Genomic DNA, 57,671 nt, shown 5'->3' on the forward strand with positions numbered 1-57,671 from the left:
GATGGTCTGGCCGGCACTGAAGCCGGTGCCGCTCACGACCGGGACGAGAGTCGCCCCCGCAGCCACAGCCGTACTCACGGTGCTGGCGCCTGGCGTCCCCACGGTTGCAATCACGGCCGTCTCGAGATCCGCTCCCGCGTCGATCCGGATGGTCTGACCTGGCTCGAAGCCGGTCACGTTCGCAACCTTGATATTGGTCGCGCCAGCCGGCGAGGCTAATGGCAGGCTAGTCGCCGCCTGCACCAGGAAATCGGAGCAGTTGCTGTCGCTCTCGACGCCGTCCGGAAAGCGGCCCGCGCTCCGATTGGTCGTGTCCGTCGAACCGCTCGCTTGATAACCGCCGTTCGGCCCGGGCGTTGGCACAAAGCAGCCTCCGTGCTCTGATCCGGAGGCGGCCTGGTAGCCTTCGGCGGCCCATGGGTCGACGAGGCCGCCATAATTCAGGCTGTCGACCACCAGGCCCGAGGCGTCGCGCAGCACCATGTTGCCCTCTCGCACGATAATGGTGCGTCCAAACAGCGGAGAAATGGTGGTAAGCTCAGGGCCCCCAAACCATTGGTTCGGCTGTGGCGTCCCCTGGTAGCCGGCAGTCTTCACTGCGGCGTCGCGCACCGCTGCATTAATCGGATGCGCCTTGGTAAGCGGCTTATCGAGCGTGATCCCGCTGCCAATCGCTTGAACCGGCTCATTGCTGGAGTGCGGAAAGACCGTCGCCGGCTCGAAGCTGATCCCGGTTCCGCGGTTGCTGAAGGGAAGATTGGCCGCATGGGCGAACTTCAGCGGAGCGGCCAGTTCGAGACCCGTGCCCGGGGTAACCGCGGATTCACCGTCGATATGCGCCCGCGTAAGCGCAGGTGAGAATTCAATCTTGGCGCCTGACGGGCTGGCGCCCCCAACCGCGGTGATAGTCACCGGCTCCTGGTTCGCCGGAGTGCCGACAGTCAACTTGTCGCCGACCGCAAAGCCACTCGAATTACGAACGTTGATGCTGGTCGCCCCCGCGCTGACGTCAGCCGAAAGGTTGGCGCGAGTTCCCTGCGTACCGACCTTCGTAATCGTAACGGTTTCGATCCCATGGCCCATGCTGTCAATGTCCAGCCGGATCTTATCGCCAACCGAGATGTCGGCGACGGAGGTCACTTTGATGTTCGTCGAACCGGCAGCAGCGTCCGTCGCAAGATAGGGCTGGGTGCCTGGCTTGCCGACGGCGGTGACCGTGGCCACCTCATACTGCTCCAGTCCCCGACCAACCACAGGGTAGGTCGCTCCATAACCGAGAGCGATTTTCTCCCCGACCTCAAAGCCCGAGACGCTTTGCACGGGCACATTGGTTGAACCGGGCGGGATTGTCATCACCGGACCATCAGGCACCGGCTGCCACAGGGTCGTGTGATTGCTGGCCGCCGTGCCGATCTTCGCGACCTTGCCGTTTTCCGCGTCCGAACCGGCACCGATGCTGATCGTATCGCCGACCGACATCGCAGCCGTGCTCCTGACGTGGAGCGTGGTCTCACCCGCTTTCGCGGCAACGGCAAGCCCGGAGTTGGCGAGACCGAGCAGGTAAAAACGACCCGCCGCCAGCTTCGTTCCATCTGGGATCTTCACCGTGGAGAAGGTCGCCTGCTGGGCCGGGTGTTCCGTCAACGTCCAGTTGGAAATGTCGACATCGCTGGAGCCAGCGTTGTAAAGCTCGATGAAAGAATCGGTAGGGTTGGCCGGCGGACCGGCGCTAACGCGAAACTCATTGATCTTTACTGGGCTGACGTTCCGCACCTTCTCGACCGCTGTCTCGGTTTCCTTCGCGCCACTCGCTGAGTTCGTCCATGATGCGCTCCCAATCAGGTCGCCATTCAATCCCTCCGGTCCTGAGGTCACCTTGAAGGTTGCGCTCACGCTCGCGCCTGGCGCGACCGGGTCGGAAATCGTTTTCGTGGCGCCGCCGCCCGCAACGACAGCGCTCCATTGATTGCTGGGCAGTGAAATGCTCAGCGTGACACCCGCCGCGGGAGACCCGGCAGTGTTTGTAAAGGTCACCGTCGTGTCCTGCGAAGACCCCGGCGAGAAGGTCTGCAGCCCTGGAGGAGTGGCAGTCGCTGCTGCCGCGGCAATACTTAGCCGAGGTCCTTCATACTTGGCCGCGACCACGTTGGCTTGGACCAGCTGATCAGTAGCATCCGTCGGAAAAGTACCCGCGGCCGTCACCGCCCCCTCATAGAACGTGCCTTGCGAACCGTTGCTGTTGTCTCCGCCATTGCCGAGAAGGATCGCGCCCTGTTTGCGCATCGGGTCATAGGTGGCATTGACCCGCGGTCCACTGAACATCACCGACAGCGCGCCCTGCTGTGCGTCGCCGCCCATCGATGTCCAATGGTGCGGTTCCCCTTTCGCGATCGCGGTTACAAACCGCCAGGTGACGTTCGGCAGGTTGACGCAGAGTTTGGAGCCGTCCGGATTGACGCAGCCAACCAGGTTATTCTCCTGATCTGTCATCACCCAAGGCCCGGGCGGATTTCCGTGATACCAGGGGATGGCATCGCCATAGTAAGTAGTCTCCATCGTCCCGTTATCATCGTCGCGGCTGTCGATCTCCGCATTGCCATAGTCGAAGCAGCAGCCGGAGTTGAAATGGCGGCCGTTGATCACCCAGTACTGTCCCTCCGCCTGGTCATCGACCGCCGTACCCCTCGCGTCGTTCTGGCGAAGGCCCATTCCTGGCTCGATAAAGACCCCATAGACCTTGTGGCCCATGACCATAATCGGCGCCATGTCGGCTATCGGGAGATTGTTGAAGCCGCCCATGGCAGGGCCGCTGAAACCGCCGCGCGGTGCTTGTGTAAGGTCGTTGTGCTTGGGCGATTGATCGTAGACGGTGGTGATCCAGCAGTACGTGTTGGCGCAGAACGCGTCTTGCGCGGCCGCATTGGCATATCCGCCTGCATTCGGGACCGGCGACGCAACCGGCTGAACGACATCGATGTTCAGCGTCTTGCCATCCGACTGGCGTAGCACCTGATAGAGGGGCCCGTTATAGGAGGCGTATAGCGCCCGCGTCGTGCTGTGGGCAGCCACACACGGGTCACCCGCGGCCGCGTAAACATCGCATGGACCCTGCGGCCGGGGCGGAGCAACGTTGACTCCCCCGTTGACTTGTTGCCCCATCGCCAACATCGAGCCAGGCAGCATGAGCGCCACTGCGATTAGAAGTACAAGACTGATTCTGGTGTTCTTGTTCATCCGATTCATCTGCCCGTCGAAAATCTCAAGTAAACGCTTACCAGAGAACCCTAAGGGGAACCTTCGTAGCTGTCAAGAACATGCCTCCTCGAGCCTTCGCGGTCCTGCTAAATCCCATCTACGACCGTTCAGACGCTGAGCGCATCCGCGTTGACGATTCGAGAAGCCGATGAAAACGTTCTGGATCGCTCGCCAGTGAGGCCGAATACGCCGAAGCCCGCTCCCATTGAAACAGCAATTGGTCCTTCGGCTGAAGGTCAAAGACAGGTTCCCGCTTGGCTGCTGCATTGGAAAAGCGGCCCTCGTCCCAATCCTTGCTCAACGCGCTCGCCAGAAGCTGATCGCGTTCCGCTATGGCCCGAATCAGCTGGTCTGAAGCTGCCCGCTCGATCGGTGTTTTGACGGCGCGCTCGATGACGACTGTCTCACGCCAGAACATTCGTTCCAGATACTCGACAGAGAGTTCAAATGCTTGAAAGTCCGAGAGATTCTTGATGACTAGGACTTCTAACTGCACGAGGAGACTCCGAATTTGAGTAAAGGGATTTGCAGGCGGCGAAGCACTCTCCAGTAAAGCTGCAAGCTGCTTATCACTGCTCCATGGAACCGGCAACAGCAAGCCCATCCACGACGATGACTCTCGGTCCTTCTGATACGGCGCTGATTCGTAAATCATCTGGAACACTTGGCCCCAGCTCTCGTTCCACTTCGCCTGATAGTGCTTCTCAACGAAACGGCGGAATCCCGACGTCTGCGCTGCCGCGGTTCCTTCATTCAAGGCGACCGCAGCATACGCGAAGCCGTCCCAGATAGAATTCTGCACATACCGGCTGGGAATCCAGTTGGTCACAATGACGCCCATCGAGTTCGGGTCTTTGGTTCCCAGGTACGCATCGGCGAAAGCATCAACATTCCGGAGCTGTTCCGTGCCTACCCTTGCGCCCCACTTATAGCAAGACAAGGCGGGCGCTCCTATCCCGCGAGAACCATTGGCGCTGACTTTCTGAAAGGTCTCGCGAAGATCGGCGGAACTGTTATCCGCATAATTCCAATCCATGACGATAATGCTTTTGTTGAGTTGACTGAGTATCTCTGGTTCTTTGTGAAGAACATAGTCGCCCCATACAATCAGCTGCTTTCCCAGTCCTCCGGAAATCTGATGGAGCGAATTGAGGTACTCCGCCCAGATCTCGACTCTTGTTTTTGCTTGAAGTGCTTTGCGGGAGAGGACCGAGCCGCCCCAGTTCACCTCATCGCAGCCGCCGTGAAGATACACAGATGGGAAGACCTGAGACCTCACGGTACAGCTTCTGGAATAACTGCAGCGATTCCGGATCGACCGGGATGATACCTGTAAATTCAACAGAATCGCCCGTCGAGTCGCGATCAAGAAGATGAGCGTACTTCGGAGAGCGGGTGATGTACCCCGTATGTCCAAATGACTCCAGCTCGGGAAGTAACTCCACCCCGTGTTGCTGGCCATACTCCACTAGAGTTTTTAACTGGTCCGCCGTAAATGCATTTTCATGAGTAACAAGATCGGGAACCGAGGTGAAGCGCATTGCGCTGCCCTGGTCGTCGGCGAGACGAAACTGCAGCGTATTGAGCTCCCAGTCTGCGCAGAACTCGATGACTCGTTTGTAGTAGTTCATGGTCTCGGGCACCCGTCCGGCATCGACCATCAGGCCACGCATCTTTTTACCTGCTGCGCTCTTTCCGGCGTCGGATCCAGCTGCCTGTGCCAGGGAAAGCTTGGGATGCATCCCGCAGCTGCCCGCCAGTGCTAGCGGTCTTGCCGCCAATCCAGCGACAACGGCTCCCGTTCCCACAAGAAAGTCTCGCCTGCTCGTATCCCCATTCATCTACGTGGTCATCCTCTCCAGCATGGTCAAACAACGAGCTTACTGCAAGCCGCTATTCGGCCTGAGACACAAAGTCTCATGAGTGATCCTGAGCTCGACAGAAGGAGACGCTTTTTTCCCTCGAAGTTCATGCGAAGCTGAAGCCTGGCTCCCGCTCAGCATACAGTTGAGCCTTGAGCGTCGAACCAGCTCTCCCCGTTGGCAAGGCGAGCAGAAGCCGCACCACGCTCCACGACTAGGACTGCCCCGCTAGACAGGTTTAGCGGAGAATCGCGGTCACCGGCGCAAGGTTCAAGCATCCGCATCCGCTTCTTGTCGCATGGCGCCCAAGGGAGAATCTCCCGGGCCTTTTGGAACTGGCGGCATCGCGAATGGTCCATCGTCATTGAAGTTCCGCCCATTTGCCCTTGCTTCGTACTCTTTGAACGCCATCGAGAAATTCGCGCGGCCGTGTGACAATCCGCGCAGCGCGGTCCCATAGCCGAGCATGTTCGCGAGTGGCGCCACCGCCTTGATGACTAGGACCCCACCCACCATTTCCATCCCCTCGCTTGTCATACCCTCGATCTTCATACTCTCGCTTTTCATACCTTCGATGCGTCCACGCCGCGAGTTCAGATCGCCGATGATCTCTCCCGCAAAGACTTCGGGTAGCGACACCTCGACCGACATCACCGGTTCGAGCACCACTGGCTTCGCCCGGCGAGCGGCCTCCTTGAGCGCCATCGATCCGGCAATCCTGAACGCCAATTCGTTCGAATCCAACTCATGATAGCTGCCGTCGAGGAGCCTCACCTTAATGTCCACCATCTCGTGCCCGGCCAGAATGCCGCCCCGCATCGCTTCCCGGATGCCTTGCTCAATCGGCTGGACATAGCAAATTCGTGGAGGGGCCGTGACTCTGGACGACTCGGAAATGCTTCGTGACCAGATCGATATGACAATTCGGGCGCTCAAACGCAAGCGAGCCTTTGCGCCTAGTCCCGAGATATCATTGCAGGATGAAGGTTGAAAAAGACCAATTCGACCCGCTCTCGACAAGATGTTTCAGCAGAAGCCTGAGAAAACCAGCGAGATAAAGGGCGAGCCGGGGAGCACCGGGCCGATAATAGCGCCGAAGCCAGCAAAGCCATGACGCTCGCCGTATTGCCGTGGCGGGTCGATATTTTGGCATGCGTGGCCATGGGTCTGTTGATCTTTCTATTCAGTAGAGCCCGGATGCGGAAGAAGTAGGATGCTTAATGGGCACAACTTTACGGTATGGCAGCGAGTGCTGTGCGTTGCTATAGGCCTCGCTGCGATCTATGTCCCATTTTTGATGGGTAGAAGAAAAAACAAAAGGTAAAACTGCCCTGTCACGGTAAACCCAGACAAGCCCTGAGCTATTTATGTGTCAAGTGCATAATCTTGCGACCAAATGCTCGAAATCACGCTGATTAAGCCGATCATGAAGTTATCCCACTGTTCACGGCTTTCTCACAGACTGCTGGAGCCCGCTAGGGCTCAAGTCGGATCTCCAACTATTCGTACAGACGGGACGCTATGCGAAGCGCTCGACCATTTACTCGTATAATTCAAATTTTTTCGCCCTTAGCCGCATTCTGAAATGCCACGCAAGTAAACCCAATGCGCTTCAACTGAAACACACTGAAGCTCCTGCCGCCAAATTCACAAAATCCTCGCCTTAGAGCACTATGGAACAAGAGGACTACGCCGAGTGATTGTCAACTTTGCCGAGCGGGCCCACAACCATAACTGGAACCTGGATCCGATCACCCGTTCATTGCTCGATACCGATTTCTACAAGCTGCTGATGCTGCAGTTCATCTGGAAGCACTTCCCTGCGACTAATGCCTCCTTCGATCTGATCAACCGCTCGACCTCGGTGCGGTTAGCCGACATGATCTCGCGCGAAGAGCTGGTCGCCCAGCTTGAACACGTGCGTACTCTGCGCTTCCACAAGTCGGAGTTGATCTGGCTGGCGGGCAACACCTTCTACGGCCGCAAGGGGATCTTCGAGCCGGCCTTCCTGGAGTGGCTGGAGCGCGATTTCAGCCTCTCCGACTACGAGCTCTGGATCGAAGACGGACAGTTCCGGCTGCAGTTCGACGGGCCCTGGACCTCGACCACGATGTGGGAGCTCTATGCCCTGTCCATCCTCGATGAACTCAAAACCCGTGCCAGCCTCAAGGGCATGACCGAGATCGACCTTGACATGTTCTACGCTCGCGCCAAGACCAAGCTCTGGAGCAAGATGGAGCGGCTCCGCGGAGTACCCTGTCTCAGAATCGCCGACTTTGGCACCCGGCGGCGGCACAGCTTTCTCTGGCAGGAATATGCCATCAACCTGGCGCGCACCGCCCTCGGCGATTGCTTCGCCGGCACTTCGAATACCTACATGGCCTACAAACACGACATGGAAGCCATCGGGACCAACGCTCATGAACTGCCGATGGCGCTCGCCGCTCTGGCCAACAACGATGAAGAGCTGCAGTCCTCGCAATACCGGGTCCTCGAGCTATGGCAGCAGACCTACCAGGGCGAACTGCTCATCATGCTGCCTGATACCTTCGGCACCACCCAATTTTTGAAATCCGCACCGCAATGGACCGCCAACTGGACCGGCCAGCGCGTCGACAGCAAAGACCCGTTCCTCGCCGGCGATGAATACATCGACTGGCTGGTTCAACGAGGCAAAGACCCGCGAACCAAGCTGTTGATCGCCTCCGATGCCCTTGACGTGGACATCATCCTCAGCCTGCACGCCTACTTCTCCGGGATGATCCTCGGCGATGCCACGCCCCATGATTTCTATTCCGCCGCAGATTTTCTCGACCCCGAAAAGTGGGTGCCCAGTCGCCGCATCCGCTTCAGCTCCGGTTGGGGAACTTTACTCACGAACGATTTCCGCGGCTGCGATCCCGGCGACGGCGACCAGTTCGACCCCATCAGCCTGGTTTGCAAACTCACCAGCGCCGATGGACGGCCAGCCGTGAAACTCTCGGACAACTATGCCAAAGCCACCGGCCTCCCCGAAGAGATCGAACGCTATCGCCGCGTCTTCGGCACCGCGGGAGTCGCCAACGTTCCGGTACTCGTGTGATTAAGTGAAAAGCAGTCGCGTGGCGGGATGGCGGGAACCGGGATGGTGGGATTTTGATCGGCGGGATGACACTTTCAGACCAGAACCAGACTAGAAATCTAGCCCGACAGCGACAAAATCCAGCCATCCCTCAAAACCCCTCTGCAGCGTGTCAAAAGTGGGCAAAAACGAACCAAAAAAGACCCCGAATCAACAGGATTCTGGGGTCGTCTTAGAGTAAGAGTTTTTTGAAGGTTAAAGTTTTTCGTGAAACTCGCATGCGGAACAGGAGATATATACGCCGCCCGGAACGCCGCGTTCCCGGTCTTTTACCCGTTTCACAATGCGGGTCGGCTTGCTGCACTTCGGACAATCCGTGCTCTTAGAGGTGTCCATTACCTTCTTGCGGTCTGCTGTTTTGGCAATCTTGGCCATCGAAATAATCTCCTTCTTGTCTGGGAACGCCCTCAACTCAAAGCAAGGCGAAGCCCTTCGCCATCAATGCTTTAGCTGAGAGCTGACGCGCCCGGCTTCCCTGGAATCTGCCCAAATCATGGCGCGGCCGCGCTGGCGATGGAAGGGATGACGCAGTAGAATCTCGAACTCGCTGCCTAAATTTTACATGAAGCGGCCATTCCACTGCGAAGGTCCGGGGCTTCCGTTCCCGGAACCGCTCGCCGGCGCCTGATTTGGCGGACTGGCTGGCGCTTGTGTTGGCGGATTCGTCGGCGCCTGATTCGGCGGGCTGGCTGGCTTGCTCCCATCCATCCCCGGAGGAAATTGGACCTTGTCCAACTGCGGAACGTTCTGACTTACCGGCAAAGTCTCCCCCGGCTTTTTGAGGGTTGGCGGCGCCGAGACGGCAGACTCGTGACCGCGCGAATCTGCGCTGGTGTCGCCTAGCTTGACCTCACGAACATTGGGGTTTGGAGCAGTCGACCAGTAATCGCCCATCTCATCCGTGCTGCGGATAATCGGCGGCTGGCCGAGCTTCGCATCTTCGACGCGAATGACCCGGTTCCCGTTGAAGCGCACAAACTCAACATCCTTGGGCGGCTCCCCGTAGATCCATTCTTCGAACGGCATATCGCCGTCGCGCTCCCTGCTCTTGCTGTCGGGATGGCCTAAGGCGTGAATCACCATCTCCTGGTTCATCCCTACGAGGACATGATGAGCCAGGATCGCTTCCCTCAGTTTCGGCGGGAGCGTGTCCGTGTATGCCTGGATGGGGGTCTTTAATTTAAAGTCGACCAAAGGCTGCAGCAGCTCTTTCACTTGAGTGCCCGTCATCTCGGGGACGAACTTCTCGAACTGCAAAGTGATCCGCACACCGGTCGGCTGTTGACCGTCGTCTCGAGCGAGCGGAATCATCATTCCCCCTGCCCCCACCGAGATATGCCGCAGAATCCGATGCTTCTGGTCCGGGCCGCCATTCAGTTCGAAAACAATCTTGTCCTGCACAAACTTGACGTCGGTAATCATCACCCGGTCAGCCGCCTGGAAGGCGACACCGTTGTGCTCAAGCGCTTTGACATACTCCGTTCCATTCGGGTTCGCTGCACCATTCGCCACCAGTAATATGCCCTTGCTGCCGCGCGGAAGCGGTCGCATCGCGAAGCCTTGCTCCGCCTCGAGCACCCGCACGAGTTCTAGCTTGGTCCGCTGCAGCACCGGCTGGCTGCTCAGTTCCACGTGAGTGCGCTTGATGTCGGTGTAGCGGCTTTCGATCTTATCGGTTTCTACCGTAAATACCTGGGCCGCGGCGAACTGGTAGGCCATCAACCCAGCACAGCAGCCGGAGAGCATCTGCACCGCTAGGCGGATCCGTCTCTGCGAAATGTCTCGTTTTGCTCTCGAAACGATCCCGGTCATAAGGACCTCGCTTCTTTGATCGCGGACGACCAATAGCGTACTACCGGTAGGATGGCGCGATTCTGCGCTCTTGGCAAGCATTGTCGACAGAAAACTTTACTTCCTCTTTGGACGCCGCGAACAAGCCTAGACGAACCGGCTGATATGGAACTTCTCGATTTGAAACTTCTCCATGTGCCAAAACCGCATCCTATTCTTTCGAAAAGGGAAGAGGCTTCATGACTCCAGCTCGTTTGACGATCTCATGTATGGTTTTAGTTCTAGCCACGGGGTGCTCCAGCAAGAAGGACGCCAACAAAGCAAACTTTAAAGATGCCATCAACACCTACTACAGCGTTCATCCCGAGTGCCTTTGGACCACCTCGGTCAAGTTTCCGACTCGTGCCGACACCTCCGATACCAGCAAAACCACTCAATATGACGCTTTAACCGACCAAGGGCTACTCACCCGCCAGCAGGACAGCCGCAAGGTTTTTATCTTCGGCTCAAAGCAAGTCAACGACTATGACCTCTCCGACAAGGGCCGCTCGGCTTGGACGGCCGATCCGCAGGAACCAGGATCCGGCAACTTCTGCTTCGGCCACCGGGACGTCACCACCGTCGACGACTTCACCGTGAATGGCGGAACGGCGACCGCTGACTATCACTATCAACTGGGCGCAGTCTCGCCTTGGGCGGATAACGCGGAGGTGAAGACTGCGTTTCCGACGGTCCAGGCTGCTCTCGCGTCCCCGCTGTCGGACAAAGCAAGCTTGACCCTGGCCGATAGCGGCTGGGTGGTCACCCCGACCCCAAAGACCCCCTAGTCACCGGAAGGGCGTCGGTCATGCCTTCCCCCAGGAAAGTTGGGCGTTGCAAGGAAAGCGGCAACGCCCGGCTCAGACTCTATTGAATAGATTGGCGACGACACAGGGCTTGTGTGCAGAACTGAAATCGCGATTCCGATTCAGTCTACTGCCAGACTCAGTTGGTGGCGCACGTCCGCGCCCCGCACCCAGAAAATCACATCCGCTGCAATGTTCGAGGCGTGATCGGCAATCCGCTCCAGGCTCCGGGATATAAGGATCCCGTTCAGCGCCTGAATGGTGACATCAGGAGTCTCCTGGATCACGCCGATCAACCCACTGCGAGCAACCCGGTTCATACGGTCGATCTCATCGTCCATCGTCATGACCGATTCGGCGACCAAGGCGTCTGCGTCCAGCAGCGCTTGAATTGCGGTTCGGATCATGCGCGACGCGACTTCACCCATCCCGCCGACGTCAACTGGAAGGTCTGCGCTTTCGTACTCCAGCAGATCCAGCGTCCTGCGGGCGATACCCATCGACTGATCGCCGATCCGTTCCAGATCGCTATTGATTTTGATCACGGACAGAATGAATCTCAGATCGATTGCCATCGGCTGCTCTTTGGCGAGAAGCTCATAAGCCATCTCGTCGACTTCGCGGTGTGCCAGGTTGATGGCGGCTTCATTGTCCCGAACATACTGGCACAGCCCGGGATCCCGCTGCAGATAGGCATCCACCGCTGCCTGCACGGCCTGCTGCGATAAGGCCGCCATCGCAAGCAGCTTGTCCTTCAGTGCATCGAGTTGCTGGTGGAAGTGGATTCTCGGCAAACTTCTAGCACCTCTTCAAGAATTGTGCGCTATGCATTGTGAGAGAGATGCAAATTTATCTCGCAGAACCAAAATTACTAATACGAAAGTTCCAATGCGGAGTCGTTTTTCTCGAAAGTGAACTTTGAATGCCCGAATTGAAGCCGCGCATCATTGAACCCGTACGGGTTTGCAGTGTGACTGGCCTCATCGCCCAAGCTGTCTCGCTATAGACGGCGTTCGGCCTCACGGGCAGCATCATAGATCTGCTCGAACGAGTCGACTGCGTAGAGCACCTTCTGCATTTCAGAGACAAGAAACTTCTGGTTCAGCACCTGATCCAGGTTAAAATCCCGGATCTCTGGCCCACTCCCATTCAACGCCCGCAGGACGTGCTGAGATTCTCCTGGCGAAGAGATCAAACCACTTCCGTAGAGTTTGATTTGGCCGCCCTGGCGAATGACGCCAAACTCGACCGTAAACCAGAAGAGCCTCCCCATGCGTTCCAATGCATCCTTGTCATGCAAGGCCGCGCACACCTTTCCATACTGTTGCAGAAAATCGGCGAAGACCGGATGAGCATGCATGGGAACGTGTCCGAAGACATCGTGAAAAATATCGGGCTGGGGGATGTATTCGAGCGACTCACGACCGCGTAGCCAGGTGGTCGTGGGAAATCGCCGGCCAGCCAGCATCTCGAAGAAGGCCGCCGGAGGCAGAAATCCACTCACCGGTGTGGAATTCCATCCGGTTCGAGGCTCCAGGCGCTGGCTGATCTCGGTAAGGTTTGGAATCGAGTCCTCCTGCAAACCGATTGCTTCGAAGCCGGCGAGATACTCCGCACAAGCGTGCTCGCGAAGCTCAGGCATGCGGCGGCGGACGAGTTCGGCCCAGATCCCATGCTGCTCTGCCGTATACGCGGCCCAGTCCTGCTGTACCAGGTAGGAACTAGCTGCTTCCGCTTCCGGCTTTCCCATCGCAGTTATCATCATGTCTCCAATACGGCTGCTAAGGCTGCCAGCAGATCCACCTACGACCGCTCTTCGTGCGAGCGGGGGAACCTGAAAAACCTGGATGCGGGTGCCTATAGAAAACGGACAGACGCCCTCCCAATCATAGAGCCGAACCCCTATCAGACGCCTGCTCCAGGGAAACCGTTACCAAGGCGGCTGGCCTCGCCTCCCGATCTCGGAAGCCTGGCTCATTCGCTCTCGCAGAGTTGAGTCCGCCAGGGCGAAATCTCTCAGTGGTGCCCACAGTACTCTTGCTGGTTCTGATACCGCTGCTGATAGTGACCTTGGGCTCTGGCCAACTCTCCATAAACAGGTATATCTTTGGCAATCGTTGCGGCATTCCGGGTTTCATGGGAGTCCGACAACGTCTTTCATCAGCATCGAAATTGGAGTAACTCTCATGTCGTCTATGCTTTTGCATCCGGAAGTCCAAACCCCTAAGGGCTTTCTCCCCATCACTGGTACGGATTACATCGAGTTGTATGTCGGGAATGCCCGCCAATCCGCATACTTCTACCGCGCCGCCCTCGGCATGTGTCTGGTCGCCTGGGCGGGGCCGGAAACCGGCCTCCATGACCGCGCTTCTTACGTTCTGCAGCAAGGCAATATACGCCTGGTTCTTACCACGCCACTCCGCCCCGATGGGGGAATGGCTGAACACATTCGCCGTCATGGCGACGGGGTACGCGACATCGCCATGTGCGTCACCGATGCGAAACTCGCCTGGCGGGAAGCCACCAAACGCGGTGCCCGGAGCGTTCACGAGTGTCATACGCTTGAAGACCATTGCGGTCGTGTCAAAGTCGCCTCGGTTGCGGCCTATGGCGACACTATCCATACGTTCGTGGAGCGGGAAAACTACACTGGGCCATTTCTCCCCGGCTATGAATCGACCGACGAAGATCATGCGGCGCGTCCGGTCGGCCTAACCCGAATCGACCATATTTCCGGGAATGTGGGCTGGAATGAGCTCCATCGGTGGGTCGATTTCTACCGCGACACCCTCGGTTTTTCGTTATATCCGAAGTCCGGAGAGGCCGGGCCGGCGGGATACCTTTCGTTCAAGGCACAAGTTGTCAGCAGCGCAGAAGGAAGGATCCTCTTTCCTCTTAAAGAACCGGCGGAGGGGCGGGATCGCTCCCGGATCGAGCAATATCTCGAGTCCTATCACGGTCCGGGAGTCGAGAACATCGCCCTGGCAACCGGGGACATGCTCGGCACCGTGGCGAAATTGCGCCAGCAGGGGGTGCAATTCAGCAGTGTCCCGTCGAGCTACTATCGACAGCTCCGGGCAAGAGTCGGCAACCTCGACGAGCCCCTGGAAGAGCTCGAAAGATTGGGGATCCTGGTCGATCGGGACGACGATGGATACTTGCTGCAAGCCTTCACTCGACCCGTTGAGGATCGTCCGACACTTTTCTTTCAGATCATTCAGCGGAAGGGCAGCCGCGGCTTCGGAGAAGGAAACCACAAAGCTCTCGCTGAGGCTATCGCGGCAGAAAAGCGATTTCTCCGCTATCGCTAGCGCAGGGGAGTTGCGCTACTGCTTTGGCAACTTCTTGCAGAGGTTCTGTTCACCACAGTTGTCCTCACGGCAGCAACTGTGGTGGTCAAGAGACTTAAGCTGGTCCGTGATCGCCGGGAGCCAGACTGGATAGCTGGCGTCCCTGGTCTGCGTCCAAGAGGGCTGCACGGCTGGTTCGGACGACCGCGGCAAATGTCCAAAAAAGAAAGGCGACGGCGGTTAGACTCATCGCAGTAATGAGCCAAAGTGTTATGTCATCGTACGACATGGATCGATACCTCTCGCGCTGCTTCCTGAGACGCATCTCACATCAGAACCAGCAGATTCAACCACATTCGGGACAAGAAATCAGCGAAGCAAAGGTAAGTTCTACTTTTGGATAAAGCTCTTCGGCTGGGCAAAGCTCATCTGGCTTCCCCTTCGGCGTTGCTTTTCAGGCCTCTTCAGAGACTTCCGACAAACTATAAGAAGGAAGATGTTTTCGCAAGCGAAGAAAAGGCGATAACAACTTCTCTGGAATCCAACTGCTGAGGCGCGCATCGCGCGAGGATCTGTTGACATCACATACGCATGGAATTCAGACAGCTCGGATATTCAGGCCTCAAAGTGCCTGTCATCAGCTACGGAACGGGCACCTTCGGGGGCGCCAACGAGTTTTTCAAAGCCTGGGGCTCAAGCGATGTTAAAGAGGCAACCCGCCTCATCGACATATGCCTGGAGTCAGGCGTCAACCTCTTCGATACCGCCGATATCTACTCACAAGGAGTATCTGAGGAGATACTGGGCAAAGCAATCGAAGGTCGCCGTAATCAGGTTTTGATCTCAACCAAGGCCACGTTCTCGATGGGCGATGGTCCCAATGATGTGGGCTCATCACGCTATCACCTGATCGAGGCCTGTGAGGCGAGCCTCCGCCGCCTGGGCACCGATCATATCGACATCTATCACCTGCACGGCTTTGACGCATTGACTCCGGCCGAGGAAGTTCTTAGCACACTGGACACCCTGGTAACGAGCGGCAAGGTGCGCTACATCGCGTGCTCTAACTTTTCTGGCTGGCACCTTATGAAGTCGCTCTCCGTCTCTGATCGCTACGGCTGGGCCAGGTATGTCGGTCACCAGGTGTACTACTCCCTGATCAGCCGCGAATACGAATGGGAGCTCATGCCGCTGGGGCTTGATCAGAAAGTAGGAGCGCTGATCTGGAGCCCGCTGGGCTGGGGGCGTCTGACCGGCAAGATCCGTCGCGGGCAACCGCTTCCGGAGCAAAGCCGCCTTCACAAGACCGCAGAGCAGGGGCCTCCGATCGACGATGAGCATTTGTATAAGGTTGTTGATGCACTCGATGAAATTGCGCAAGAGACCGGAAAATCGGTTCCCCAGATAGCTTTGAACTGGCTACTGCAGCGTCCAACAGTGTCAACCGTAATCATTGGAGCTCGAAACGAAGAGCAGCTTCGTGCGAACCTTGCTGCGACGGGCTGGAACCTGACCGCGGAGCAGGTTGCGAAGCTCGATAAGGCAAGCGAGGTCAAGCGCATTTATCCCTATTGGCACCAGGAACAGTTCGTCAACCGGAATCCGCTGCCAGTCTAGTCCGCGAAGTGCAGGGCTGACGAATATTCCCCATCGCCGTTTCTCTTGCGAGGAACGATTTCCCCGTCTTGGTGCGCCTCTCCTGCTATAGTCATCCGCATGGCAGGAGAGGCGCAATGAACGATACAGCTCTAAGTCAGCCTTTGAAGACGGCCAGCGGATGGGGGATCGCCTTCGCCATCCTGATCATCATTGCGGGCATCCTGGCGATTAGCTTGCCTTTGGCTTCGGGAATCGGGATTACCATCGTCGTTGGCTGGCTGCTGGTTTTCAGCGGTATCTTTCATATCGCCGATGCCTTTCACGCCAAGGGCGCGGGATCGTTCTTTTGGCGCCTGCTGGTCGGCATCGTCTTTATCATAGGCGGTCTCGATCTGGCGTTTGTTCCGCTTCGCGGCCTCTTCACCTTGACCTTCGTTCTTGCCATCATTCTGCTGGTACAAGGTGTGATTGGTATCGTCTCTTTCTTCCGCCACCGCGGCATGACCGGCGCCCCATGGATCTTGATCAATGGCCTGATTACTCTCTTCCTCGGCTTGTTGATCTGGTGGGACGGTCCCGGCGCTGCCGTTTGGGTCATCGGCACCCTGGTCGGAGTGAACCTGATCTTCAGCGGTATTTCTCGTCTCATGATCTGGGGAGCAGTGCGAAAATCGCTGACCGCGTAGCCTGTGAACTGAGCCTGACGCAATACCTACAGCATTGAGTCCACCTGCCTGCCGGCCCCAATTGGCGCGGACGTCCACTCTGGCGTCCACCCGCAGCCGAATTCCTCGAGTCCACCTCTTGCATTCGGTAAAATAGGATGTAACTGCGGGTGCTCGTACAAGCGCAGCCATGACCACGAGCAGTATATGCACGGATAGTTCAACAGGCGTCGCTCTACGGGGCGCGAGCTTCAAATTACAAGGACGCATTCGGGTGGAAGCTTCCTCATCGTCCAGAACGAATGCTTCGATAAAGACACCCGTTCAATCATGACTTTGAAAACTTTCTTCCGCCTGGTCATCCTCTCTAGCGCGCTCACGACGCTTGTCCGCGCCCAGACCGCTCCATTCGATCTCGCTGGTCCGGAGGTCGATGTTCGGGTAGAGCGTGCCGGCAAGACACTGCCCATTTCTGCTGTCCCCAATCTGCTTGCCGGCGACCGCATCTGGATCCATCCCGATTTACCGGACACTCAGTCCGCCCGCTATCTGCTGGTAGTCGCATTCCTCCGTGGAGCTACAAATCCACCTCCCGAGAACTGGTTTACCCGCGCCGAGACCTGGAACAAGAAGATACGCGACGAGGGCATCTTTGTTGTCGTGCCGCCGGAGGCCGAACAAGCGCTCATCTTCCTGGCGCCTGAGACCGGCGGAGACTATTCGACGCTTCGCAACGCGGTGCGTGCTCGCCCTGGCGCTTTCGTCCGTGCATCCCAGGACCTCAACGTTGCCAGCCTGGATCGAAAACGGCTCGAGACGTACCTGCAGGCTATACGCGAGGCGGTTCTCAAAGAGCCCGACCAGCTTGAGGCCCGCTCGAAACTACTCGCTCGAAGTCTCAATATCAAAGTCGATCCCACCTGCTTTGACAAACCTGCTAACGAACAAGCCACCTGCCTTACGGCGCACACCGATCAGATGGTGCTGACAGACGCCCATAGTCAGTCGATGGTGTCGACCGTCACCTCAGGCGCCACAGCGGACTTGATGACTCAACTCACCGCGACGCCCACCGCGGGAGCCGGCTATTTCAGCCCTTATGTAGGCGCCATCATCGACATCGCTCGCATCCTCGATAATCTGCACACCGCCGAGTTTCAATACATTCCGGCGCTCTCTCTGCCGCAGCGGGACACGCTCAATCTCAAACTGAACAACCCGCCTTCCTTCAAAAATCCCAAGTCGGTGATCGTGATCGCCTTGCCTCCGGTGGAAGGACCACAAATACCTCCACTGCGAGCGGTCAATCCGAAGCAGACCTACTGTGTAGAGAAACCGGAGAGCGTCTTGAACGTGGAAGGCGCACCACTCGTCTTCGCGACCGATTACGCGCACGATCTTTCGATCCATATCCCTGAAAAATCCGGGAAAGAGACGATCGTGCCGATCACCGCCGATCCGAAGCTTGGCGGGTTTGTTCTGGACCCGAAGGCCCTTAGCGACAACAAGCTTGATCAAGAGGCCGTAGGCTATATGCGTGGCATGTGGGGGTTTCAACCCTTCGATGGTCCCAGCTTCCGATTGGCCAGCGCCAGACCGGAACAGTGGCATGTAGGCCCGTCCGACGAAAGCGCATTGATCACTGGACGCACCGATACTCTCCATCTCCATGCGGACAGTTCTTCTTGTGTGTCAAATGTGACTGTGAAAGACGAGAAGGGAGAGAAGATCGCCGCTGCATGGAATATGAATGCGCCCGACGACCTCGAAGTTCAGCCGGCGCTTCAGAACACGCCTCCCGGAAAGATTACAGTCGCAGTTACCCAGTTCGGCGACAGTACTCCCGACGAGCTTCACCTCCAGGCCTACTCTGAAGCCGGACACCTGAGCAACTTCACACTCTACGCCGGTGATCAGCAAGGCGTTCTCCGCGGAACGCGTCTCGACCAGGTGGCTGGTCTCGACTTGAACGGGACCCGCTTTGCTCCCGGAGCGTTGTCGAGGGCCGAGGAAGAGGACCAGCTGCAGATGTCCTTGATGCCGCAGACCAAACCGGAAATGCCGCAGACCAAGCCGGACTTCCAACCCAGTCAAAAGATCGTGGCGAAGGTCATGCTCAAGGACGGCCGAACGCTCCCCCTCCCGATCACCGTCGCAACGCCTCGCCCGCAAGTTACGGTGATCAGCAAGAGCATCCAGCCTGCCTCGGGTTTGCAACCGCCACTGTTACAGAATTCGAACACGCCACAGCTACAGATACATTTGACCGCCGCTGACGAGCTCTCTCTAGATGGTCAGCTTTCTTTCTCTTTGAAAGCCGTAGTTCCCGATCATTTCCCGCGCACTGAATCGATCGAAGTCGCCTCCGAAGACGAATCCCTTCGATTCACGCTGAGCTTAGCTAATGGCCGATTGGTCCTCGAGGATGCGAAGACGATCGTTGCGACTCTCGACCCGGAGAAGGATCTCGGAAGCTCGGCCTTCGGGCCGCTGAAGTTCCGGCCCATCGATGCCGACGGCGCAGCCGGCGATTGGCAGCCCCTGGCGCAATTGGTGCGACTCCCGGTTCTCAGTCAGCTCAAGTGTGCGAAGACTCCGGACAGGCAGTGCACGCTGACCGGCTCGAATCTCTTTCTGATCGATGCGATTGCCTCTGATCCGAACTTTGCCAACAGCGTCACGGTTCCAGAGGGCTATGCCGACTTGACGCTGACCGTTCCCCACCCCGACGCCAGCAGGACGCTCTATCTGAAACTGCGGGATGATCCTCAAGCGGTGAACACGGCGCAAGTGGCCGGACCGGCTTTAGACGTCTCTCAGCAAAGTGCCGCCGTACCGGCCCCAGCGGCTACCGTTGGCACTAATCACTGAGATCCAAGCGTCGTAATCACAATCCAGTCGCGACATTCGGGCCTCGCAATGACGTAAAGGCGGGGTTTATCTAAGCCGCGCCATAATCTCGTCCAGCACTGCCTTGCCGGGGCGAACCCGCTCTTGCGCCAATTGCCCCAGCGGTTCATCGACTACATTGAGCAGGTCAATGAAATTAGGCTTTTTGGGATCGATATAGAAGATACCAGTCAGCACTTCACCGCGCTCGTGCGACTCCATAAGCGCCTTGACTGCCGAAACCCGGCTCGATGGCTGATAGTCCTCATGCAGCTTGCGCAGCCGCAAATGAGAGCCGTCATGCATCTCGACATCGTAGGTCGTGCCCGGATCATACTCCACGGCAATGTCCTCGAAATGAGGCACGAAGCCAACTTCAGTGATCGCCTCTTCATGCTCTTGCATGTACTTGTAGCTCTTGGTCGATCCCTCATGATCATTGAAGGTCACGCAAGGCGATATGACATCGAGCATCACCGTCCCTTTATGCGCAATGGCCGCCTTCAACATCGCCAGCAGCTGTTTCTTGTCGCCCGAGAAGGACCTTCCGACAAACGTAGCACCGAGTTGAATCGCCAAGGTGCAGGTGTCAATTGCCGGGAGATCGTTGACCACGCCAGTCTTCAGCTTGGAGCCGATATCGGCAGTCGCCGAGAATTGGCCCTTGGTGAGACCGTAGACGCCGTTATCTTCGATAATGTAGATCAACGGCAGATTGCGGCGCATCAGGTGGATGAACTGCCCGACTCCGATCGAGGCAGTATCGCCATCGCCGCTGACTCCAAGCGCGGTCATGGTGTGATTGGCGAGCAACGCGCCCGTCGCGACTGACGGCATGCGCCCATGCACACTGTTGAAGCTGTGCGCGCGGCCCATGAAGTAGGCCGGACTCTTGGAGGAACAGCCGATGCCGGAAAGCTTCAGCACCCGTTCCGGTTGTACGCCCATCTCGTACATTGCGTCGATGATGCGCTCGGAGATGGCGTTATGGCCGCAGCCCGCACAAAGGGTCGTCTTGCCGCCGCGATAATCGATTACCTGAAGGCCAAGACGATTGGTCTTCGGCGCCGGTGGCGGCAGGGGGGCTGGGCTCTTGGAAACTGATGCAACTTCAGACATAAAGAAAATGCTCCTAGTTATGCTCGCGGCTTTCGAGTCGGTCTATCGGGTGTTCGTGGCTTCTAGCGAGTTCGACCAGCGACGAGAATCCAACCATCAGATCGTCCATAGTTCTTCTTTGTTTTTCTATGTTGACCGTTAGATCATCAACTCGTTCTTTAAGCTGCTTCAGATCGCCGCCAAGCTGCGACACATCCGCAGTGAGGAGTTCTATGTGGCCGGTAAGCGCCTCATGCCGCTCGGTAAGCCGATCCAGCCTTTCGTCGATGCTCATTCGGTCAGATCCTTTCCTGCAGGATCAACTCATCGGTCACTGACCGGGCATCCATCGGCAGCCCATTGAAGTGCCGGACGCTGCGAAGTTTCGTAATTTCCGAAGCTGGGAGGTCCAGTTTCAGCAGGCTCTGCATCTGCGCGTCCCGGTTCTGTTCGATCACATACACCCGCTCATGCGAAGCAATGAAGTCATGCACTTCGCGAGTAAATGGATACGCACGAATTCGCAGGTAGTCCGTTTCGACGCCATACTCCTTCTTCAACTGGTCGCGGCTCTCGATCACGGCGAAATCGGAGCTGCCAAAAGCAATCAAACCTACCTTGGAACGACCAGTCTGCGCCACGACCGGCTTGGGTACCAGCGTGCGCGCAGTCTCGAACTTGCGATTCAGACGCTCCATCAGGTTCTGATAATCATCCGGCCGCTCTGTATATTGCGCCTTCTCGTTGTGTCCGCTGCCGCGGGTGAAATAGGCGGCTTGAGGATGTTGGGTCCCGGGCAGGGTCCGGTAACCGATCGCATCGCCATCCACGTCTTTGTAGCGGGCAAACCCACCCAGACGATCAAGGTCGGCGGCACTGAGCACCTTGCCGCGATTCAAAGGCTTGTCTGGATAAGCAAACGGTTCCGACATCCAGTTGTTCATGCCGATATCGAGGTCAGAGAGGACGAAGACGGGTGTCTGCAATTGCTCAGCCAGGTCGAAGGCGGCATAAGCAAACTCGTAGCATTCCCCGACGCTGCCCGGCAACAGAATGACCTGCTTGGTATCTCCATGAGATAAGAAGGCGATCGAGAGCAGGTCGGCCTGAGCGGTGCGAGTCGGCAGACCAGTAGACGGCCCGACACGCTGGACGTCAAAGATCACGCCCGGCACCTCGGCAAAATATCCTAGGCCGGCAAACTCGGCCATGAGCGAAATACCCGGCCCCGAGGTAGCCGTCATGGAACGCGCCCCTGCCCATCCAGCCCCCAGCACCATCCCGACGGCAGCGAGTTCGTCTTCCGCCTGGACGATAGCGAACGTCGCCTTGCCATCCGGCTCAACCCGATACTTCTTCATGAAATCAATCAACTGCTCGACCAGCGAGGACGATGGGGTGATCGGGTACCAGGTCACCACCGTCACTCCCGCAAACATGCAACCCAGCGCGGCAGCCGCATTGCCATCGATGATGATCTTGCCCTCGGTAGCGTGCATGCGCTCGAGCACAAACGGGTCATGCTTGGTGAGCGATTCAGTGGCATAGTCGTACCCAGCCTTGACCGCATTCCAGTTCAAGTCGGCCGCCTTTTGCTTCTTTGAGAACTGGCGACGCAGCGCTGCTTCGACGACCGTCAGGTCCATCTCGATGAGCTTGGCGACGACTCCGACATAGATCATGTTTTTGACCAGCTTCCGCAGCTTGGCCTCGGGACAGGCAGCGGCGGTCAGCTTGTCAAACGGCACCGGGTAGCAAAGCACATCCTCGCGATACTGGGCCAGGTTCTGGCTCTCTTCATAGATCGCGGCGGCGCCCGACGGCAGCGAGAGAATGTCCTCCTTGGCCGTCTCCGGGTTCATCGCCACCAGGATGTCAATCTCCTTCTTGCGGGCGACGTAGCCATGCTTGCTGGCGCGAATGGTGTACCACGTCGGCAGCCCGGCGATGTTCGACGGAAAAAGGTTCTTGCCGCTGACTGGAATCCCCATGCCAAAGATGCTCTTCAGTAGAACATTATTGGCCGACTGCGAACCGGATCCGTTGACCGTGGCAACCTGGATACTGAAATCATTAACGATACGCTTCGCGGGGCTGGACACCGCGGTTTCCGGACTTCCCTGGACGTTCGCTGTTGAGTTGCTTGCCAGGGTAAGTTCTCCGGCTATATCTCCTGTCGCCATTTGGCGGGTTCCCTTCAAAGGAGGATGGCACGGGAAGACTCTCTCAAATCGATCTCGTACATCTTTCAGTATAGTCGGCCGGAGGGTATAGGGGCCGCCTCGGCAGAGGGAACGGGAGCGATCGAAACCTGAGTGGTTACGAGGCGGCGATGAATGGCGATCTCGCGATATCGGCTACAGCGCTAATTCTTGAGCGTCGCCGTAATCTCAGTAATTTCGGCCTTCAGATCGGCCGTCAGCGGAAGCAGCGGCATCCGCGGCGGACCGCCATAATACCCGTTCAGATCGCAGGCAAACTTGATGCCGGGGATTCCCAGCTCTCCGGCAACTCGCAGTGAGGCCCGCCGAATCCGCTCCTGTTTCTCCTGAGCGAGCTCTGGATCCTTATCCTTCCAGGCAGTGTAGATCTCCTCGCAAGCCTGGGGAGCGAAGGCCGCCAGGGCCAGGATTCCGCCCGCCGCGCCAGCTTCGAGAGACTCAAAGAGGAAATCCGGCGAACCACTGAGCACCTGGAAACCCACCTCCTTTGTCCGCGTCTTGATCGTCGGTGCTGGGGGAGCCATCGCCAGGGCTCCCCCACCGCCGAGCATTTCAGCCGAAACAAAGGTCGAGGACATCGCACCAAGCGCGGACTGCGCCTCGAACATACGCGCCGTGACAGCCGCAAATACCTCCGTCACCGTCACCTTGCGCCGGGGAGCAGACCGGGTTGCAGCCACCACCGCCGCAATTCGGTCAAGGCTGCCGCTGGAATCTTTCAAGCCGATGATGTTAGGGTGTGAAGCTAACTCGACGACTATCTCGACCGACAAGTTATACTTCGTGAACTTGGGAATGTTATAGAGAACGACCGGGAGTTCAGAGGCGTCCGCAACCATCCGGTAGTAGTTCAGAATGGCCGCGTCGCCCATCTGCGGAGTATAGAAGTTGGGCGTCCGCACCAGCACGGCATCGTAACGCTGATCTGCCGCAAACCTCGCCAATTTGAGCGTTTCAGCGACGCTCTCGCGGCCGACTCCGGCAAGCAGCACCTTCTCCGCGGCGGCTGCTTCCCGAGCCGTCTTTAAGACTTCACGGGATTCATCGTCGCCTAGCATAACCGCCTCGCCAGTCGAGCCGAGTACAACCATGCCCGAGAGTGGACTGCGCGAGTAACGGTCCACGTTATGCTCGAGCTTGCGCAGATACAGACGCCCATCTGGATAAAACGGAGTGGTGATTGCGGCGAAAATGCCTTCGAGCAACATAGCCTTATTGTACGGCGACCGCCGGCTTGGGCATCTCAGCGGGAAAGGGTGTGGCCCGCGATTGCAATAAGTTCACCACGACCGAGCGCACCAGGTCATAGCCCGGATCTCCACTAAACAGGCGATATTCGCTGTGGGTATCGCCGGTGTCCGACTCCAGCGAGAACTGCCGCCCGCCGGCCGCCGCCTCTTGCGGATGTGCCTCAGCCCATGACTTCTGCGCGAAATCATCCGATTGGAGATCATACTCCCACAGACGTTTTCCCCCCTGGCTCCGAACCAGAAAGCGGTAATAGGTGTGGAACTTGCCGACGGGTTGAAAGTATTGGACGACCTCCACCCTGTACTTCCCTACTTTAAAGAGGTCGAGAAGAAACCCATTCGCTTTCATGGCATCGGGTGCATTGGGGCTGGCATGAAGCGCTATCAATTTGGCCCGCACCGCATCCCGCTGCTGAGTCTTTCCAGCCGCCGCATAAGCGGTTACCAGGGTGGTATCGACCCGCCAGTCGTCGGGCGCGAGCTGACGCGCCTTCTCCGCATAAGTGACGGCAACATCTCCCAGGTAGAGGTTGAGGGCTGCCGAAGCCGCCAACAGATTCGCGCTTGCATTGTCTGGATCCTGTTGAAGTATGGTTTGGAATGAGGCCAGCGCCTTCTCCGGCTGGTTTGCCTTCAGATAGCTCAGTCCTTGATCCAGATCGGCGTTGCCCGGCTGCTGAGTGGACGGGCTCGCGGGCGCGTTAGCTGGTGCCGAAGTGGGCTGGTCCTGAGCGCCGCAAACGAGACCTGCTACTGCCAAGACCGCCAAGATCGCCGCGTCTCGCGTTGAGATAGAAAAAAGTGTCATGCAACCGCCACGGCACCAATTCTACGCAAGTGACGATACCGCTGCTTTGGCGCTATGCAAATGCTGCAGGGCATTGACGGTGAGGGTGTTCCGCTGCAGCGCAGCGATGCCCTCAGCAGCTGCCCGGGCCGCGGCCATGGTCGTGATCGTGGGAATCCTCTGGGTAACGGCGGCGCGACGAATCGCCTTTTCGTCGAAGAACGTGTCCTGCCCTTGAGGGGTGTTCACGATCAGCTGGATCCGGTCGCCCTTGATGTAATCGACCACATTCGGACGCCCCTCTTTCACTTTGTAGACGCGATCGACGATCATTCCATTCTGCGCGAGTACGACGGCGGTGCCTTCAGTCGCCACGATGTGAAAACCTAGCTCAATATATTGCCTGGCCAGCTCGACGAGCTGTGACTTATCCCGATCATTCACGCTGAAGAAGACGGTTCCCTTAAGCGGCAGATATTGGCCCGCCGCAATTTGGGCCTTGGCAAATGCCTCTCCAAAATTGTCGGCAACTCCCATGACCTCGCCCGTCGACTTCATCTCCGGCCCCAGGACGGTATCGACGCCAGGGAATTTATTCCAGGGAAATACTGGCGACTTCACGAAATAATGACTGCCGGTGTCGAGATCGCGGCCAGCAGCGAGTTGTTCCGGCAGCAAATCTTTCAGCTTGCGGCCCGTCATCAGCCGCGCCGCAATCTTGGCCAGGGGAATTCCGGTAGCCTTCGACACATAGGGAACGGTCCGCGAGGCCCGGGGATTCACTTCGATCACGAAGACCCTATCCGCGCCGCCTGGTTTCCGCTGAATGGCAAATTGCAGGTTCACCAAGCCCACCACGTTCAGCGCAAGCGCCAGCTTGCGCGTATATGTGCGGATGGTCTCGAGTACTTCTCCGGATAGGTCCACTGCCGGAAGCACACAGGACGAGTCCCCGGAGTGAATTCCTGCTTCTTCGATGTGCTGCATGATGCCGGCGATGATGACGTCTTCTCGGTCGCAGAGCGCGTCCACATCGACCTCGATCGCATCCTCGAGGAAGTGGTCGATCAAGACTGGACGTTCCTGCGAATATTCGACCGCCTCAGTCATATAGCGGGAAACCGACGGCGCATCATAGGCAATCACCATCGCGCGTCCGCCCAGCACATAGGAGGGCCGCACCAGTACCGGGTAGCCGATGCGATTCGCACCCTCGAGCGCCTCCTCGACGCTGGTCGCCATCACTCCCGGAGGCTGCGGAATACCTAACTCTTCGATCAGCTTCCCAAAACGCTTGCGATCTTCGGCCAGGTCAATCGACTCAGGAGACGTACCCAGGATGGGCACCCCGGCAGCCTTCAAACGCAAGGAAAGATTCAGCGGAGTCTGTCCTCCAAACTGAACAATCATGCCGACTTCCGCTCCACTCGACGCCTCATGTTCATAAATCGCCAGCACATCTTCCAGCGTGAGTGGCTCGAAGTAAAGGCGATCGCTGGTGTCATAATCGGTCGAGACCGTCTCCGGGTTGCAGTTCACCATGATCGTCTCGTAATCGTCTTCCTTCAATGCAAAGGCAGCATGACAGCAGCAGTAATCGAACTCAATTCCCTGCCCGATCCGGTTAGGACCGCTGCCCAGAATAATCACCTTGCGCCTAGCCGTTGGGGCCGCTTCATCTTCCTCGTCGTAAGTCGAATAGAGATAAGGAGTCATGCTCTCGAATTCGGCCGCGCAGGTGTCGACTAACTTGAAGACCGGTTTGATGCCCAGAGAGTTCCGCAGTTGACGGACCTGTTCGACGCCGTCGGCTCCCGGCAGCGACCACACTTCCGCGAGGCGCTCATCAGAGACACCCATACGCTTGGCTTTTCGGATCAGCTCCGGTGACACACTGGTCACCGTTTGCTCGCTGACCAAGGCAATCGTATCGGTGATCTCTTTGACATGGAAGAGAAACCATGGGTCCATCGAGGTCATGCGCGCCACTTCCCGCACCGTCATGCCGCGGCGAAAGGCGTAGCGGATGTAGTTCAGCCGCTCGGGCTGCGGAGTGACCAGCCGCTGCGTCAACCGTTTTGGATCGAGTACTTCAGCGGAGATCTTCTTGCCGGTGTCGAGCGAACGCAACGCCTTCATCAGCGACTCTTTGAAGGTCCGTCCGATGGCCATGACCTCGCCGACCGACTTCATCTGCGGACTTAGGTTCTCATCCGCCCCGGGAAACTTCTCGAACTGCCACTTCGGTATCTTCGTCACTACATAGTCGATGGTCGGCTCGAAGCAGGCCGGCGTTTTGCGGGTGATGTCGTTTGGTATTTCGTCGAGCGTGTAGCCGACCGCGAGCTTTGCGGCAATCTTGGCGATGGGAAAACCAGTCGCCTTCGAAGCCAGCGCCGAGGAACGCGAAACCCGGGGATTCATCTCGATCACAGTCATACGACCGTTCACCGGGTTCACCGCGAACTGCACATTCGATCCGCCGGTTTCAACACCGATCTCACGCATGACCTTGATGGCCGCGTCGCGCATCGCCTGGTATTCGCGATCCGTGAGCGTCTGCGCGGGGGCGACGGTGATCGAGTCGCCGGTATGCACGCCCATCGGATCCATATTTTCGATCGAGCAGATGATGATGACGTTGTCGGCGAGGTCGCGCATGACCTCGAGTTCATATTCCTTCCAACCCAGCACCGACTCTTCGATCAGGCACTCCTTCACCGGCGAAAGGTCGAGTCCGCGAGCGAGAATGTCCATCAGCTCTTCCCGGTTATAAGCGATGCCTCCGCCCGATCCACCGAGTGTGAAGGAGGGCCGGATGACCACAGGAAAACCGATCTTGGTCGAGAACTCTAGCCCGTCGCGCAGGTTGTTCACCAGCGCCGAACGCGGCATATCCAGGCCGATACGGTTCATGGCATCTTTGAACAGCAGGCGGTCTTCGGCCTTCTTGATCGGCCCCAACTTAGCACCGATTAACTCCACATCATATTTATCGAGAATGCCCGCATCGGCCAGATCGACGGCCAGATTCAGCGCCGTCTGTCCGCCAACTGTCGGCAGCAGAGCGAACTTGCCGGTGCGCCCCTCGTCCTTGAGCATCTGGCTTTCGATCCGCAAAATCTCTTCGACGTATTCCCGAGTGAGCGGCTCGATATAGGTGCGGTCAGCCAGTTCGGGATCGGTCATGATGGTAGCCGGGTTCGAATTCACCAGCACCACTTCATACCCCTCGGCGCGCAACGCCTTACAAGCTTGAGTGCCGGAGTAATCGAACTCCGCCGACTGTCCAATCACAATCGGCCCCGAGCCGATCACGAGAATCTTGGTAATGTCATTCCTGCGTGGCATTCTTTTCCTTACGTGTAAATCTCGCGGCGATGGCCGAACTGGATGACTAGGATTAGGAGTTCCCTGTTTCTGATCTCACAGATGATCCGGTAGTCTCCCACGCGATATCGCCAATAGCCTTTGAGTTTCCTGTCAAAGCTTCGCCGTGCAGTCGTGCATCCGGTTCAACTGCTACCCGCTGAAATACGTAGCTCGTGATCTGCAGTCGTATCTCCGGGCTGAGCTTGTCGAGTTGCTTCTCGGCCTTCTTGTTGAAGCTGATCTTCCAATCCATACTTGCGAATCAACTCCTCGAGGCTGATGTGAGGCGCGCTGTCCTCGGACGCCTCGACCGCCAGGTCATAGCCTTCTCGGTCCTCGAGATATTCCGCGATGGCTCTCCGCGCGAGTTCTGCCTTGCTCAAGCCGTCTTTCTTCGCATACAAATCCAGGATCTCTTCCAACTCCGGCTTCATATCGATCTCGAGCATGGTGCTCCTCCTCATGGCAGCGGAATGTACGAGGTGAACTGTCGCAGCCAGTACTCAGCAGCCTCATTCCATTATCGACCCCGCTTCCACTCCTCCATCATCGTGCGGAAGTCATGGAACAGATAATTCGAATCGTGCGGCCCCGGACTCGCCTCCGGATGATATTGCACACTAAATAGCGGCAGCGAACGATGCCGCAACCCTTCCAAGGTGTTGTCGTTCAGATCGATATGCGTCAGATCGACCTCGCTCTGCTTCAGCGAATCGGGATCGACGGCGAAATTGTGATTATGGGCAGTGATCTCGACCTTGCCGGAATCCATCTGCTTCACCGGATGATTCCCGCCGTGATGGCCAAACTTCAGCTTGTAAGTCTTCCCGCCCAACGCAATGCCGATTAACTGATGCCCAAGACAAATGCCGAACATGGGCTTTTTACCGGCCAGCTTGCGAATATTTTCATGCGCATAAGTGACCGGCTCCGGGTCGCCGGGGCCATTTGAGAGAAAAATGCCGTCGGGCTTCAGCGCTAGAACATCTTCCGCCGAGGTCTCCGCCGGAACCACGGTGACGCGGCAAGCTTCGCGGGTCAACATGCGCAGAATATTGTTCTTGATGCCGAAGTCGTAGGCCACGACATGCAAGTCGGCCGGAGGCAGCTTGGGCTGGTTTCCGTCCTCGTCGAGCGCGATCAACGGATCGTTGTTGTAATTCCGCGGATCGTTGCAGTCCCACTCGAAGACGGTCTTGGTGCTGACGACCTTGGCGAGGTCGGTGCCGTCCATTTTGCGGATGGCGCGAGCCTTCGCCACCAGCAAATCGCTATCGCTCTCGACGGTGGAGATGACCCCGCGCATGACGCCGTGGGTGCGCAGATGGCGCACCAGGGCGCGCGTGTCGATCTCCGAGATAACGGGAACGTTATAGCGTTCGAGATAATCGTCGGCGACTTGCTCAGAACGCCAGCTCGAGCTGACCGGCGAAAACTCGCGCGTGACCAAACCTTCAATAAAGGGTTTGGCCGCCTCATTGTCCGCGGAGTTGGTGCCGTAGTTGCCGATCTGCGGGTTGGTCAGGACGACAATCTGCCCCGCATAAGAAGGATCGGTGAAAATTTCTTGATAACCGGTTAAGGAAGTATTGAAAACGACTTCGCCGGAACATTCGCCCTTGGCGCCGTGGCCTTCACCGCGGAAGATGCGCCCGTCTTCGAGCGCAAGGATAGCCTGCATCGCTTCTCCGTGGAGTGGATTCAATAGATTTTAGCAGAAAACTTCCGCGCTACCCGGAACTGCGGCGGACGCGGCATGCGTATTTGATGGAAGTTTCACTTACAGGAAATCCATGCGCAGAAGATGGATCGACTATCTCATGCTGGCCGCCTTCGCCGCGCTTGCCGCGACTGCGCAGCAGACCACCTTTCGTTCCGAAATACACCTCGTCACTCTGACCTTCAGCGTGCATGATGCTTCAGGGAAATTTGCGGCCGGGCTCGGCGCAAATGACTTCAGCGTCTATGAGGACGGCGCTCCGCAGAAGATCGCGTCATTCTCCGGCGACTCTCAATTGCCCCTCAGAATTGGGCTGCTGGTCGACGTTTCCGACTCCCAGAACCAGTTCCTTAAACGCCACGTCAAAGACACCGAGGCCTTCCTGCGTGAGATCCTCCGCCCCCAGGATCAAGTCTTCGCCCTCTGCTTCGGCGATCACATGAGGTTAGCAAGTGATCTGACATCCTCGCCGGCTGGCATCGTCACTGGGCTGCAGCACTTCGAGAAGAACGCAGGAAGTCTACCGGAGCTGGCTCCTGACCCGTCTCGCGAGGGGGGCACGGCGCTCTTCGACGCGGTATATGCCGGCGTCGAAGAGAAGCTCTCTGGCGGCAGCGGTTATCGCCGCGTCCTCATTTTGTTCACCGATGGAGAGGAAAATTCGAGCGCTCACGACGAAGTCGAAGCCATTGCGGAAGCTCAGGATGCAGACGTTCTTGTCTTCGCGGTACGCTACACGGCAATCCATCACGGCAGGATCTCCGCCAGAAATCAACAAGGCGCCGCTATCCTGCTCCACCTGACCGGACAGACCGGGGGCCGCGACTTCGATGGCCTGCATACAGACCTGTCGCAGGCATTCCAAGAGATTGCCGAAGAACTACGCTCTCAATACTCACTAAGCTACTACTCGACCAACAAGGCGGCGGATGGAAGCTTCCGCAAGGTCGTGATTCAAGCAGCGCCCGCTGGACTTGTCGTGCGCTCGAGAGCGGGATACTACGCTCGAACAAGTTCGCCATTTCCCTGACAGCAGCTTGCCATGGCGCTCTGGTTGACAACTCCTAATTCACCCTGGTGGGAGGAATGCCAAACGCTCCTTGTGAGCCGTCGGAGTGGTAATCGAGATAGGTACGATATCCCTGCAAATCCTCTTCACTGACGACTGTTTCCAGGATCAGTTCCGGTTCGTGCTGAGCGAACATGCTGGCTTCCAGAGGAATATGCATCACCCCAAAAACATCATCTTCGACCGATCCTAAACTCAAGGACGCCGTATCGACCGCGTCAGGGCGTCCTACGAATTCCTCGCGATAAATGGCGATATGAATAACGCCCCCGTCGATGACCAGGATCTTCGCAATGTTAAAGTGATGCGACCATCCACGAATGGAGTAGAGGCCGCCGACAATCCAGTTCGGTCCGGAATGCAGTGCAGCATTCGAGATATCGCTCATCGTACGACCCCCATCTCTTCTCGCGGCCAGTAAACAAAGGCGGCCTTGCCGTAAATTAGCTTCCGCTCCACCGGGCCAAAGTCGCGGCTGTCGCTCGAGATCGAGCGATGGTCTCCCATGACAAAGTATTCACCCTGCGGCACACGAAAGCTGTCCATCGAACGGACATCACGGAAACGCTCTGGAACATATGGTTCAGCGACTGCTTTCCCGTTCACAAACACTTCTCCGTCATCAATGCGGACCGTGTCCCCCGGCAATCCGATCACGCGTTTGATATAGCTCTTCTGTGTGTCCCGGGGATAGTAGAAGACGACAACATCGTCACGCTCGATCTTTTCAAAGTTATAGGCGAACTTGTTGATGAAGAGGCGGTCCTGGTCATGCAGTCGAGGCGCCATGCTCGTGCCCTCGACCTTCACCGGTTGATAAAGGAACGTAATGATGAGGAACGAGACAACAACTGAGATCATCAGGTCGCGCAGCCAGACCCGCAATTTCCCGGTAACCGGAGGAATCTCTTCCATCGAATCCTTACCGGACGAGCTCTCCACCGGGTTGGCTTCGAGCATGAGCAACGGGTTTTCGTTGAATGAATCGTTCATCGTTGGAGTATCGCTTCAATTGTTTAACAACTGCTGGCGCGCTCCTCCATTCTACTTGGAATGTCTCTCATTGAAGGCGTTTTAAGAGCAGCCCAGGCTTCCAGACGGGCAGGTCATTGGCGATCGGCTGGGCTTCTGCAGCGCCTGTCGCTGGTTGGCCGCAGGAACATATTGCCCGGTAACATCGGGGCCGCCGAGATTGGACTCCTGCAAGGTCAACGGGCGCTGGAGCACCATCTCAATAGGCGTTCCTGAAGGAATGCTGATGTCATTGCCATGCGTGAACAACGAGACAGCAGCCCCGGCGACCGCTCCCGCAGCCCCACCGATGCCTAGCCCTTCAAAGGGATGGCCGTTGACGCCACCCGAGATGGCTCCGACGCCGCCACCGACCTCCGCGCCTCTGCCCGCTGCTTTCGCTACGTCGCCCGCGCTGCTGCCCTGCTGTATCTTCCCCTCGTCGCCTTTGACTCTGGGGCCATCAGACCCCGGCAATCCACTCACCTGTCCGGGTATCTCGACGACCGAACCGTTCGGGAAGATGATGCTGGTGAAATGCATGGTCAGCTTGGCCGGACCCTTGATCCGGATGTGACGTTCGACCGAGTCGACGACCCCCTGCACATAGACCCCGGCGGGGATGACGGCCCGGCCGTTCGCCAGCACTGGAAAACTAGACTGCAAATAGACGCCGTCCCCCGCCTGAGCGGTCTTGGTGTTGATGGCGCTGCGAATGGTCAAGAGCACCTTGGTTCCAGCCGGGATCTCGAGCGTCTTCGCAGATGGTTTACTCGCCTCGTCGGGACCGGATTTGGCGGTCGAGGGGTTTGACGATGATTGCGCAACGACACCAAGATTCAGCATCATCACCGCCCCACAAGCCGCAATAATCCTTCCAAATTCACGCATAATCACGCCTCTGCCAGATAGACGGGGATCGGACGGGATCGATAGCCGGGCGAGTTACCATAGGCTCACCGATGAACATTGTTGACACTCCGGCGGAGATCATCGCTACTACTTTAAATCAGCGAATCCGCTTCGCCGACGCCTATTCTGTCCTCCAGGACGCAATTGCGGAGCGGGCATTCCCAGGCGCAAGTTTCGGGGTGTTCTACGAAGGAAAAATTCTTGCGTTAGACGGGCTTGGGGGATTTACCTACGACGAGGATTCACCCGTCGTGCAGCCAGGAACGATTTACGACCTCGCCAGCATTACCAAAGTACTGGGAGCCACCTCTGCAGCAATGCTGCTCTACGAGCGCGGCCGCCTGGATCTCGATCAGATCCTTGGCGAAATCCTCCCTGGATTTGTGATCGGCATGCCTTCGGCGCGGGAACGATGCCGGGTAACGCTCCGTATGCTTCTAGCACATTCTTCAGGACTTCCAGCGTATGCCCCGCTTTTCGAAGCAAACCGCACGCCAAATGCACTGCTTGCCGCCTGCCTCCGTATGCCTCTGGAATCCACCCCTGGCGCCCGTTCGGAGTATTCAGACATCGGCTTTATCCTGCTAGGTAAAGCGCTTGAGATTTTGGCTGGCGAAGAGCTCGATCGGTTTTGTAACCGCGAAGTCTTCCAACCCTTAGGCCTCACCGCTACCGGTTACAAACCTCCACTAGCCAGCCGAAACTTCATCCCTCCAACCGAAGACGATAAAGACTTTCGGCAGCGCGTTATCCAGGGGGAAGTCCACGACGAAAACTGCTTCGTTCTCGGAGGGATCAGCGGCCATGCGGGGCTTTTTTCGAACGCCCTGGATGTGCTTCGTTATGCTTCCTGCATCGTATCGAGTGGAAAAACAGAGAAGGGTGAGGTCCTCTTCTCACCCGAAACGTTGAGTCTCTTTGCCCGAAGGCAGGATTCTCCGTCAGATAGCTCGCGAGCGCTTGGCTGGGACACGCCATCGGGGGACTCGTCCTCAGGCCATCATTTCAGCAGCCACTCCGTTGGACATCTCGGCTACACGGGAACTTCTCTTTGGATTGACCTCGATCGGCGGCTCGCTGTCACGCTGCTCACCAATCGAACCTGGCCGGATCGTTCCTCGCAAGCCATTCGCAAAGTCCGTCCAGCCTTTTACGATGCCGTTTTCAATGCCATCGCAAGAGGAATGTGTCCCGTCTCACACCAGTAAACGTTTGAGTACGTCCAATCAGGTAGGCGAGGATTCAATTTTCCCATTTACAAGCCGGTTAGGTCTAAAATGGGGAAGTTCGTAGCGGGTAAACACTCAAAAACATGGCCACCATTACAACGAACGCAGAAACGCAGAATAAGCCGGAGAGACAGCAACATTCGGCCGCGAGTCTCAACCATCTCACCACCGAAAGCGCGAACGAAGCTTCCCAAGGCTTCGATACGAAATCCGCTCTCGAAATCGCAAGAATAATCAACCACGAAGATTCGAAGATCTCCGCTGCGGTCAAGCGGGCGCTTCCGGAAATCGCTCTAGTCATCGATTCGGTTGCGCGCAGTCTGCGTGACGGAGGACGCCTTATTTATGTGGGCGCCGGATCGAGCGGCCGCATCGCCGCGCTCGACGCATGCGAGTGCCCACCATATTTCTCGACTCCGCCGCAGGCGGTGCAATACATCATGGCTGGCGGGCCGAAAGCACTTGCATCGGCTGTCGAGGTCAACGAAGACTCTGAAGAACTAGGGCAACGCGATATTGCGAGGCGGCGTCCCACTCGGAAAGACATGGTGATCGGACTCTCATCGAGCGGACGAACTCCGTACGTCGTGGCTGCCGTTGCCTATGCGCGCGCCCGCGGCGCTAAGACCGCGGCAATCACCTGCAATCAAAACACGCCGCTCGCTGACGCCGCCGACATCGTCATTGTTGCTGAGGTAGGCGCTGAAGTGATCTCCGGGTCAACACGGATGAAAGCCGCGACTGCCCAGAAGATGATCACCAATATGATCACCACCGGCGCCATGACGCGTCTCGGATATGTCTACGAGAATGCAATGGTCAACGTCCATATGCAAAACTCCAAGCTCGTGGAGCGCGGAATTTCATTGTTGATGAGGTCCTGTGACATCGATCGCGAGACTGCGGTGGACACGATCAAGTCCGCAGGGCGCAGCATTCCTGTGGCGTTAGTCATGCTAAAGGCCGGTGTGGATAAACCTGAGGCCGTTCGACGACTCGCCCGCTCGGATGGAAACGTGCGGCTGGCGATCGAAGACACGACGCTCGAATTGTAGATCCCTGAAACTAACGAAAAGCCGCCTCCCGATGAGGCGGCTTTTCGTTTGAGACTACTCTGCATCAAGATTGAGCCTTGCACTGAAGCGTCGTTGCAACGTGGCGCTGGCGCCAGCCCGATTCTTACTTGCCTCTTACTTGCCCCACACCTTGTCCAGGAACAAGTAACGATCGCGGTTACGATCCGGTTCGGCCGCCGGATCCGGGCTTAAGTGCATCACTTCCCATCCCGAATCGGCCTTGTAGTTCGGCCATTTTGGGAGCGTGTCGCCGTTCGGATCGCCGGTCTTGGCGAAGTTCGTCCAATATTTCCGCATAATCTCGCTCATCTTGTAATCCTCAGGCCGCCAGTTGTATCCCTGCAAAAGATCGAGCGCTCCAAAGACGTAGGGGATCTCGGAGGAATGGTAGGCGGCGATTCCTCCGGGATGATTCGGGTCTGCGGGCGTAACCAGATCAAAACGATAACGGTAGACCGGCTGAGAGCCATCGGCAACCGCGGCTTCGAGCCACTTCCAGGTAGAGAATGCGATGAACCGGTCACTCGCCAAGTCGGCGGCAGCGCGCACTACATCAGCATCGGAGGTCGCGGAGTAGAGTCGAAGCAATTCAGCTGACTCCGAACCAAACTGCTTGTCCAGATCGGCTTTGAAAAGCTCCAAGGTGATTTTTTCGTTGATTCCACCTTCGTCGCGATTCCAGCCTGCCAACAGCGGGACGTCATTCTGTTTCTTCGCCGCGAAGATGGCGGGAACGCTTTCCGGCAAGAAGTATCCGTCGACATCGGGAGCGAAGCGCACTCCGGGAGGCGGTTTGGCGGCGGCATCCAGCAACTGCTGCGCCGGGATAGCTCGTAGTTGCTCCAGCGTGGTTGCAGAAAGTACCGTCGTCGCGAAATTCGAGCCCTGCGATTCAGCATCCGCTAAAGCCTTGTAAGGCAGGCCGCCACTCGAGAACGCGCCGCCACTCTCCCCAATCGCTCGAATGAAGAGCCCCTTAGCTAGCGGAGAAGCCATCTGTGAGCTGACCGAGAACGATCCCGCGCTCTCGCCAAAGATAGTGACCTTGGCCGGGTCGCCGCCGAACGCCGCGATGTTTTTCTGTACCCACGCCATTGCTGCTGTCTGATCGAGGAAGCCATAATTCCCCGCGGCCTTCTGCGGGGACTCGGCGGCTAAGGCCGGATGCGCGAAAAAGCCAAAGATTCCCAGGCGATAGCTCATCGAGACAACCACTACCCCGTCCTTGGCGAGATCGGTTCCGTCCTGCCTCGGCTCGGAGGACGAGCCGCCGAGAAAGCCTCCGCCGTAGATCCAGACCATGACCGGCAACTTCGCGTTCTTATCGGCAGCAGGAGTCCAGACGTTCAGCGTCAAACAGTCTTCACTGGTGCCCGGGTCGCGAAAGACCATGTCTGCGTAGAGCTTGGACTGCATGCAGCGCGGACCGAACTCAGTCGCCTGGCGCACTCCATGCCATTTTGCCGCCGGCACCGGAGGCTTCCAGCGAAGCGGTCCAACCGGAGGTTGAGCGAAGGGAATGCCAAGGAATACCCGAACGTCGCCTTGCGCCTTTCCCGCAACCTTCCCCGATTTCGTCTTGACCATCAATTCGGGTTTCTTCTCAGCGAACGAAGGTTGAGTGAAAGGAACGATGGTCACGATCGCAGCGATTGACACCACACACAAACTCTTGAGTTTTTCGATCACGAATTCTCCGCTTTGGAACAGGGTGAGAAACCTAGCGTTGCAAGTGTACTAGTTGATGTCCAAAGTAGCCTCTCACTTTGCCGTAAAGTCGAGCAAGCTCCTGGTTTACAGTAAGATTTCAATTGGAGCAATCAAGCCGATTATGGATAAGTTTGTTGTGCGCGGCGGAAACCCGCTGCTCGGTACCATCCGTGTTAGTGGAGCCAAGAATTCAGCCCTTCCTTGCATGGCCGCGGCCATTCTCACCGAAGATGAAGTCGTTCTGGAAAATATTCCCCAGGTCCAGGACATCGAGACAGAACGCAAGCTGCTAGTCTCGATGGGCGCCGAAGTTGAGCTAGGCTATGGCCGGGCCCAACATCGCACCACGATCTCCTGCCGGGTGCTCTCCGATCCCACCGCGAAGTACGAGATCGTCAAGACCATGCGCGCTTCCTCGCTGGTGCTGGGACCTTTGGTCGCGCGCACCGGCCTGGCCCGGGTTGCGATGCCAGGCGGCTGCGCAATTGGCGGCCGTCCCATCGACCTCCACATCAAAGGGCTTGAAAGCATGGGCGCGGTGATCAGCTACGAACATGGCTATATTGAGGCACGCGCCGAACGCCTCAAAGGCGCGCACATTGTCTTCGACAAAGTCACGGTGACCGGGACCGAAGATCTGCTGATGGCTGCCGTTCTGGCCGAGGGCGAGAGCCTCTTTGAGAACTGCGCTCGGGAGCCCGAGGTGACCGACCTCGCTGCGCTACTTACCGCGATGGGCGCGAACATCGAAGGAGCAGGTACGGCGACCATTCGCGTCAAGGGCGTGGATAAGCTTCATGGAGCGCGCCATCGCATCAACCCCGACCGCATCGAGGCCGGCACCTTCCTCATCGCCGGCGCCATCACCGGCGGCGATCTCTGCGTTGCCAACTGCAACCCAAGTCATTTGGGCGCCATCATCGGAAAACTCACCGAGGCTGGAGCACGGATCGACCCCATCAATGGAGAGTCGCTTCGCGTGCGCAGCGAAGGCACGCTCAAAGCCGTCGAGGTGTCCACCCAGGAATATCCTGGATTTCCGACCGACATGCAGGCCCAGTACATGGCGCTCGCCACGCAGTCGGAAGGAACATCGCAGATTACCGAGAACATCTTCGAGAACCGTTTCATGCATGTGCAGGAGCTGGTTCGCATGGGGGCCGACATTCGGGTAGAAGGCCGCACCGCGACCATTCGCGGAAAGTCTCAGCTCTCCTCCGCTGCGGTGATGTGCTCTGATCTGCGCGCCTCGGCTTCGCTGGTCTTGGCCGCCTTGGTGGCCGATGGCGAGTCGATCCTCGACCGCGTATATCACATGGATCGCGGCTATGAGCACATTGAGGAAAAGCTGAGAGGCGTTGGCGCACAGATTCGCCGGATGGGCAATGTATTCGGAAACCCCAAGCGCGAGACCGTGGCAGCCGGGGCTTAGTTTTTGCATCTTAGAAGATGGAGCTGCGAAAGATGGCAATCGATATTCGAGAACTACGCGAACAACTGGTGGAGTTACTCCGCGGTGGCAGCGCGCATGCCGACGTTAACTCAGTGCTGGCCGACTTTCCCACTGAGAAGCGCGCCGCCAAGCCGCAGGGCGCCCCCTACAATGCATGGCAACTCTTGTGGCACATCCACTTCACTCTTCACGACCTGCTGGATTTTTGTACAAACCCGAAGTATCTCGCTCCCAAGTGGCCAGATGACTATTGGCCTGCTGAGCATGTGCCTCCATCCGAAGATGCGTGGGATTCCGTGGCCCGCGGACTGCAAGCCGACCTTGCCGAATTCCAGAAGATCATTATGGATCCGGCAGAGAATATGTATGCAACCATTCCGTGGGGCGACGGGCAGACCGTCCTTCGCGAGATCTTCTTGGCAGCCGACCACACCAGCTACCATCTAGGACAGATTGTTCTCTTGAGGAAGCAGCTCGACTCTTGGAAGAGCTGAGCTGCCTATACCAGGATTAGTTCTAGAGTTAATCCGAGTTAAGGATTAGCTCTAGAGTGAAGGATTAGCTGCCGACTTAAAGATTAGCTCTAGACTTACCGCCAACTCACAGCCAGTTGCCACTTCAAATTGCGTACGGCAGTTTTGTGAAGGACCCGCTCAAACTCCTCAAGCTCTCTGATCACGTTCCGAGTATCGCACCCCAAATTATCGGGAGACTCTCTGAGGTACTCCATCAGCGCACAGATGGTCTCCAATCCGTCATCAGGGGAGAACCATTGTGGTGGCGGCAGGGTCTTCGCCCACTCCGGATCGCCCGCGCCCTCATCCAGCAGTAAGGCCATCGAGTTATGGTCTGCAGAGAAGAACTCCAGCAGAGGCTTGACTCCCAATCGTTCCGCGAGCTTCTCCAGAGCATCTTCATTCCTTGCTAACACTCTGCCATTCACAAAGATGTCGAAGCCCGGATCCTCTCCCTCGACGACGATGTACATCGACGCGCTCATGCCAGTATGATAACCGACTGCGAGTTGGTTTCAGCCTTCAGTTGAGGCCGGCATTATCTGAATTGTCAATGGAGTGTCGCCCCCAGGTTTGTTCCTCCAAAGTACAGCAAGGCTCGCCGCCATCAACGCCATTCCAGCGACAGCTCTCCAGGTTGGCGTCTCGTGCAGAAGAATCAAACCCTCGGCTACGCCGACGAGCGTAACCACCCATTGTGATGAAGTCACTTGGTAGCTTTGCAAGTGACGAAGTAGCCAATAATAAAGAGGAAATGCCAGCACACTTCCGAAAATCGCAGTCAGGAACTCGACCGCCAACGAATGTCCAGCCGGGAAATAGCTTGCGTGGTCTTCTACAAGCTGCGCCAAAGGAGCTAGGACGGCGGCAGCGAAGACGAACTGAATACCGCTCATCATCACCGGATGCACGCCGCTAAGTTCTCGCTTGACGATGACAACGGAACCAGCGATGAGGGTCGCGGCCGTAAGAACTGCGGCGATGCCAGGCAATTGAGCAGCGGCGAAAGAGAGTCCCTGAGAAACAAGAATAGCGGTTGCTCCTACGCCGCCAATCAACGGAGTTAAGACCGTTCCGCTCGCTCGACCCTCGATCAGCGAGGCAATCAGCGGAGTCATCGAGAGAATAACCACCAGCAAACCCAGCGTGATATGTACCCCGGCCCAAACTGTGAGACCGGCCGGGAGCGCCATCATGGTGACACCCGTCAGTGCAGCGATGCCTACGTAACGGCGCCGGGGAAAGCGAATCCGCAATATCGCGCTGATGGCAGCGAGCATCAGTGCGGCAACGGAGCAGCGCCAAGCTAGAGCGTGAAGCGGAGAGATATCCACATCACGAAGGATCAGCCACTCGGATCCCCAAATCAAGCCGATCAACGTCAGTGTCGCCAATCGCCAGGCGCCCATTCTATAAAGCTCCTAGAGCAGCTGCATCTAGTTCTGGATCGGAATGTGTTAACAAGCAAAATTTGTTCTGGTGAAAACGCCAGGATCCGGTGAGTGCCGCGGTAGCGCTGAATTCATGGCTAGCACCGGAGGTGGAAAGCTCCGTCTCCCCAAGCTGCTTACTAGAACCATCTACAAATAAGAATGGCTGCGTTGATCCGCAGCCATTCTTCGTGCCTATTGCTCATGTAGATTTAGCGTGGTCCGCGACTTCCCGCCCCGGGTGCGCCGGGACCGCGGCCTCGTCCACTGCCACCGCTGCGGCGGCGACGGCGGCGCTGACCTGCAGGTCCAGCTCCCGAAGCCGAACCACCACCCGCGGCTGCTCCGACAGTTGCTACCGGTGCGCCTTCGGCGCGGTTGAAGTTCGGCTCATCGCCTTCTTCGAAATCATCTCCACCCTCAACTTCGTCGAAGTCGTCGCCGCCTTCGATAGTGATGGTGCTGGCGTTCGAACTCGGCTGCCGTTCTACTGGTGCGTGGCCGCCCGGATTTGGCGTTCTCGTTGCCGGAGCAGCGCTGCCTTGCAGCTCGGCAGCGACACCAGGCTCAGGTAAGCCTAGCTTCTGGCGCTGCTCCTTCAACAATGCTTTACGGGAGAGCTTGATCCGGTTGCCTTCGATGCCCAGCACCCGAACCAGGACCTGATCGCCTTCATTCAGCTCGTCCTTAACTTCCTTGACCCGATGTTCGGCGATCTCGCTAATGTGCAGGAGTCCATCCGTGCCCGGAAATAGCTCGATAAATGCGCCGAATTCAGCGAGTCGAACCACCTTCCCGAGATAAGTCTTGCCTACCTCCGGAACTGCGGTCAGGTTGCCGATGATCTCGAGCGCCCTGGCCAATCCATCGGCATCAGAAGAAGCTACGTTGACCCGGCCAGTGTCTTCGACATCGATCTTGACGCCGGTTGATTCGATGATTCCACGAATGACCTTGCCACCTGGCCCGATGAGGTCGCGAATCTTATCCACCGGAATCTGCAACGTGCGAATCTGCGGAGCATGCTTCGATTTCTCCACTCGTGGCCCGCTGAGGTGAGCATCCATCGTGTCGAGCAGGAAGAGCCGCCCGCGCCGGGCCTGCTCCAGCGCCTCGCGCATGATTTGCGAGGTGATGCCGCTGATCTTGATGTCCATCTGCAAAGCAGTGATCCCGGTGCGCGTGCCAGCGACCTTGAAGTCCATGTCACCGTAGTGATCTTCCGCTCCGGCGATGTCGGTGAGGATCGCGTAGTTCTCGTCTTCCTTGACCAGACCCATGGCCACGCCGGCGACGGAGGCCTTGATCGGGATGCCGGCATCCATCAACGCCAGGCTTGCGCCGCACACCGAAGCCATTGATGAAGAGCCGTTCGACTCGAGGATGTCGGAGACGATGCGAATCGCATAGGGCGACTCCTCTTCGCTTGGCAGCACGCCGGCAATGGCGCGCTCCGCCAACGCTCCGTGCCCGATTTCGCGGCGGCCCACCCCGGTCATGCGCCCGGTTTCTCCGACTGAAAACGGCGGGAAGTTATAGTGCAGCATGAAACGCTTCTTCTGCTCGCCCTGGAAACTCTCCAGCCGCTGCGAATCGTCGTTTGTGCCGAGCGTCGCGGTAACTAGAGCTTGAGTTTCGCCGCGCGTGAAGAGCGCCGAGCCGTGGGTGCGCGGGAGTACGCTGGTCTCGATCGTGATCTGACGAATCTCGTCGAAGGCGCGCCGGTCAGGACGGGTGCGCTCCTTGGTCACCTGCTCGCGGAAGATCTGCTCGCGAAGCGCTTCATAATACTTTGCCAGCTTTGCCTTGGCGCCGGCTTCGCCCTCAGGAAGTTCCTTGGCTAGGTCGTCCTTGATCTGCTTGATCAGCGCGTAGCTTTCGAACTTGCCATGCTTCTGGGTATCTAACGCGTCGCTTAAGCGGTCGCCGATCTTGGCTTTCAACGCCGCGAAATACTCATGATCGAACTCGATGGGCGCGACCGTACGCTTGGTTTTTCCCGCAAGGCCAACCAGTTCGTTGATTGCAACAACGATCTTCTTGATCTCAACGTGGGCGAAATCAATAGCATCAGCGACCAACTCTTCGCTGACTTCTTTCGATCCGCTCTCGACCATCACGATGCCTTCGCTGGTGCCGACAATGGTGATGTTCAAGGTGCTGATCTCGCGCTCAGCGTACGAGGGATTGACGACGAACTCGCCATTCACATGACCAATGCGAACAGCACCGACTGGGCCGTTAAAAGGGATATCCGAAAGCGCCAGAGCGGCGCTCGCCGCATTGATGCCGATGATGTCGGGATCGTTTTCCTTGTCGGCGGAAAAAACCAGCGCAATGACCTGCGTCTCGTTGCGGAAGCCCTCCGGAAACAGCGGGCGTATCGGGCGGTCGATCTGCCGGGAGGTGAGGATTTCTCGCTCGCTTGGTCGGCCCTCACGCTTGATGAATCCCCCGGGAATGCGGCCACCGGCATAAGCATATTCACGGTAGTCGACGGTGAGAGGAAAGAAGTCAATACCTTCCTTGGGATCGGGCGAAGCGACCGCAGTCGCTAGGACCACGCTGTCACCCTGAGTCACCAATGCAGCGCCAGAGGCCTGCTTGGCCATCCGGCCCGTTTCAAAATGCAACTGCTTGCCACCGGCAAGCTCGACGGTCACGTCGTGTTTCATGGAACCCTCATTTCTCGATCTGTCATGGGACGGGTAGGTCAGCGGAGAACGCGCGAACGCGAAGAGGCAGCATAGCCATCGGGCCTGCCGCCTTCGGAGGTCTGTCGGCCACTCTTATGGCCGGCTTCAGATATCTACACTCTCGCTGTATTGTTGGGGACAAGTGTCTCGCTTACTTGCGAATGCCCAGCTTGCCGATCACCTCGCGGTAGCGATCGGTATCGGTGGTCTTCAGGTAGTCCAGCAGGCGACGACGCTTGCTTACCAGCATCAAGAGGCCACGGCGGGAAGCATGGTCTTTCTTGTGCGTTTTGAAGTGTTCGGTCAATTCGCCAATGCGTTCGCTAAGGATCGCTATCTGCACTTGAGGACTACCGGTATCGGAGTCATGAGTGCGGAAGCGGGTGATGATGTCGGTTTTTTTCTCTGCAGCCAGCACGGTGGTGCGTTACCTCTCTACGTTTTCTCTCGAGTCCACTCTAAGTGTCTGCTTAAGAGTAACATGGGCCAGGTTTTCGCGGCAACGACGGCAACCGCCCGACCGACCCCGCTGCGATTGTGCCTGAACAGGTCTAAATCAGCCAAACTGTCTCGTAATGTGCAGATTCTGATCGCGCCATTGCCATTCTTCCGGCCTTGGACTGGTTAAACTTTGATCCGAAATCTGGCATAATTTGTTTGTTGAGAGATGCCATGAATTCCGATCCGTTGAACCAATACCGTGACCAGCAACTCGAGCGTTGGGGCGCCACCCTCGAGGCCATTTGTGTGCGTGTCTCCGAATTGAAGGCGCCTGACCCGAACACCGGCGAACTCCGCGAGCCCACGCCCGAAGAAAAAACCATGATGATCCATCGCGCCTGGGTCGAATCCTTTCCACTCACGCCGGGCCGCTAAGAACAGAAGCACGGCTACGACAACGCGAACCACTCAAGCCGGCAAGCCTTCCCGTAGGAAGAGGCCTGCCGCGCCCATTTGCTGGTCATCACGCCCCACTGTACTTCTGCTTAATGATCCCTATGCGCGAGCGGCCGCAGGCGCAGGAAAACTGCAACTCCTACCGGATCGGAACCGTAGGCAGAACGTAGCGTTCCCGGCACTCCATAGGTCGTCACCTGCGCCCCGAGCGCGGTAGAGACATGAGGAAGCCAGCCAACTTCGCGATCGTAGCCGAAGGTATAGGCCTGAACTCGACCGACCGGTGTTTCTGTGAAGTTGACAGGCAAAGGATTCTCTCCCAGCAGCAATTCGTTCGAGCGATCGGTATTTTCGATCCGTGTCCAGATGGAGTTCTGGCGATGGAAGCGATAGGTAGACTCCAGCAAATAGCTGTTGAAGATCGCGTGGTCCTCGAGCGACCGGGTCCGCCCCCAAAGCACCGTGCTTGCCCAGTTGCCGCCGTGCAGCGCCCGGTTATACATGATCGAGGCCGTCATCCGCTGTTGGTTCTCTCGCGGATAAAGCGCTTCCAGGCTATGCAGTTGGCCAAACGAATACTGACCGCTCCAGTTTTTTCCGGGCTGCAGGGTCAGCCGGGTCGACCAGGAGTCGATAGTTCCCTGCTGAATCTGCCAGCGGTGCTCATTCGGCTCGCGTCCATGAAAGCCGCTCGCCTCCAAACGAGCGATTCCGCTCGCGAGTCCAACCGTAACGACATCATCAGAAATATGCGTCGAGTCTTCCTGGTGATGTCCGAGCGCTGCTAAAGGATCTTCACTTGCCGACTCCCGATGTGGATAGGCGGTCGGCCCAATCGCAGGATCGCCTACCGGGGCGATATAGAGAGAGAGCAGCGTCTTCTCGGCAAGATGCCAATCGTAGAGCAAGGCCAGCTCCATAAAAAAATCGTGAGGATGCTGGCCATCGACAATCGGCTTGCCGTAGGCGGTCTCCCCCTGCTGAAAGAGCAGTGGATATTGCCTACCGGTGATCGTCGCTGGCTCGAGACTCAACATCGCGCGTAGCGTCAGTTGTCCCCGCCCTAGCTGCCTCTGGGCCATCGGCATTATCCAGTTTGTAGACAAAAACTTGTCGCCTCCACGCGCGCTGGTCTGCTGCTCTTCCAACAGGAACGCATTCCCGTGAAACATGAGCATCCAGCCTCCGGTCATCTTCATGAGCATGGGAGTTGGCGTAGAGCCGGGTTGAGTGCTGGTGCCCGACGTGTCATGTTGGAGGATCGTGCTCAGGAAACCTTCGCCCGCCATGGGCGAGTCCATCTTCATTCCTGGGTCCATCTTCATCCCACTATCCACGGGCATGTTCATCGGCCCGGCCATGGAATGGTCTGGCGCCTGCTGGGCCGGTACATAGGAAGAAAGCCACATGCCTAAAATCGACAGATAGCCGAACTTGTGTGCAAAACGCATTTCATTCTCCATCCGCAAAAAAACCAGTCGGAAGGCCACCGGAGGCGAAGCGAAGCGCGTGCCAGTGACTCATCGGTGAGCGGAGAGATAGATCAGATTCGTAATGAAATTGAGAGCGGATCGAACGACACAAGCCTCGGAGGCGTTCGTGGGGCATGGAAGGGCGGCCCGTCGGCGAGAACCAGGCCATAGGCTCGAGTCACGGCATGATGGGCAGGCAAAAGCACTCGACGATAGGTCTTGTCGCTGCGCTCAATCGCGTCGGGCGCAACTGCAGAGATCGAAGAGGATCCGCAAGTCGCCACGGCGAAACTGCAATCCTCTATCCCCTTCCGATCGGAAAAAGAACTCATCGCCGTAGGGGAACTGGATGCCATCGCTTGCACCGTCCCGGCATTCTCGCAGCATGCGGATGACGCCATCGGAGTCATCTCGCAACAGCGCACGCTGAGCAAGGCTACACCCGGCAGGACCACCGCCAGCAGCAGGAACCAGGCGGTCCCCTTCAGCAACGAGCGGCCGCCTAATATCACTCGGAATGGATCTCCACCGGACATCCCTATTCCATCCTAATCTCGCCCTTTTGCTCGCGGGGATTGTTTTTATCCAGCAGGAAAGTCAGCGGGATCATCAGAAGCGCGGCCGCAAAGAGAATCCAGAAGACATCGACATAGGCCAGGGCCGTGGCTTGCGTATTCAGCTGGTTATAAATCCGGCCCTGCGCCAGCGTTTCGGCATTCGCCTTCCCTGCCGAGGTGGTGAAGAAATCCTTAAGCGCGCTAATCCGATTGTGGAAGTAAGGATCGGTTGGGGTCAGGTACTTCCGCATCTGGTTCTGATGCCACAGGCCGCTCTCCGTTACGATCGCGTTGGTAATCGAAATAAGGATGCTGCCGCCGATGTTCCGCGCAAAATTGATGAGCCCCGACACCTGGTTGTTCTTCTCTGAAGGCAAGCCGAAATAGGCGGCCGTGGTGACCGCAATAAACACCAACGGAATCGCGATCACCTGAAGCACGCGCAGGATCGATGCGGTATAAAAACTGATCCCAAGGTTCAGGTGCGTCGCCGAAAAGTAATACCCCACCGCGAACAAGGCGAACCCGGTAATGATAATGTTGCGCGCCGGAAAGCGCCCGACCAGCTGGCCTGCGATCGCCACCATGAACAGAAGCGCGAAACCACCAGCAGTCAAAGAGAAGCCGGCATTGGTTGCGGTGTACCCAATCGTCTGCTGCAGGAATTGGGGCTGAAGTACGGTCGTAGCATTCAGGAATCCGCCCGTCAGCAGCATCAGAAAGCAACAGACGGCGAAGTTCTTGAACTTGAAAAGCCGGACGTCGATGAGTGGATCTTTCTTGTACCACTCCCAGATCATCAGGGCGACGAAGGAGATTGCAAAAGCAATCCCGAACCCGCGAATGAAGTTCGATCCAAACCAGTCCTTTTCTTCGCCCTTATCGAGGCCAATCTGCAACGAGCCCATCGCGATGACCAGCAGCGAAAGCCCGACATAATCCAATTTGAAGAGGTTCTTGCGGTCGGACTTCGCGAAAGGAGGATCCTCGACCAGGCGGCTGGTGAGGACAAATGCCAGGATGCCAACCGGGATGTTGATGTAGAAAATCCAATGCCAGCTGTAGTTGTCTGTGATCCATCCGCCCAGCGCCGGGCCAATCGACGGAGCCAGCACCGCTACCAGTCCATAGAGAGCGAATGCCAGGCCTCGTTTCGAGGGCTCAAAGGAATCGGCCATGATTGCCTGCGCCATCGGCTGCAGACCGCCGCCGCCCGCCCCCTGAAAAACGCGAAAAAGCAAAAGCAGGCCAAGGCTGGAGGCTATCCCGCAAAGAAAGGAACTTACGGTGAAGATCACGATGCAGGACATAAAAAAGTTTTTACGTCCAATGACACTAGCCGCCCAGCCGCCCATCGGCAGGACGATTGCGTTCGAGACCAGGTAGGCGGTCAGCACCCATGTGCTCTCATCCCCGCTGGCGCCGAGATTGCCGGCAATGTGAGGAAGCGCCACGTTGGCGATCGAGGTGTCGAGCACCTCCATGAAGGCCGCAAGTGCGACCGTGGCCGCGATGATCCACGGATTGGTCTTCGGCCGCCATTGCGCCTTGAGCTCTGGATTCACTGCCGCGGCCGCTGCCATGCGTGGAGTCGTTCTCCTCTACCCGTCTGAAGTCGGTTGGTCGCACTGCGCCCCAACAGGTAAGTCCAGTGGGTCCTGCTTATTAGGTTCTTATGGTAGATGCCGATCAGCGAGCGCTCGACTCGATTCAGCGCAAATTCCTCATCTCCTGCTCAACGCCCACTTCTTACAAGAAGAAGCGGAGGCGCTTGTACCTCCGCTCATCAGCCAGCATTCCCGTTTAGGTGAGATTCTTCTTGAGAAAGGCCAGGGAACGTTCCCGGGCAAGCTTGGCTGCCTGTGGATTGTACGTCGCGCCTACATCACGATTGAAGGCGTGGTCCGCATCGTCGTACCAGAAGACCTCGACCTCGGGGTGAAGGCTCTTGACCTTTTCGCCCTGCTCTGCGGGGATATGCGAATCCTTCCGTCCGAAGTGCAGCATCACCGGAGCCTTGGGCGTCTCCTCGGCGAAGTTGCCGATGCCCCCCGCATAGTAGCCGACCGACGCATCCGGGTTCAGCCGGGTCGCGCTCAACCAGGACAATAATCCGCCCAGGCAATAGCCGATCGTTCCCGCCTTCTTTCCGGTTTGCGCCCGCACAAAGTCAAGCGCCGCCTGGATGTCTTCAAGCGCCTTCGGGATTTCAGTCTTCTTCATGAGATCGTAGGCCTTCTTCGTATCATCGCCCTCATAACTCAACTGCACATTCTTCTCGGCCCGATCAAAGATAGCCGGCGCGACGACCAGGAATCCATCCTTCGCATAGCCGTCGGCCACCGATTGGATATGCTTATTCACACCAAAAATCTCCTGAATCACTACCAACCCGCCGATCGCTTCGCCGGCCGGACGTGCAACATAGGCACCCAGTTCAAATCCGTCATTTGAACTTAACTTCGTTGTCTCACTCATTCCTGCTCCTCTTTTATTTGTGTCTCAAGACCTGGGCATAGTTCCCAATTTGCTCAAGCTACAACTCTACGAATAGACGCGCGTGCTCGAACAAGGGACCATGAAAAACCGAAGACGTTCTGCCGCATGAATCTACGGTGAAGCGGGAACACCAGCCTCATCCGCAGCCCAGTAGCTCGTCCGGGCCACCAGTCTTGCGCCGTAATCGCTGCTGAGTCTCACCTTGAGTGTATGAAATCCAGGAGCTTTATCGGTCGGCCGGAAGCTCAACATGTAACGATTCCGCGCGTGTTTGGCGACCTCCTCGATCCTGTCCTCAAAACCCTTCTCTTTCAGGAAAGGTGCATATTCGCCGCCGCTCATCACCGCCAGCTGCCTCGCCACATTCTTTTGTACCGCTGCGACCGCCATAAGCAGCGGAGACAACAGGTTCATTGTCGGACCAACACTGCCGCCGCCTTTCAAATCGTTGAGAAACTCCGCACCGGAGGCGGAATAGGTGAGCGCCAGCACCAGCGTGTTGCTCGTCCCGATGCGCTCGATGAGGTCCTTCGCTTGCGTCTTCTTGCTGCCGTGATCGCGGGACTCGCTGATCAGCAGCAGGATGCGACGGCGTTCAGGCGGCTGCTCTTCGAGCAGATCGATGGAGAACCGGACTGCATCCAGAATTGCTGCCCCGCCATCTCCCGGTTCCAGATTCCGGAGCTGGCTGGTAATCGGGCCGGTCTTTGAGGAAAAATCTTGTACCAGCTGGGGCTGGCTGTCGAAAGTGACGAGCGCCGCGGCGCCAAAGCCATCCCCGAGAAACAGGTCAAGCAGTGGACCGAGCCGGGCAATCTTCTCGAACTGCAGCAGGCTCGTACCGCCCTTCTCCACCGCAATAACGATCGAGACCGGCTGGGAATCAAGATCGTCGTCGACATGGACCTGTTGCGGCACCCCGTTATCTTCAACAACAAAGTCCTTCTGGGTGAGGCCATACAGGACCGAGCCATCCTTCTTTTCGACCAGAGTAGGCACCAGCACCACGCTGGTGTTCACGCGAATGGTAGTGTCTGCCGATCCCTGCTGCGGCTCGCTCGACGGCGTGACTGAAGGGCTTTGTGGATCGGGAGCGGGTACAGCTTGGCCATCGGCCCTGAACAAAAAGGTGCTCAGGAGCAGGAGAGCTGACCCACGAAGAAGGAACCTCATGTTGGGATTGAAACACGTACCGGCATATCCGGAAATGGCATATCCTGTAATGAGTTTGTGGTGTTCCCTATGAAACGCAAGCTCAACCCGAAGCGTCTCGCGCTGATGGTCATCGTGGGCGGATTCATCGCGGCAACCGGGTGCTTTTTACCCCTCGCGCACATTCCCGCTCAGTCGGCCAACGTATGCGATGGTTGCCCTTTCCTGTGGAGGGCGTGGCCGCGCATTCTGCTGCTGGTGCCTATGGCTCTGGGATTGGCGCTTTCTATCTGGGCCGAGAGGCGATTTAATCGCGGTCTTTCCCGTGAAATTTGGCCTGATGCGGAGCTCGGTCAAGCACGAGCGCTCCTGGCGAAACGGCTTTGGTTATGGGCTAATCTGGCGCTGGCAGCACTTTGGCTGACGGCCTGCCTGCTTTCGACTCATCGAGGATTCTTGTGGTCCTCTTTTTACATTCTGATTCTTACCTCTGTGGCGCCGGCTCGCATGCGCCGGCTCTTGGACCCTCCAGTCGCGCCCGGCAGCGGCCTGGGAGACTTGAGGCCACTCGGGCCGCTCCAGTCGGAGTATTGGGGCGTAGCGTAGCATTCTTCGAACGCACCGCTGCATAGCTGAACAGCCTACCGGTCCCCACTCCCGTGCAGCTTCCCCGTCCAAAGCAGAAACCGCAGCAGCGCCCGCTTCTCCTTCCAGGTGAAACGCAGAATATCCCGGGTGGTCATGGACTCCGCCTTCATCCCCGAATAGGTCTCAATCCGCCACTTCACATATTCGCTGCGCCAGGGCCGCAGCTGGTGACCGCGGGTTGCATTCCAGAGAAAGCTGAGGGCGCCGGGCATCAGGTCTACGTTAAACTATGAGAGATGATTCCTACGCTTGAATGGACCGCCGAAGGCGTCCGCTTTCTCGATCAAACCCGTCTGCCGCTCGAAGAGACTTACGTGCTGGCAACCACCTATAACCAGATCGCCGACGTCATCACCACCATGGTCGTCCGCGGAGCACCGGCGATCGGCGTCAGCGCCGCGATGGGCGTCGCCATTGGGGTTCAGAAAAGTCCGGCCACGAGTATTGCTGCACTCGACGCAGATTTCGAAGTCATTGCGAAGACGCTTGCTTCAACCCGGCCCACTGCCGTCAATCTCTTCTGGGGCATCGAGCGCATGCGCCGGCGTTACAACGCCTTGAAGGCCGAAGGGAAAAATCTGGAGGAGATCCGCCAGGGGTTGATCGCTGAAGCCTGCCGGATGTATGACGAAGACATCGCCGCCTGTCGCACGATGGGCGCGCACGGCGCAAGCCTGATGCCGCAATCCGGTTCAGTGCTGACCCATTGCAATGCAGGCGCCCTCGCCACATGCGGGTATGGAAGCGCCCTAGGGGTCATCCGCGCCGCCGTCGAGCAGGGACATGAGATTCACGTCTACGCTGACGAGACCCGGCCGTTCCTGCAGGGTGCCCGCCTCACCGCCTGGGAGCTGATGCACGACGGCATACCGACCACCGTCCTCTGCGACAACATGGCCGCGAGCCTGATGCGGCAGGGAAAGATCCAAGCCGTCATCGTCGGCGCCGACCGCATTGCCGCCAATGGAGACGTCGCCAACAAGATCGGCACCTACGGGGTCGCCGTGCTTGCAAAAGAGCACGGAATTCCCTTCTACGTGGCAGCGCCGTGGTCAACTATTGATCTCGCAACCGCCCACGGAGACGACATCCCCATCGAACAGCGGGCGGCCGTCGAGGTCACTCATCATGCCGGCAAGCAACTCACTCCGCACGGAGTCGGCATCGAAAACCCTGCCTTCGATGTAACTCCTTCCAAATACATAACCGCAATCGTTACAGAACGAGGAGTTCTCCGCGCACCCTTTGAAGAATCCCTCGCTGACTTCGAGCTAGCGACGCCGCTTCGCGCGTAGCTCTTCAGTGCTGGATCATGAAAGAGGGCGGAGTATATTCCGCCCTTTATGTACCAGACTTCTCTGGCCTGGCCTGCCTTGGCATGGCCTGCCCTGGCATGATAGTTCAGCGCACCTTGGCAGCGACATCGGCAGACGTTCCCAAACCACCGGGAATCGCTGCAGACGACATCTCCCCTATTTCGATAGTGGCAGACCAGGCGAAATCGTTTCCAGATCCAGGAAATTTTCCACACGAGAGCCCTCGAAGATCCGATCCTGCCGTCGTTTCATTCCGCCGGGAGCATCCCGCAAAATCTTCTCGCAATTTCGACCACATAGGATCGAGAACACCCGCAGATTGCGGCCTCCCCTTAGACTAGGAGCAGAAGTGCAGTTGATGTAGCCGAAGAAACGAACTGGGCAGGCTTCCCTCAGGAAAAAGCCTACAGAGCAGATTTCCGGCACATAACACCATCTGTATTTCTGATCTAGGAGTGTTATCGCCATCGCCGTCCCAATCCGGATGCACCCTCCCAGCATCGTCAACCTTCGAAAGAAGTCGCTATTGCGAGGCGCGCTGCTGGTTCTCGGCAGCCTGATCCTGGCATTCGTCTGGGCTGGGTACCCGGAGGCGCATGCCAACCCTAGGCTGATCCTGCCGGTGATCGTCGCCTTCCTCGGCACTGCCGACACGATGCGTTGCCTTCGCCTGAAATGGAGCTTCTACCATGCCGGCGTAATGCTGCTGATCTACATGGACATCATGGCTCTAGCCATGATTCTGTTCCTGCTGCTCTATCCCTATGACGGCTGGCTGATGTAGCCCCAGCAGCCAACCCGCTCCTCGTGTTCCTCATCTCAAATCGGTCATGCAGATGAGTTAACACAAGAGTTCAGCAACCATTGCAATTCCGTCATTTTGCGATAGCATTGCCAAGACCGCGCCGACATCGGCTATCTAGCCTGGGTCCAGTAGGTCCTTTGGGAATTGAGAATGCTAGCACTCTCGAAATCGACCGTCGTGCCACTTCCACTCTGAAAAGGAATGCTCCCATGTTGAAAGGTTTTCGCGATTTCATTTTGCGCGGTAACGTCCTCGATCTTGCCGTGGCAGTAGTGATTGGCGCCGCTTTCTCGGCGATCGTCAACTCGCTGGTGAAGGACCTCATTACACCTCTGATATCAGCCATTGTTAAGGTGCCCAACTTTTCCTATCTGGTGCTCAACCTCAACGGCGCCCATATCACCTACGGAAATTTCCTCGATAATACGATTTCCTTTCTGCTGATCGCCGCCTCGGTGTACTTCCTGGTCGTTCTCCCGATCAATACACTGCTGTCGCGAATGAAGCTTACTGCTCCCAAGCCGGCAACTAAAGCCTGCCCCGAGTGTCTAAGCGACATCCCTGCTGCCGCCAAGCGGTGTTCACACTGCGGGGAGCCGGTTCCCGTAGCTGCATAAGACCTGGCTCCAGTAGATCGTTCCGCATCTTTGGCAAAGTCATTTCGTGTAGTCTATGGCTTCATCCCGCAGTCTTTGGAGTCATCGTGTCTTTGCGCCACTTCGCCTCATGTTGCCTCGCCTCAACCCTCCTCGGCTTATTGCCAGGAACTGCTGCAATTGCCCAGTCGGGAACGGCGCCGGAGCACGAAAACGACCGCAAGATTGAACAGCAGTTTCTTGCCGCCCCCAGCGCGAAACTTGCCGGCGAGGAGCTTAAGACGCTCTCCGCCGCCCCCCATGTCGCTGGCTCGAAAGAGGATTACGCGACCGCCCAGTACGTTGAGGCGAAGTTCAAAGCGGCCGGCCTCCAGACCAGCATTGTTCCTTACAAGATCTGGCTCAACCTACCAAAAGAAGTGAAGATTATTGCTACTGCTCCCAATGGCAAGGTCCTCATGAATGGCCCTGCACCCGAGCATGTGTCGAGTGATCCTTATCAGAACGATCCCCGCATCGTTACCGCCTTCAACAGCTCTTCGCCTTCGTGCGACCTGACTGCCGAGGTAGTCTATGCCAACTATGGGACGCCGGAAGATTTCAAGAAACTCAAGGAACTGCACGTCAGCATTAAGGGAAAGCTGGTTCTGGTTCGCTACGGCCATAACTATCGTGGGGTGAAAGTCTATCTCGCCCAGCTCGGTGGTGCTGCGGGAGTTATCATCTATAGCGATCCCGCCGATGACGGCTTTAGCCGAGGGAACGTCTATCCAAACGGCCCTTACCGGCCTGCTTCAGGTGTCCAACGCGGATCGGTAGGGTACATCTTTAAATACCCCGGGGATGCGACCACCCCTGGCATTGCTTCCGATCTCGACCTTCCCGACGCGAAGCGAACACCGCCCGAACAGGCCAGCGCGGAGCCTACAATTCCCGCGACACCCATCTCGTGGCAGGATGCCGAGCCGATCCTTAAAGCCCTCGGCGGTTCACCTGTCCCCAAGGATTGGCAAGGCGGATTGCCGATCCTGTACCACACCGGCCCTGGCGGAGTAAAAGTCCATCTCGTGCTCAAACAGGACTACGCCTATCGCACCATATGGGACGTCATCGGCACCGTCGATGGCAGCACCTATCCCGACGAGTGGGTAGTAGCCGGCAATCACCGCGACGCCTGGGTCTTCGGGGCGGTGGATCCTGGAAGCGGCACCGCCGCCATGCTCGAGGCCGTCCACGGAATTGGCGAACTGCTCAAGTCCGGCTGGAAGCCAAAGCGGAAAATCGTCTTTGGCAGCTGGGATGCGGAAGAAGAGGGCCTGATCGGCTCAACGGAATGGGCGGAGGGCCACGCCAGCCAGCTCGAGCACGCAGTCGCCTATTTGAATACGGATGTCGCTGTGTCCGGCCCGGAGTTCTCGGCGTCTGCGGTGCCGACACTCAAACAATTCCTGCGCGACGTTGCCAAAGAAGTTCCGAGCGCCAAAGAAGCCACGGTCTATGACCAGTGGAAGGCCGACCAGGCAGCGACGTCCCAAGCCCACGTCAATAATGGCTTTGGAGAAAAGCACATGAATGCTCACATCACCGACGATGTCGACGTTGGTGATCTCGGCAGCGGCTCTGACTTCACCCCTTTCTTCCAGCATCTCGGCGTACCGTCCACGGACATAGGCTCCTCGGGCGCTTACGGCGTCTATCACTCCGTCTTTGATAACTTCGCTTGGTACACCAGGAACGCCGACCCGGATTTCACCCTGCTGCAGCAGCAAGCGCGCTTCTTCGGGATCGAGATCATCAAGATGGCCGATGCCGGAGTGTTGCCGTATGACTACTCCACCTACGCCAGTGAGATCGAGGCCTATCTACAAACGGCCAGGAAGAAAGCCGAAGATGCAGGACTCAATGAGCTTAGGTTTGACCAGGCTCTCGCCGCAGCCCAGAGCTTCGCGACGGCGGCATCGAATCTGCAGAAGAAAGAGAAGTCCAATATGCAGGACATCTCCGCGCTCAACCAGACCCTGATCGACGCTGAACATGCGTTGCTCTCGACGGAAGGCTTGCCGGGGCGTCCCTGGTATAAACACACCATCTACGCCCCTGGCGAGTTCACCGGCTATGCGGCTATCGTGATTCCTGGCGTCAATGAAGCAATCGACGCCAAGCAAGCGCAACGCGCCGAGCAGCAGATGGATGTCTTGACCAACGCTTTGAACCGGGCGGCAGCTATCCTCGAGAAAGCCAAGTAGTCCTGACCGGGTTAGCTCCTTTGGGCTACGGGAACTGCCGGCAAGCCGTGACATGCTTTCACACGGATTATTAAGCGTACTGGGCGATTCCGTTCCCGAACGACCAGTCCGCAGCGTCGTTTTCACTGAGGGTGATCAAGACATCTTCTGGACGAATCTTGACCCGCTCAGAGAGCAGATCGACAACTCTCAGGTACAAGGCCTTCTTTGCTTCGACAGAGCGGCCCTTGCGCAAGAAGATCTGAACGAAGACGATACCATCCGTCCGTTGCACTCCGAGGTAATTCGCGTTGTAGAACAGCTGACTTCCTACGCCACCGGAGCCATACTCCGTGACCACTTGGAAACGATCATCTACCGGAATTCCGATCGCTTCTACTAACGCCGTATGGACGCAGTCCGCAATCGCTTCCCGATCCTCTGCGGAACGGCCCTCCTTCAACGAAATCCTCACAAACGGCATCGTCCATCCTCCTTGATCTCCAGACAGAGATGCCGGCGAGGGGAGTTCGGCTTCACACATGGCTACTTCTTGGCGTAAGAACGTACGAGCGCCACCATGTTCCAAAGATCGTCCGGCTTCGCGCGGTCCCCTTCCGGTGGCATCTCACCTTTCCCGGCCTTGATGATGTAGTACAACTCTCCATCAGACATGGCCTGGAGTGCGGCAGGGTCGGTGAAGTTCTTGATGGGGGTCTTCATTGACGAGGTCAGATCCCCCTTGCCCTCGCCCCCCGGCCCATGACAGATAGCGCAGTCGTAACCCCACATTTTTTTCGCATGGGCGAGACCCTCCGGAGTGGGTTTGACCGGATTGGTCTTACCGACCAGATCGGCGGGTACCTGGAAAGGAGCAGGCTTATCGTCACCAAGCGCCATCGATCCGAACAGCAGGATCGGAGCTAAAACCACGAGAACTTTCATTGCAAGACCTCCGCACAGGACGAAACTGTGACGGACGAAATATACTCCTCGCGGGGTTTCGATGATGTGACGAAAAGCACACGTACTCTCGTCACAAAACGCTTTGGTCGCGCGAATCAGCGGCCGCGTTAGTCGCCCGGCGGTTCTTGTGATCTGATAGTTGAGTGATCCAAGACTTCGAAATTGCGACAGTTCCAGTGGGGCGCGTTGGCGGGAAATCCAGGCTGTTCCTCATTGCCGGACCTTGCGTCATCGAGAGTGAGGCCCACGTCCGGCTGATGGCTGACGCCATCCAGCGCATCACCTCCGACCTCAACGTTCCTTACATCTTCAAGGCCTCCTACGACAAGGCCAATCGCACCTCCGTTCACAGCTTTCGCGGGCCCGGATTGATCGAAGGCACTCGCATCCTTCGTCGTCTTGCCGAGGCTACAGGATTGCCGGTTCTCACCGACGTCCACGAACCAGCCCACTGTGAAATAGCCGCCGAGGCCGTGGATGTTCTCCAGATTCCCGCCTTCCTCTGCCGTCAGACCGATCTTCTGGTTGCGGCTGGCCGCACCGGGCGCGCTGTCAATGTCAAAAAAGGGCAGTTCGTCGCGCCATGGGACATGGAGCACACCGTCCAGAAAGTGACCTCCACGGGCAATCCGCGGGTCTTCTTAACGGAACGCGGAACCAGCTTCGGCTACAACAATCTGGTCGTCGATATGCGATCGCTAGCCATTATGCGGACTTTAGCGCCGGTGGTCTTCGACGGGACCCATTCGGTGCAAACGCCTTCTTCCGCCAACGGAGTGTCGGGCGGCCAACCTGAATTCATCCCCTTGCTGGCGCGTGCGGCGGTCGCGGCGGGCATTGATGGATTATTTTTGGAGGTCCACGACAACCCCGCCGCAGCGAAATCCGACGGCGCCAATGCTCTGAATCTCCGCGATCTTCGTCCGCTCCTGGAGACGCTCCTCGAAATCCATGACGCTGCGGGGGTCTGACCTTGATAGCAGGCTCTAGAGCGTAGGTAGCAAAAAAAGGGCCCCTCGGGTGAGGGGCCAATCTGCCTTGGTTCTCTCGTTGTGTGAGAGCTTGATGGCGGCCTTGTTTATTGTTGTTGTGGTGCCGAAGGGGACGACGGAGCACTCCGAGGAGATTGCCCGTTTGCGGGCTGCTGCGTGGCGCCGATCGGTGAACTGCCGGACGAACCGGACGAGTTCAAGGCCGCTAAACTGTTTTGAACCAGCGTTACATGAACCACACTGCCGGTGGTTGCATTGCCCGTGGTCGTTGAATTGTCAGAACTTTGCAGTGCCGCATTCCCCATTCCGAGAACGTGAACGCGATAGACCGGAACTTGATGATCTTCTACGAGATACCGAACGACAGCGTTGGCCAACTTCTCCGAACTCTGTATACCCGCCTGCCCCTTCGCACGGCTATATCCTTGAACCTCAATCAAATAACCTTTTTGCCCCTGGAGCTGCGAGGCGATCCCATCCAGCGCATCTTTTGCTTTGCTATTCAATGCAAGCTGCCCGGGACGAAAATGAATTTCAGTGTCGCTGACGGTCTGGTACTGATCAAGATTTGCGACCGTTGACCCAAGCTGCTGGGTCCTCGTTCCCGATTGCTGCGCGAGTTGCTGGGCTTGTGAAGCCGTCGAGTTCGCACTGGCAGCCTGCTGGCTAGCCTGATCGG

At 57.5% G+C, this 57,671-nt stretch carries 50 protein-coding genes and 2 pseudogenes (2 of these 52 cut by a window edge); 19 read left to right on the forward strand and 33 right to left on the reverse strand.

Going from position 1 to position 57,671, the window contains the following annotated elements:
* The 3 genes and pseudogenes from ACPOL_RS30150 to ACPOL_RS30165 all read right to left on the reverse strand — a co-directional run.
* Nucleotides 1–3,234 carry the 5' portion of an arabinofuranosidase catalytic domain-containing protein gene (locus tag ACPOL_RS30150; RefSeq protein ID WP_114211146.1) on the reverse strand. 240 nt of this gene lie to the left of the window's left edge, so the window shows 3,234 of its 3,474 coding nt (coding positions 1–3,234); the start codon lies at nt 3,232–3,234; its stop codon lies off the left edge, out of view.
* A gap of 118 nt (nt 3,235–3,352) precedes the next feature.
* Nucleotides 3,353–5,096, reverse strand: a pseudogene (locus ACPOL_RS30155) (family 20 glycosylhydrolase).
* A 291-nt stretch (nt 5,097–5,387) separates the two neighbouring features.
* Nucleotides 5,388–6,137, reverse strand: a complete 750-nt coding sequence (locus tag ACPOL_RS30165; protein ID WP_479686124.1) for a hypothetical protein — start codon at nt 6,135–6,137, stop codon at nt 5,388–5,390.
* Nucleotides 6,138–6,813: 676 nt separating this feature from the next.
* Here ACPOL_RS30165 and ACPOL_RS30170 point away from each other — a divergent pair.
* Entirely contained in the window at nt 6,814–8,199 is a 1,386-nt protein-coding gene (locus tag ACPOL_RS30170) for a nicotinate phosphoribosyltransferase (protein ID WP_114210453.1), read from the forward strand.
* Nucleotides 8,200–8,433: 234 nt separating this feature from the next.
* On the opposite strand, the gene ACPOL_RS30175 is transcribed toward ACPOL_RS30170, so the two are convergent.
* Nucleotides 8,434–8,613, reverse strand: a complete 180-nt coding sequence (locus tag ACPOL_RS30175; RefSeq protein WP_114210454.1) for an Rcat domain-containing protein — start codon at nt 8,611–8,613, stop codon at nt 8,434–8,436.
* 183 nt (nt 8,614–8,796) lie between these two features.
* Nucleotides 8,797–10,050, reverse strand: coding sequence for a hypothetical protein (locus ACPOL_RS30180; RefSeq protein WP_150133188.1), 1,254 nt, complete (start codon nt 10,048–10,050; stop codon nt 8,797–8,799).
* A gap of 218 nt (nt 10,051–10,268) precedes the next feature.
* On the opposite strand from ACPOL_RS30180, the gene ACPOL_RS30185 reads away from it, so the two are divergent.
* Nucleotides 10,269–10,856 (forward strand): hypothetical protein, encoded by a 588-nt coding sequence (locus ACPOL_RS30185; protein WP_114210456.1) that lies wholly within the window; start codon nt 10,269–10,271, stop codon nt 10,854–10,856.
* Nucleotides 10,857–10,996: 140 nt separating this feature from the next.
* Here ACPOL_RS30185 and phoU read toward each other — a convergent pair whose 3' ends face one another.
* On the reverse strand, nt 10,997–11,668 hold the full coding sequence (gene phoU, locus ACPOL_RS30190; protein ID WP_114210457.1) for a phosphate signaling complex protein PhoU: 672 nt from the start codon (nt 11,666–11,668) through the stop codon (nt 10,997–10,999).
* 206 nt (nt 11,669–11,874) lie between these two features.
* Nucleotides 11,875–12,639, reverse strand: coding sequence for a phenylalanine 4-monooxygenase (locus ACPOL_RS30195; RefSeq protein WP_114210458.1), 765 nt, complete (start codon nt 12,637–12,639; stop codon nt 11,875–11,877).
* Nucleotides 12,640–13,060: 421 nt separating this feature from the next.
* On the opposite strand from ACPOL_RS30195, the gene hppD reads away from it, so the two are divergent.
* On the forward strand, nt 13,061–14,185 hold the full coding sequence (gene hppD, locus ACPOL_RS30205; protein ID WP_114210460.1) for a 4-hydroxyphenylpyruvate dioxygenase: 1,125 nt from the start codon (nt 13,061–13,063) through the stop codon (nt 14,183–14,185).
* Between the two features lie 94 nt (nt 14,186–14,279).
* Here the strand turns inward: hppD and ACPOL_RS35220 are convergent, their stop codons facing one another.
* The gene (locus ACPOL_RS35220; RefSeq protein WP_236657126.1) at nt 14,280–14,453 is read right to left on the reverse strand and encodes a hypothetical protein; all 174 of its coding nucleotides are present in this window, start codon (nt 14,451–14,453) and stop codon (nt 14,280–14,282) included.
* A gap of 302 nt (nt 14,454–14,755) precedes the next feature.
* Here ACPOL_RS35220 and ACPOL_RS30210 point away from each other — a divergent pair, with 302 nt between their 5' ends.
* The 3 genes from ACPOL_RS30210 to ACPOL_RS30220 all read left to right on the forward strand — a co-directional run bounded on the left by ACPOL_RS30210 (nt 14,756) and on the right by ACPOL_RS30220 (nt 19,299).
* Complete coding sequence (locus ACPOL_RS30210; protein WP_114210461.1) at nt 14,756–15,781, forward strand: aldo/keto reductase; 1,026 nt, start codon at nt 14,756–14,758, stop codon at nt 15,779–15,781.
* Between the two features lie 116 nt (nt 15,782–15,897).
* Nucleotides 15,898–16,449, forward strand: a complete 552-nt coding sequence (locus tag ACPOL_RS30215) for an HdeD family acid-resistance protein (RefSeq protein WP_114210462.1) — start codon at nt 15,898–15,900, stop codon at nt 16,447–16,449.
* 309 nt (nt 16,450–16,758) lie between these two features.
* The gene (locus tag ACPOL_RS30220) at nt 16,759–19,299 is read left to right on the forward strand and encodes a hypothetical protein (protein WP_114210463.1); all 2,541 of its coding nucleotides are present in this window, start codon (nt 16,759–16,761) and stop codon (nt 19,297–19,299) included.
* A 66-nt stretch (nt 19,300–19,365) separates the two neighbouring features.
* Here ACPOL_RS30220 and ACPOL_RS30225 read toward each other — a convergent pair whose 3' ends face one another.
* The 9 genes and pseudogenes from ACPOL_RS30225 to carA all read right to left on the reverse strand — a co-directional run bounded on the left by ACPOL_RS30225 (nt 19,366) and on the right by carA (nt 29,727).
* Nucleotides 19,366–20,436: a 2-oxoacid:ferredoxin oxidoreductase subunit beta gene (locus tag ACPOL_RS30225; protein WP_114210464.1), complete on the reverse strand. Its 1,071-nt coding sequence runs from the start codon at nt 20,434–20,436 to the stop codon at nt 19,366–19,368.
* A gap of 13 nt (nt 20,437–20,449) precedes the next feature.
* Nucleotides 20,450–20,710: a hypothetical protein gene (locus tag ACPOL_RS30230; protein ID WP_114210465.1), complete on the reverse strand. Its 261-nt coding sequence runs from the start codon at nt 20,708–20,710 to the stop codon at nt 20,450–20,452.
* A 4-nt stretch (nt 20,711–20,714) separates the two neighbouring features.
* Nucleotides 20,715–22,598, reverse strand: coding sequence for a 2-oxoacid:acceptor oxidoreductase subunit alpha (locus tag ACPOL_RS30235; RefSeq protein WP_114210466.1), 1,884 nt, complete (start codon nt 22,596–22,598; stop codon nt 20,715–20,717).
* A gap of 182 nt (nt 22,599–22,780) precedes the next feature.
* Nucleotides 22,781–23,845 (reverse strand): dihydrodipicolinate synthase family protein, encoded by a 1,065-nt coding sequence (locus tag ACPOL_RS30240; RefSeq protein WP_114210467.1) that lies wholly within the window; start codon nt 23,843–23,845, stop codon nt 22,781–22,783.
* Nucleotides 23,846–23,849: 4 nt separating this feature from the next.
* Nucleotides 23,850–24,695 (reverse strand): tetratricopeptide repeat protein, encoded by an 846-nt coding sequence (locus tag ACPOL_RS30245; RefSeq protein ID WP_114210468.1) that lies wholly within the window; start codon nt 24,693–24,695, stop codon nt 23,850–23,852.
* 21 nt (nt 24,696–24,716) lie between these two features.
* The gene (gene carB, locus ACPOL_RS30250) at nt 24,717–28,025 is read right to left on the reverse strand and encodes a carbamoyl-phosphate synthase large subunit (protein ID WP_114210469.1); all 3,309 of its coding nucleotides are present in this window, start codon (nt 28,023–28,025) and stop codon (nt 24,717–24,719) included.
* A gap of 8 nt (nt 28,026–28,033) precedes the next feature.
* Nucleotides 28,034–28,147: pseudogene (locus ACPOL_RS36740) on the reverse strand (type II toxin-antitoxin system RelE family toxin); the annotation flags it as partial.
* 42 nt (nt 28,148–28,189) lie between these two features.
* Nucleotides 28,190–28,495 (reverse strand): ribbon-helix-helix protein, CopG family, encoded by a 306-nt coding sequence (locus ACPOL_RS30260; RefSeq protein ID WP_201759040.1) that lies wholly within the window; start codon nt 28,493–28,495, stop codon nt 28,190–28,192.
* A 71-nt stretch (nt 28,496–28,566) separates the two neighbouring features.
* The gene (gene carA, locus ACPOL_RS30265) at nt 28,567–29,727 is read right to left on the reverse strand and encodes a glutamine-hydrolyzing carbamoyl-phosphate synthase small subunit (RefSeq protein WP_114210471.1); all 1,161 of its coding nucleotides are present in this window, start codon (nt 29,725–29,727) and stop codon (nt 28,567–28,569) included.
* A gap of 112 nt (nt 29,728–29,839) precedes the next feature.
* On the opposite strand from carA, the gene ACPOL_RS30270 reads away from it, so the two are divergent.
* A complete protein-coding gene (locus tag ACPOL_RS30270) occupies nt 29,840–30,796 on the forward strand; it encodes a VWA domain-containing protein (RefSeq protein WP_114210472.1) in 957 nt (318 codons plus the stop codon).
* Between the two features lie 34 nt (nt 30,797–30,830).
* Here the strand turns inward: ACPOL_RS30270 and ACPOL_RS30275 are convergent, their stop codons facing one another.
* From ACPOL_RS30275 to ACPOL_RS30285, 3 genes are all read right to left on the reverse strand, one after another.
* The gene (locus ACPOL_RS30275; RefSeq protein ID WP_114210473.1) at nt 30,831–31,223 is read right to left on the reverse strand and encodes a hypothetical protein; all 393 of its coding nucleotides are present in this window, start codon (nt 31,221–31,223) and stop codon (nt 30,831–30,833) included.
* On the reverse strand, nt 31,220–31,750 hold the full coding sequence (lepB, locus tag ACPOL_RS30280; RefSeq protein ID WP_114211147.1) for a signal peptidase I: 531 nt from the start codon (nt 31,748–31,750) through the stop codon (nt 31,220–31,222). Before lepB ends, ACPOL_RS30275 begins: the two co-directional genes overlap by 4 nt.
* 159 nt (nt 31,751–31,909) lie before the next feature.
* Nucleotides 31,910–32,737: a TrbI/VirB10 family protein gene (locus tag ACPOL_RS30285; protein WP_150133189.1), complete on the reverse strand. Its 828-nt coding sequence runs from the start codon at nt 32,735–32,737 to the stop codon at nt 31,910–31,912.
* Nucleotides 32,738–32,808: 71 nt separating this feature from the next.
* Between ACPOL_RS30285 and ACPOL_RS30290 the strand changes: the two genes are divergently transcribed.
* Entirely contained in the window at nt 32,809–33,966 is a 1,158-nt protein-coding gene (locus ACPOL_RS30290; protein ID WP_114210475.1) for a serine hydrolase domain-containing protein, read from the forward strand.
* Between the two features lie 104 nt (nt 33,967–34,070).
* On the forward strand, nt 34,071–35,042 hold the full coding sequence (gene murQ / locus ACPOL_RS30295) for an N-acetylmuramic acid 6-phosphate etherase (protein WP_114210476.1): 972 nt from the start codon (nt 34,071–34,073) through the stop codon (nt 35,040–35,042).
* Between the two features lie 135 nt (nt 35,043–35,177).
* Here murQ and ACPOL_RS30300 read toward each other — a convergent pair whose 3' ends face one another.
* A complete protein-coding gene (locus ACPOL_RS30300) occupies nt 35,178–36,752 on the reverse strand; it encodes a carboxylesterase/lipase family protein (protein ID WP_201759042.1) in 1,575 nt (524 codons plus the stop codon).
* A gap of 142 nt (nt 36,753–36,894) precedes the next feature.
* Between ACPOL_RS30300 and murA the strand changes: the two genes are divergently transcribed.
* Together murA and ACPOL_RS30310 are read left to right on the forward strand one after the other, a co-directional pair.
* The gene (murA, locus tag ACPOL_RS30305; protein WP_114211149.1) at nt 36,895–38,205 is read left to right on the forward strand and encodes a UDP-N-acetylglucosamine 1-carboxyvinyltransferase; all 1,311 of its coding nucleotides are present in this window, start codon (nt 36,895–36,897) and stop codon (nt 38,203–38,205) included.
* A 32-nt stretch (nt 38,206–38,237) separates the two neighbouring features.
* A complete protein-coding gene (locus ACPOL_RS30310) occupies nt 38,238–38,720 on the forward strand; it encodes a DinB family protein (protein WP_114210477.1) in 483 nt (160 codons plus the stop codon).
* A 95-nt stretch (nt 38,721–38,815) separates the two neighbouring features.
* Here the strand turns inward: ACPOL_RS30310 and ACPOL_RS30315 are convergent, their stop codons facing one another.
* The 4 genes from ACPOL_RS30315 to rpsO form a co-directional block, all read right to left on the reverse strand.
* Nucleotides 38,816–39,214, reverse strand: coding sequence for a hypothetical protein (locus tag ACPOL_RS30315; protein ID WP_236657127.1), 399 nt, complete (start codon nt 39,212–39,214; stop codon nt 38,816–38,818).
* A 42-nt stretch (nt 39,215–39,256) separates the two neighbouring features.
* Nucleotides 39,257–40,150, reverse strand: a complete 894-nt coding sequence (locus tag ACPOL_RS30320) for a DMT family transporter (protein WP_114210479.1) — start codon at nt 40,148–40,150, stop codon at nt 39,257–39,259.
* A 233-nt stretch (nt 40,151–40,383) separates the two neighbouring features.
* A complete protein-coding gene (pnp, locus tag ACPOL_RS30325) occupies nt 40,384–42,846 on the reverse strand; it encodes a polyribonucleotide nucleotidyltransferase (RefSeq protein ID WP_114210480.1) in 2,463 nt (820 codons plus the stop codon).
* Between the two features lie 172 nt (nt 42,847–43,018).
* Nucleotides 43,019–43,285 carry a 30S ribosomal protein S15 gene (gene rpsO, locus ACPOL_RS30330; protein WP_114210481.1) on the reverse strand — a complete coding sequence of 89 codons (267 nt, stop codon included), beginning with the start codon at nt 43,283–43,285 and terminating at the stop codon, nt 43,019–43,021.
* Between the two features lie 254 nt (nt 43,286–43,539).
* Between rpsO and ACPOL_RS30335 the strand changes: the two genes are divergently transcribed.
* Entirely contained in the window at nt 43,540–43,743 is a 204-nt protein-coding gene (locus ACPOL_RS30335; RefSeq protein ID WP_114210482.1) for a hypothetical protein, read from the forward strand.
* A gap of 110 nt (nt 43,744–43,853) precedes the next feature.
* Here the strand turns inward: ACPOL_RS30335 and ACPOL_RS30340 are convergent, their stop codons facing one another.
* Entirely contained in the window at nt 43,854–45,215 is a 1,362-nt protein-coding gene (locus ACPOL_RS30340) for a hypothetical protein (RefSeq protein ID WP_114210483.1), read from the reverse strand.
* Between the two features lie 240 nt (nt 45,216–45,455).
* Between ACPOL_RS30340 and ACPOL_RS30345 the strand changes: the two genes are divergently transcribed.
* Complete coding sequence (locus ACPOL_RS30345; protein WP_114210484.1) at nt 45,456–45,788, forward strand: hypothetical protein; 333 nt, start codon at nt 45,456–45,458, stop codon at nt 45,786–45,788.
* On the opposite strand, the gene ACPOL_RS30350 is transcribed toward ACPOL_RS30345, so the two are convergent.
* The 3 genes from ACPOL_RS30350 to ACPOL_RS30360 all read right to left on the reverse strand — a co-directional run bounded on the left by ACPOL_RS30350 (nt 45,775) and on the right by ACPOL_RS30360 (nt 49,417).
* Nucleotides 45,775–47,376 (reverse strand): DHA2 family efflux MFS transporter permease subunit, encoded by a 1,602-nt coding sequence (locus ACPOL_RS30350; RefSeq protein WP_114210485.1) that lies wholly within the window; start codon nt 47,374–47,376, stop codon nt 45,775–45,777. The genes ACPOL_RS30345 and ACPOL_RS30350 overlap by 14 nt on opposite strands.
* 220 nt (nt 47,377–47,596) lie before the next feature.
* Nucleotides 47,597–48,271, reverse strand: a complete 675-nt coding sequence (locus ACPOL_RS30355; RefSeq protein WP_114210486.1) for a dienelactone hydrolase family protein — start codon at nt 48,269–48,271, stop codon at nt 47,597–47,599.
* 132 nt (nt 48,272–48,403) lie between these two features.
* Nucleotides 48,404–49,417: a VWA domain-containing protein gene (locus ACPOL_RS30360; RefSeq protein ID WP_161557662.1), complete on the reverse strand. Its 1,014-nt coding sequence runs from the start codon at nt 49,415–49,417 to the stop codon at nt 48,404–48,406.
* Between the two features lie 117 nt (nt 49,418–49,534).
* Here ACPOL_RS30360 and ACPOL_RS30365 point away from each other — a divergent pair, with 117 nt between their 5' ends.
* Nucleotides 49,535–50,050 (forward strand): hypothetical protein, encoded by a 516-nt coding sequence (locus ACPOL_RS30365; protein ID WP_114210488.1) that lies wholly within the window; start codon nt 49,535–49,537, stop codon nt 50,048–50,050.
* 35 nt (nt 50,051–50,085) lie between these two features.
* Here ACPOL_RS30365 and ACPOL_RS30370 read toward each other — a convergent pair whose 3' ends face one another.
* Entirely contained in the window at nt 50,086–50,304 is a 219-nt protein-coding gene (locus tag ACPOL_RS30370; protein ID WP_114210489.1) for a hypothetical protein, read from the reverse strand.
* Between the two features lie 24 nt (nt 50,305–50,328).
* Between ACPOL_RS30370 and mtnA the strand changes: the two genes are divergently transcribed.
* The 4 genes from mtnA to ACPOL_RS30390 all read left to right on the forward strand — a co-directional run bounded on the left by mtnA (nt 50,329) and on the right by ACPOL_RS30390 (nt 55,055).
* Nucleotides 50,329–51,387, forward strand: coding sequence for an S-methyl-5-thioribose-1-phosphate isomerase (mtnA, locus tag ACPOL_RS30375; protein ID WP_114210490.1), 1,059 nt, complete (start codon nt 50,329–50,331; stop codon nt 51,385–51,387).
* Between the two features lie 505 nt (nt 51,388–51,892).
* On the forward strand, nt 51,893–52,192 hold the full coding sequence (locus tag ACPOL_RS30380) for a permease (RefSeq protein WP_114210491.1): 300 nt from the start codon (nt 51,893–51,895) through the stop codon (nt 52,190–52,192).
* Nucleotides 52,193–52,422: 230 nt separating this feature from the next.
* Nucleotides 52,423–52,830 carry a large conductance mechanosensitive channel protein MscL gene (gene mscL, locus ACPOL_RS30385; protein ID WP_114210492.1) on the forward strand — a complete coding sequence of 136 codons (408 nt, stop codon included), beginning with the start codon at nt 52,423–52,425 and terminating at the stop codon, nt 52,828–52,830.
* An 86-nt stretch (nt 52,831–52,916) separates the two neighbouring features.
* Nucleotides 52,917–55,055, forward strand: a complete 2,139-nt coding sequence (locus ACPOL_RS30390) for a M28 family metallopeptidase (protein ID WP_236657128.1) — start codon at nt 52,917–52,919, stop codon at nt 55,053–55,055.
* A gap of 70 nt (nt 55,056–55,125) precedes the next feature.
* Here ACPOL_RS30390 and ACPOL_RS30395 read toward each other — a convergent pair whose 3' ends face one another.
* Together ACPOL_RS30395 and ACPOL_RS30400 are read right to left on the reverse strand one after the other, a co-directional pair.
* Nucleotides 55,126–55,518 carry a tautomerase family protein gene (locus tag ACPOL_RS30395; RefSeq protein WP_114211151.1) on the reverse strand — a complete coding sequence of 131 codons (393 nt, stop codon included), beginning with the start codon at nt 55,516–55,518 and terminating at the stop codon, nt 55,126–55,128.
* Nucleotides 55,519–55,580: 62 nt separating this feature from the next.
* Nucleotides 55,581–55,979: a c-type cytochrome gene (locus ACPOL_RS30400; RefSeq protein WP_114210493.1), complete on the reverse strand. Its 399-nt coding sequence runs from the start codon at nt 55,977–55,979 to the stop codon at nt 55,581–55,583.
* A 164-nt stretch (nt 55,980–56,143) separates the two neighbouring features.
* Between ACPOL_RS30400 and kdsA the strand changes: the two genes are divergently transcribed.
* The gene (kdsA, locus tag ACPOL_RS30405) at nt 56,144–56,971 is read left to right on the forward strand and encodes a 3-deoxy-8-phosphooctulonate synthase (protein ID WP_338026729.1); all 828 of its coding nucleotides are present in this window, start codon (nt 56,144–56,146) and stop codon (nt 56,969–56,971) included.
* Between the two features lie 107 nt (nt 56,972–57,078).
* On the opposite strand, the gene ACPOL_RS30410 is transcribed toward kdsA, so the two are convergent.
* A protein-coding gene (locus ACPOL_RS30410) for an OmpA family protein (RefSeq protein ID WP_161557663.1) crosses the window boundary here: on the reverse strand, nt 57,079–57,671 show its 3' portion. It continues 403 nt past the right edge of the window; the window shows 593 of its 996 coding nt (coding positions 404–996); its start codon lies beyond the right edge, outside the window; it ends in the stop codon at nt 57,079–57,081.

Origin of the sequence: Acidisarcina polymorpha (assembly GCF_003330725.1) — a bacterium.
Taxonomy (GTDB): domain Bacteria; phylum Acidobacteriota; class Terriglobia; order Terriglobales; family Acidobacteriaceae; genus Acidisarcina; species Acidisarcina polymorpha.

Coding starts and splice junctions, on each gene's coding strand:
- ACPOL_RS30175 (WP_114210454.1), bottom strand. CDS start 8,613: ATGGCCAAGATTGCCAAAACAGCAGACCGCAAGAAGGTAATGGACACC.
- ACPOL_RS30180 (WP_150133188.1), bottom strand. CDS start 10,050: ATGACCGGGATCGTTTCGAGAGCAAAACGAGACATTTCGCAGAGACGG.
- ACPOL_RS30185 (WP_114210456.1), top strand. CDS start 10,269: ATGACTCCAGCTCGTTTGACGATCTCATGTATGGTTTTAGTTCTAGCC.
- ACPOL_RS30195 (WP_114210458.1), bottom strand. CDS start 12,639: ATGATGATAACTGCGATGGGAAAGCCGGAAGCGGAAGCAGCTAGTTCC.
- hppD (WP_114210460.1), top strand. CDS start 13,061: ATGTCGTCTATGCTTTTGCATCCGGAAGTCCAAACCCCTAAGGGCTTT.
- ACPOL_RS35220 (WP_236657126.1), bottom strand. CDS start 14,453: ATGTCGTACGATGACATAACACTTTGGCTCATTACTGCGATGAGTCTA.
- ACPOL_RS30210 (WP_114210461.1), top strand. CDS start 14,756: ATGGAATTCAGACAGCTCGGATATTCAGGCCTCAAAGTGCCTGTCATC.
- ACPOL_RS30215 (WP_114210462.1), top strand. CDS start 15,898: ATGAACGATACAGCTCTAAGTCAGCCTTTGAAGACGGCCAGCGGATGG.
- ACPOL_RS30220 (WP_114210463.1), top strand. CDS start 16,759: ATGACTTTGAAAACTTTCTTCCGCCTGGTCATCCTCTCTAGCGCGCTC.
- ACPOL_RS30225 (WP_114210464.1), bottom strand. CDS start 20,436: ATGTCTGAAGTTGCATCAGTTTCCAAGAGCCCAGCCCCCCTGCCGCCA.
- ACPOL_RS30230 (WP_114210465.1), bottom strand. CDS start 20,710: ATGAGCATCGACGAAAGGCTGGATCGGCTTACCGAGCGGCATGAGGCG.
- ACPOL_RS30235 (WP_114210466.1), bottom strand. CDS start 22,598: ATGGCGACAGGAGATATAGCCGGAGAACTTACCCTGGCAAGCAACTCA.
- ACPOL_RS30240 (WP_114210467.1), bottom strand. CDS start 23,845: ATGTTGCTCGAAGGCATTTTCGCCGCAATCACCACTCCGTTTTATCCA.
- ACPOL_RS30245 (WP_114210468.1), bottom strand. CDS start 24,695: ATGACACTTTTTTCTATCTCAACGCGAGACGCGGCGATCTTGGCGGTC.
- carB (WP_114210469.1), bottom strand. CDS start 28,025: ATGCCACGCAGGAATGACATTACCAAGATTCTCGTGATCGGCTCGGGG.
- ACPOL_RS30260 (WP_201759040.1), bottom strand. CDS start 28,495: ATGCTCGAGATCGATATGAAGCCGGAGTTGGAAGAGATCCTGGATTTG.
- carA (WP_114210471.1), bottom strand. CDS start 29,727: ATGCAGGCTATCCTTGCGCTCGAAGACGGGCGCATCTTCCGCGGTGAA.
- ACPOL_RS30270 (WP_114210472.1), top strand. CDS start 29,840: ATGCGCAGAAGATGGATCGACTATCTCATGCTGGCCGCCTTCGCCGCG.
- ACPOL_RS30275 (WP_114210473.1), bottom strand. CDS start 31,223: ATGAGCGATATCTCGAATGCTGCACTGCATTCCGGACCGAACTGGATT.
- lepB (WP_114211147.1), bottom strand. CDS start 31,750: ATGGAAGAGATTCCTCCGGTTACCGGGAAATTGCGGGTCTGGCTGCGC.
- ACPOL_RS30285 (WP_150133189.1), bottom strand. CDS start 32,737: ATGCGTGAATTTGGAAGGATTATTGCGGCTTGTGGGGCGGTGATGATG.
- ACPOL_RS30290 (WP_114210475.1), top strand. CDS start 32,809: ATGAACATTGTTGACACTCCGGCGGAGATCATCGCTACTACTTTAAAT.
- murQ (WP_114210476.1), top strand. CDS start 34,071: ATGGCCACCATTACAACGAACGCAGAAACGCAGAATAAGCCGGAGAGA.
- murA (WP_114211149.1), top strand. CDS start 36,895: ATGGATAAGTTTGTTGTGCGCGGCGGAAACCCGCTGCTCGGTACCATC.
- ACPOL_RS30310 (WP_114210477.1), top strand. CDS start 38,238: ATGGCAATCGATATTCGAGAACTACGCGAACAACTGGTGGAGTTACTC.
- ACPOL_RS30315 (WP_236657127.1), bottom strand. CDS start 39,214: ATGTACATCGTCGTCGAGGGAGAGGATCCGGGCTTCGACATCTTTGTG.
- ACPOL_RS30320 (WP_114210479.1), bottom strand. CDS start 40,150: ATGGGCGCCTGGCGATTGGCGACACTGACGTTGATCGGCTTGATTTGG.
- pnp (WP_114210480.1), bottom strand. CDS start 42,846: ATGAAACACGACGTGACCGTCGAGCTTGCCGGTGGCAAGCAGTTGCAT.
- ACPOL_RS30335 (WP_114210482.1), top strand. CDS start 43,540: ATGAATTCCGATCCGTTGAACCAATACCGTGACCAGCAACTCGAGCGT.
- ACPOL_RS30340 (WP_114210483.1), bottom strand. CDS start 45,215: ATGCGTTTTGCACACAAGTTCGGCTATCTGTCGATTTTAGGCATGTGG.
- ACPOL_RS30350 (WP_114210485.1), bottom strand. CDS start 47,376: ATGGCAGCGGCCGCGGCAGTGAATCCAGAGCTCAAGGCGCAATGGCGG.
- ACPOL_RS30355 (WP_114210486.1), bottom strand. CDS start 48,271: ATGAGTGAGACAACGAAGTTAAGTTCAAATGACGGATTTGAACTGGGT.
- ACPOL_RS30365 (WP_114210488.1), top strand. CDS start 49,535: ATGAAACGCAAGCTCAACCCGAAGCGTCTCGCGCTGATGGTCATCGTG.
- ACPOL_RS30370 (WP_114210489.1), bottom strand. CDS start 50,304: ATGCCCGGCGCCCTCAGCTTTCTCTGGAATGCAACCCGCGGTCACCAG.
- mtnA (WP_114210490.1), top strand. CDS start 50,329: ATGATTCCTACGCTTGAATGGACCGCCGAAGGCGTCCGCTTTCTCGAT.
- ACPOL_RS30380 (WP_114210491.1), top strand. CDS start 51,893: ATGCACCCTCCCAGCATCGTCAACCTTCGAAAGAAGTCGCTATTGCGA.
- mscL (WP_114210492.1), top strand. CDS start 52,423: ATGTTGAAAGGTTTTCGCGATTTCATTTTGCGCGGTAACGTCCTCGAT.
- ACPOL_RS30395 (WP_114211151.1), bottom strand. CDS start 55,518: ATGCCGTTTGTGAGGATTTCGTTGAAGGAGGGCCGTTCCGCAGAGGAT.
- ACPOL_RS30400 (WP_114210493.1), bottom strand. CDS start 55,979: ATGAAAGTTCTCGTGGTTTTAGCTCCGATCCTGCTGTTCGGATCGATG.